General features: G+C 63.9%; 51 protein-coding genes and 1 pseudogene (2 of these 52 cut by a window edge). 34 read left to right on the top strand and 18 right to left on the bottom strand.

The genetic code is table 11. The features are described 5' to 3' along the window. The 4 genes from QUV21_RS14470 to QUV21_RS14455 all read left to right on the top strand — a co-directional run. Nucleotides 1–666 carry the 3' portion of an SDR family oxidoreductase gene (locus QUV21_RS14470; RefSeq protein WP_300855886.1) on the top strand. Its footprint begins 87 nt before the window's first position, so 666 of the gene's 753 nt are visible here — the last part of the coding sequence; its start codon lies beyond the left edge, outside the window; the stop codon is at nucleotides 664–666. A 7-nt stretch (nucleotides 667–673) separates the two neighbouring features. Further along, nucleotides 674–1837, top strand: a complete 1164-nt coding sequence (locus QUV21_RS14465) for an acyl-CoA dehydrogenase family protein (RefSeq protein WP_300856076.1) — start codon at nucleotides 674–676, stop codon at nucleotides 1835–1837. 256 nt (nucleotides 1838–2093) lie between these two features. Beyond that, nucleotides 2094–4082 carry an acetate--CoA ligase family protein gene (locus QUV21_RS14460; RefSeq protein ID WP_300855885.1) on the top strand — a complete coding sequence of 663 codons (1989 nt, stop codon included), beginning with the start codon at nucleotides 2094–2096 and terminating at the stop codon, nucleotides 4080–4082. Further along, nucleotides 4079–4876 (top strand): carnitinyl-CoA dehydratase, encoded by a 798-nt coding sequence (locus QUV21_RS14455; RefSeq protein ID WP_300855884.1) that lies wholly within the window; start codon nucleotides 4079–4081, stop codon nucleotides 4874–4876. Before QUV21_RS14460 ends, QUV21_RS14455 begins: the two co-directional genes overlap by 4 nt. Here the strand turns inward: QUV21_RS14455 and QUV21_RS14450 are convergent. Beyond that, complete coding sequence (locus tag QUV21_RS14450) at nucleotides 4873–5409, bottom strand: dihydrofolate reductase family protein (RefSeq protein ID WP_300855883.1); 537 nt, start codon at nucleotides 5407–5409, stop codon at nucleotides 4873–4875. The genes QUV21_RS14455 and QUV21_RS14450 overlap by 4 nt on opposite strands. Before the next feature lie 139 nt (nucleotides 5410–5548). On the opposite strand from QUV21_RS14450, the gene QUV21_RS14445 reads away from it, so the two are divergent. Both QUV21_RS14445 and QUV21_RS14440 read left to right on the top strand, forming a co-directional pair. Beyond that, nucleotides 5549–6019: an OsmC family protein gene (locus QUV21_RS14445; RefSeq protein WP_300855882.1), complete on the top strand. Its 471-nt coding sequence runs from the start codon at nucleotides 5549–5551 to the stop codon at nucleotides 6017–6019. Between the two features lie 160 nt (nucleotides 6020–6179). Further along, nucleotides 6180–7793 carry a GMC family oxidoreductase N-terminal domain-containing protein gene (locus QUV21_RS14440; RefSeq protein WP_300855881.1) on the top strand — a complete coding sequence of 538 codons (1614 nt, stop codon included), beginning with the start codon at nucleotides 6180–6182 and terminating at the stop codon, nucleotides 7791–7793. 158 nt (nucleotides 7794–7951) lie between these two features. On the opposite strand, the gene betC is transcribed toward QUV21_RS14440, so the two are convergent. Further along, a complete protein-coding gene (gene betC / locus QUV21_RS14435) occupies nucleotides 7952–9457 on the bottom strand; it encodes a choline-sulfatase (RefSeq protein ID WP_300855879.1) in 1506 nt (501 codons plus the stop codon). Nucleotides 9458–9882: 425 nt separating this feature from the next. On the opposite strand from betC, the gene QUV21_RS14430 reads away from it, so the two are divergent. Next, nucleotides 9883–11847: a CocE/NonD family hydrolase gene (locus QUV21_RS14430; RefSeq protein ID WP_300855878.1), complete on the top strand. Its 1965-nt coding sequence runs from the start codon at nucleotides 9883–9885 to the stop codon at nucleotides 11845–11847. Nucleotides 11848–11858: 11 nt separating this feature from the next. Here the strand turns inward: QUV21_RS14430 and QUV21_RS14425 are convergent, their stop codons facing one another. Further along, on the bottom strand, nucleotides 11859–12605 hold the full coding sequence (locus QUV21_RS14425) for a class II aldolase and adducin N-terminal domain-containing protein (RefSeq protein ID WP_300855877.1): 747 nt from the start codon (nucleotides 12603–12605) through the stop codon (nucleotides 11859–11861). A 329-nt stretch (nucleotides 12606–12934) separates the two neighbouring features. Between QUV21_RS14425 and QUV21_RS14420 the strand changes: the two genes are divergently transcribed. Next, nucleotides 12935–13303 (top strand): hypothetical protein, encoded by a 369-nt coding sequence (locus QUV21_RS14420; protein ID WP_300855876.1) that lies wholly within the window; start codon nucleotides 12935–12937, stop codon nucleotides 13301–13303. A 42-nt stretch (nucleotides 13304–13345) separates the two neighbouring features. On the opposite strand, the gene QUV21_RS14415 is transcribed toward QUV21_RS14420, so the two are convergent. Beyond that, on the bottom strand, nucleotides 13346–13552 hold the full coding sequence (locus QUV21_RS14415) for a cold-shock protein (RefSeq protein ID WP_125326066.1): 207 nt from the start codon (nucleotides 13550–13552) through the stop codon (nucleotides 13346–13348). Between the two features lie 245 nt (nucleotides 13553–13797). Between QUV21_RS14415 and parA the strand changes: the two genes are divergently transcribed. After that, a complete protein-coding gene (parA, locus tag QUV21_RS14410) occupies nucleotides 13798–14418 on the top strand; it encodes a ParA family partition ATPase (RefSeq protein WP_300855875.1) in 621 nt (206 codons plus the stop codon). A gap of 218 nt (nucleotides 14419–14636) precedes the next feature. Here the strand turns inward: parA and ettA are convergent, their stop codons facing one another. After that, entirely contained in the window at nucleotides 14637–16292 is a 1656-nt protein-coding gene (gene ettA / locus QUV21_RS14405; protein ID WP_300855874.1) for an energy-dependent translational throttle protein EttA, read from the bottom strand. Nucleotides 16293–16418: 126 nt separating this feature from the next. Between ettA and QUV21_RS14400 the strand changes: the two genes are divergently transcribed. Both QUV21_RS14400 and dacB read left to right on the top strand, forming a co-directional pair. Next, nucleotides 16419–17024: a nicotinate-nucleotide adenylyltransferase gene (locus QUV21_RS14400; protein ID WP_300855873.1), complete on the top strand. Its 606-nt coding sequence runs from the start codon at nucleotides 16419–16421 to the stop codon at nucleotides 17022–17024. Between the two features lie 152 nt (nucleotides 17025–17176). Continuing rightward, a complete protein-coding gene (gene dacB / locus QUV21_RS14395; RefSeq protein WP_300855872.1) occupies nucleotides 17177–18646 on the top strand; it encodes a D-alanyl-D-alanine carboxypeptidase/D-alanyl-D-alanine-endopeptidase in 1470 nt (489 codons plus the stop codon). A 380-nt stretch (nucleotides 18647–19026) separates the two neighbouring features. Here the strand turns inward: dacB and QUV21_RS14390 are convergent, their stop codons facing one another. After that, complete coding sequence (locus tag QUV21_RS14390; RefSeq protein ID WP_300855871.1) at nucleotides 19027–19299, bottom strand: DUF4242 domain-containing protein; 273 nt, start codon at nucleotides 19297–19299, stop codon at nucleotides 19027–19029. Between the two features lie 173 nt (nucleotides 19300–19472). Between QUV21_RS14390 and QUV21_RS14385 the strand changes: the two genes are divergently transcribed. Beyond that, a complete protein-coding gene (locus QUV21_RS14385; RefSeq protein ID WP_300855870.1) occupies nucleotides 19473–20186 on the top strand; it encodes a helix-turn-helix domain-containing protein in 714 nt (237 codons plus the stop codon). A 430-nt stretch (nucleotides 20187–20616) separates the two neighbouring features. Here the strand turns inward: QUV21_RS14385 and QUV21_RS14380 are convergent, their stop codons facing one another. Continuing rightward, nucleotides 20617–21024: a hypothetical protein gene (locus QUV21_RS14380; RefSeq protein WP_300855869.1), complete on the bottom strand. Its 408-nt coding sequence runs from the start codon at nucleotides 21022–21024 to the stop codon at nucleotides 20617–20619. 187 nt (nucleotides 21025–21211) lie between these two features. Here QUV21_RS14380 and QUV21_RS14375 point away from each other — a divergent pair. Beyond that, a pseudogene (locus tag QUV21_RS14375) lies at nucleotides 21212–21981 on the top strand (IS5 family transposase). A 552-nt stretch (nucleotides 21982–22533) separates the two neighbouring features. Here the strand turns inward: QUV21_RS14375 and QUV21_RS14370 are convergent. After that, the gene (locus QUV21_RS14370) at nucleotides 22534–22953 is read right to left on the bottom strand and encodes a tellurite resistance TerB family protein (RefSeq protein WP_300855868.1); all 420 of its coding nucleotides are present in this window, start codon (nucleotides 22951–22953) and stop codon (nucleotides 22534–22536) included. Between the two features lie 108 nt (nucleotides 22954–23061). On the opposite strand from QUV21_RS14370, the gene QUV21_RS14365 reads away from it, so the two are divergent. The 3 genes from QUV21_RS14365 to QUV21_RS14355 all read left to right on the top strand — a co-directional run bounded on the left by QUV21_RS14365 (nucleotide 23062) and on the right by QUV21_RS14355 (nucleotide 27767). Then, nucleotides 23062–24642 (top strand): lysine--tRNA ligase, encoded by a 1581-nt coding sequence (locus QUV21_RS14365; protein ID WP_300856075.1) that lies wholly within the window; start codon nucleotides 23062–23064, stop codon nucleotides 24640–24642. A 67-nt stretch (nucleotides 24643–24709) separates the two neighbouring features. Continuing rightward, nucleotides 24710–25111: a DUF4864 domain-containing protein gene (locus QUV21_RS14360; protein WP_300855867.1), complete on the top strand. Its 402-nt coding sequence runs from the start codon at nucleotides 24710–24712 to the stop codon at nucleotides 25109–25111. Nucleotides 25112–25478: 367 nt separating this feature from the next. Next, the gene (locus QUV21_RS14355; RefSeq protein WP_300855866.1) at nucleotides 25479–27767 is read left to right on the top strand and encodes a glycosyl hydrolase family 28-related protein; all 2289 of its coding nucleotides are present in this window, start codon (nucleotides 25479–25481) and stop codon (nucleotides 27765–27767) included. Nucleotides 27768–27820: 53 nt separating this feature from the next. On the opposite strand, the gene QUV21_RS14350 is transcribed toward QUV21_RS14355, so the two are convergent. Then, nucleotides 27821–28306, bottom strand: coding sequence for a pyridoxamine 5-phosphate oxidase (locus QUV21_RS14350; protein ID WP_300855865.1), 486 nt, complete (start codon nucleotides 28304–28306; stop codon nucleotides 27821–27823). Nucleotides 28307–28411: 105 nt separating this feature from the next. Here QUV21_RS14350 and QUV21_RS14345 point away from each other — a divergent pair, with 105 nt between their 5' ends. The 10 genes from QUV21_RS14345 (at nucleotide 28412) to QUV21_RS14300 (ending at nucleotide 41134) form a co-directional block, all read left to right on the top strand. Continuing rightward, entirely contained in the window at nucleotides 28412–30154 is a 1743-nt protein-coding gene (locus QUV21_RS14345; protein ID WP_300855864.1) for a SulP family inorganic anion transporter, read from the top strand. A 297-nt stretch (nucleotides 30155–30451) separates the two neighbouring features. After that, nucleotides 30452–32413, top strand: a complete 1962-nt coding sequence (gene acs / locus QUV21_RS14340; RefSeq protein ID WP_300855863.1) for an acetate--CoA ligase — start codon at nucleotides 30452–30454, stop codon at nucleotides 32411–32413. Between the two features lie 5 nt (nucleotides 32414–32418). Next, nucleotides 32419–33090 carry an adenylate kinase gene (locus QUV21_RS14335; RefSeq protein WP_300855861.1) on the top strand — a complete coding sequence of 224 codons (672 nt, stop codon included), beginning with the start codon at nucleotides 32419–32421 and terminating at the stop codon, nucleotides 33088–33090. A 61-nt stretch (nucleotides 33091–33151) separates the two neighbouring features. Next, nucleotides 33152–33409, top strand: a complete 258-nt coding sequence (locus QUV21_RS14330) for a DUF4212 domain-containing protein (protein ID WP_300855860.1) — start codon at nucleotides 33152–33154, stop codon at nucleotides 33407–33409. Nucleotides 33410–33424: 15 nt separating this feature from the next. Next, the gene (locus tag QUV21_RS14325; RefSeq protein WP_300855859.1) at nucleotides 33425–35380 is read left to right on the top strand and encodes a sodium:solute symporter family protein; all 1956 of its coding nucleotides are present in this window, start codon (nucleotides 33425–33427) and stop codon (nucleotides 35378–35380) included. 62 nt (nucleotides 35381–35442) lie between these two features. Further along, a complete protein-coding gene (locus QUV21_RS14320; RefSeq protein ID WP_300855858.1) occupies nucleotides 35443–37266 on the top strand; it encodes a DUF294 nucleotidyltransferase-like domain-containing protein in 1824 nt (607 codons plus the stop codon). A gap of 12 nt (nucleotides 37267–37278) precedes the next feature. Then, nucleotides 37279–37797 carry a hypothetical protein gene (locus QUV21_RS14315; RefSeq protein WP_300855857.1) on the top strand — a complete coding sequence of 173 codons (519 nt, stop codon included), beginning with the start codon at nucleotides 37279–37281 and terminating at the stop codon, nucleotides 37795–37797. Between the two features lie 3 nt (nucleotides 37798–37800). Further along, nucleotides 37801–38181, top strand: a complete 381-nt coding sequence (locus QUV21_RS14310) for a response regulator (protein ID WP_300855856.1) — start codon at nucleotides 37801–37803, stop codon at nucleotides 38179–38181. Between the two features lie 3 nt (nucleotides 38182–38184). Next, a complete protein-coding gene (locus QUV21_RS14305) occupies nucleotides 38185–40254 on the top strand; it encodes an exonuclease domain-containing protein (RefSeq protein WP_300855855.1) in 2070 nt (689 codons plus the stop codon). A 79-nt stretch (nucleotides 40255–40333) separates the two neighbouring features. Then, on the top strand, nucleotides 40334–41134 hold the full coding sequence (locus QUV21_RS14300; protein WP_300855854.1) for a hypothetical protein: 801 nt from the start codon (nucleotides 40334–40336) through the stop codon (nucleotides 41132–41134). Between the two features lie 10 nt (nucleotides 41135–41144). Here QUV21_RS14300 and truA read toward each other — a convergent pair whose 3' ends face one another. Then, nucleotides 41145–41918, bottom strand: coding sequence for a tRNA pseudouridine(38-40) synthase TruA (truA, locus tag QUV21_RS14295; RefSeq protein WP_300855853.1), 774 nt, complete (start codon nucleotides 41916–41918; stop codon nucleotides 41145–41147). 140 nt (nucleotides 41919–42058) lie between these two features. On the opposite strand from truA, the gene QUV21_RS14290 reads away from it, so the two are divergent. Both QUV21_RS14290 and QUV21_RS14285 read left to right on the top strand, forming a co-directional pair. Further along, complete coding sequence (locus QUV21_RS14290; protein ID WP_300855852.1) at nucleotides 42059–43474, top strand: YcjX family protein; 1416 nt, start codon at nucleotides 42059–42061, stop codon at nucleotides 43472–43474. Next, nucleotides 43471–44454: a YcjF family protein gene (locus QUV21_RS14285; RefSeq protein WP_300855851.1), complete on the top strand. Its 984-nt coding sequence runs from the start codon at nucleotides 43471–43473 to the stop codon at nucleotides 44452–44454. Before QUV21_RS14290 ends, QUV21_RS14285 begins: the two co-directional genes overlap by 4 nt. Nucleotides 44455–44477: 23 nt before the next feature. Here the strand turns inward: QUV21_RS14285 and pth are convergent, their stop codons facing one another. Together pth and QUV21_RS14275 are read right to left on the bottom strand one after the other, a co-directional pair. Further along, entirely contained in the window at nucleotides 44478–45158 is a 681-nt protein-coding gene (gene pth / locus QUV21_RS14280) for an aminoacyl-tRNA hydrolase (protein WP_300855850.1), read from the bottom strand. Nucleotides 45159–45333: 175 nt separating this feature from the next. Next, entirely contained in the window at nucleotides 45334–45939 is a 606-nt protein-coding gene (locus QUV21_RS14275) for a 50S ribosomal protein L25/general stress protein Ctc (RefSeq protein WP_300855849.1), read from the bottom strand. 289 nt (nucleotides 45940–46228) lie between these two features. On the opposite strand from QUV21_RS14275, the gene QUV21_RS14270 reads away from it, so the two are divergent. Beyond that, complete coding sequence (locus tag QUV21_RS14270; protein ID WP_300855847.1) at nucleotides 46229–47374, top strand: MFS transporter; 1146 nt, start codon at nucleotides 46229–46231, stop codon at nucleotides 47372–47374. Here QUV21_RS14270 and QUV21_RS14265 read toward each other — a convergent pair. The 5 genes from QUV21_RS14265 to QUV21_RS14245 form a co-directional block, all read right to left on the bottom strand. Next, the gene (locus QUV21_RS14265; RefSeq protein ID WP_300855846.1) at nucleotides 47362–48942 is read right to left on the bottom strand and encodes a 5-guanidino-2-oxopentanoate decarboxylase; all 1581 of its coding nucleotides are present in this window, start codon (nucleotides 48940–48942) and stop codon (nucleotides 47362–47364) included. The genes QUV21_RS14270 and QUV21_RS14265 overlap by 13 nt on opposite strands. Then, entirely contained in the window at nucleotides 48939–50126 is a 1188-nt protein-coding gene (locus QUV21_RS14260) for a pyridoxal phosphate-dependent aminotransferase (protein ID WP_300855845.1), read from the bottom strand. The genes QUV21_RS14265 and QUV21_RS14260 overlap by 4 nt, the downstream gene beginning before the upstream one ends. Then, nucleotides 50123–50785 carry a TetR family transcriptional regulator C-terminal domain-containing protein gene (locus QUV21_RS14255; protein ID WP_300855843.1) on the bottom strand — a complete coding sequence of 221 codons (663 nt, stop codon included), beginning with the start codon at nucleotides 50783–50785 and terminating at the stop codon, nucleotides 50123–50125. The genes QUV21_RS14260 and QUV21_RS14255 overlap by 4 nt, the downstream gene beginning before the upstream one ends. 67 nt (nucleotides 50786–50852) lie before the next feature. After that, nucleotides 50853–51749, bottom strand: a complete 897-nt coding sequence (locus QUV21_RS14250; RefSeq protein WP_300855842.1) for a cation diffusion facilitator family transporter — start codon at nucleotides 51747–51749, stop codon at nucleotides 50853–50855. Further along, nucleotides 51733–52284 carry an SH3 domain-containing protein gene (locus QUV21_RS14245; RefSeq protein ID WP_300855841.1) on the bottom strand — a complete coding sequence of 184 codons (552 nt, stop codon included), beginning with the start codon at nucleotides 52282–52284 and terminating at the stop codon, nucleotides 51733–51735. The genes QUV21_RS14250 and QUV21_RS14245 overlap by 17 nt, the downstream gene beginning before the upstream one ends. Before the next feature lie 171 nt (nucleotides 52285–52455). Between QUV21_RS14245 and QUV21_RS14240 the strand changes: the two genes are divergently transcribed. From QUV21_RS14240 to QUV21_RS14220, 5 genes are all read left to right on the top strand, one after another. Then, a complete protein-coding gene (locus QUV21_RS14240) occupies nucleotides 52456–53442 on the top strand; it encodes a D-glycerate dehydrogenase (RefSeq protein WP_300855840.1) in 987 nt (328 codons plus the stop codon). A 154-nt stretch (nucleotides 53443–53596) separates the two neighbouring features. Then, the gene (locus QUV21_RS14235; protein ID WP_300855839.1) at nucleotides 53597–53806 is read left to right on the top strand and encodes a hypothetical protein; all 210 of its coding nucleotides are present in this window, start codon (nucleotides 53597–53599) and stop codon (nucleotides 53804–53806) included. 191 nt (nucleotides 53807–53997) lie between these two features. Continuing rightward, nucleotides 53998–54222, top strand: a complete 225-nt coding sequence (locus QUV21_RS14230) for a hypothetical protein (protein ID WP_300855838.1) — start codon at nucleotides 53998–54000, stop codon at nucleotides 54220–54222. A gap of 314 nt (nucleotides 54223–54536) precedes the next feature. Next, nucleotides 54537–54749 (top strand): hypothetical protein, encoded by a 213-nt coding sequence (locus QUV21_RS14225; RefSeq protein ID WP_300855837.1) that lies wholly within the window; start codon nucleotides 54537–54539, stop codon nucleotides 54747–54749. Between the two features lie 77 nt (nucleotides 54750–54826). Further along, complete coding sequence (locus QUV21_RS14220) at nucleotides 54827–55069, top strand: hypothetical protein (RefSeq protein ID WP_300855836.1); 243 nt, start codon at nucleotides 54827–54829, stop codon at nucleotides 55067–55069. Nucleotides 55070–55149: 80 nt separating this feature from the next. Here the strand turns inward: QUV21_RS14220 and QUV21_RS14215 are convergent, their stop codons facing one another. After that, a protein-coding gene (locus QUV21_RS14215; RefSeq protein ID WP_300855835.1) for an FAD-dependent oxidoreductase crosses the window boundary here: on the bottom strand, nucleotides 55150–56261 show its 3' portion. 130 nt of this gene lie beyond the right edge of the window; 1112 of the gene's 1242 nt are visible here — the last part of the coding sequence; the start codon falls outside the window, past its right edge — the gene reads right to left on this strand; the stop codon is at nucleotides 55150–55152.

Genomic DNA, 56261 nt, shown 5'->3' with positions numbered 1-56261 from the left:
GTGACTGACGTCGACGAAGGGTTGATCGCTGTGTTGCCGGCGGGCATTCGCGGCTCGGTCGTCGATGCGGCATCGGAACCGGGGATGGAGACGCTGTTCGCCGAAGTCGCGCAGGATTGGGGCGGGCTTGACGTCGCCATTGCGAATGCTGGGATCAAGGGGCCGACGGAGGCGATCGAGGACATGCCGCTGGAAGCCTGGCGCCAGTGCCTGGGGGTGAACCTTGACGGCGCGATGCTGCTGGCGCGGGGTGCTGCCCGGCTGATGAAACCGGCGCGGGCGGGGGTGATCACCTTCATCTCCTCGACCAGCGGCCTTTACGGCACGCCGTTCCGCGCGCCTTACGTGGCGGCGAAATGGGGGGTGATCGGGCTGATGAAGACGGTCGCGATGGAACTGGGGCCGCATGGCATCCGGGCGAACGCGATCTGCCCCGGGTCGGTCAATGGCCCCAGAATCGACCGGGTGATCGAAGTGGAAGCGGCAGCCAAGGGGATGTCGCCCGATGATGTGCGGCGGGGCTATGCCTCTGGCACCGCGATGAAGCGGCTTACGGATGCTGAGGACGTTGCCGACATGGCCGTCTTCCTCGCATCCGCAGCCGCAAGGATGGTCTCTGGCCAGGCGCTGGCTGTGGACGGCATGACCTACAACGTTGACCCGTGAGGATGCGATGGATTTTGGCCTGACCGAAGAACAGCGGATGATCGTCGAGACGACCCGCGCCTTTGTCGAGACGGAGCTTTACCCGCATGAGGCAGCGGTCGAACGCTCGGGCGTGCTGCCGCTGGAGGTGATCCGCGAGTTGCAGCAAAAGGCCATGGCGGCGGGGCTTTATGCGGCCAATATGCCGGTCGAGGTGGGTGGGGCTGGCCTCGATACCCTGTCGTGGCTCCTTTATGAAAAGGAACTGGGGCGGGCGAACTATGCCCTGCACTGGACCTGCGTGGCGCGGCCCTCGAACATCCTGCTGGCGGGGAACGCGGAACAGCGGGAACGCTACCTGATGCCCTGCATCCGCGGAGAGACCTGGGATTGCCTCGCCATGACCGAACCGGGCGCCGGGTCCGATCTGCGGGGGATGAAGGCCACGGCGCGCCCGGATGGCGACGACTGGGTGCTGAACGGGACAAAGCATTTCATCAGCCACGCCGACCTTGCGGGCTTTGCCATCGTCTTCATGGCGAGCGGGGAGGAAGACACCCCGCGCGGACCGAAGAAGCTGATCACCGCCTTCTTCGTCGACAAAGGGACGCCCGGCTTCACGGTGCGCGAGGGGTATCGGAACGTCAGTCACCGTGGCTACACCAACGCGGTGCTGGAGTTCGACGACTGCCGGGTGCCAGCAGCGAATGTGCTGGGCGAAGTGCATAAGGGCTTTGAGGTGGCGAACAGCTGGCTGGGGGCGACCCGGTTGCAGGTTGCAAGCACCTGCCTTGGTCGGGCGGAGCGGGCGCTGGGACATGCGATCAGTTACGCGGCAGAGCGCAAGCAGTTTGGGCAGCAGATTGGCAAGTTTCAGGGGGTCAGCTTCAAGCTGGCCGATATGGCGATGGAACTGAAGGCGGCGGAGCTTCTGACGCGGGAAGCTGCCTGGAAGTATGATCAGGGTTCGGTGACCGAGGCCGATATGGCCATGGCCAAGCTGAAGGCGACCGAGGTGCTGGCGATGGTCGCGGACGAGGCGATCCAGATCCATGGTGGGATGGGGCTGATGGACGAATTGCCTTTGGAGCGGATCTGGCGCGACAGCCGGGTGGAGCGGATCTGGGAGGGAACGTCCGAGATCCAGCGGCACATCATCAGCCGAGAACTGCTGAGGGCGGTTGGGGGTTGAACTGTCGGACCGGGGGTTTCACACCCCCGGACCCCCGTGGGATATTTCAGGACAGATGAAGGGATTCGTTAACCTTGGCCTGCAACAGTGATCGGGCGGTACAGGCGGGGACGCCGATGACCGCGACAGGTGAAACCCTGCCTCGGTCTGCCGGGGCAGGGCGTCGCCCTTCCCATTTCATCTGTCTGAAAATATCCTCTGGGGGTCCGGGGGGCGAAGCGCCCCCGGGGGCCGATGCAACTGGCAGAGGTCGGGCATGAGCCGCCTCGACCGTCTCCTGCGTCCGCGCCACATTGCCGTTCTGGGGGCCGGATGGGGGCTGAATGTCATAGAACAGTGTCGGAAGATGGGGTTCGCGGGTCCGGTCTGGCCGGTGCATCCGACGAAGCCCGAGATCGGCGGACTGAAGGCCTATGCCAGCCTCGCCGACTTGCCAGAGCCGCCGGATGCAACCTTCATCGGGGTGAACCGACATGCCACGCTGGACGTGGTCTCCGAGCTTGCCGCCATGGGCGCTGGCGGCGCGATCTGCTTTGCCTCGGGCTGGACCGAGGCGGGCGAAGCAGGACTGCAGGATCGGTTGGTATCTGCTGCGGGAGACATGCCGATCCTTGGGCCGAACTGTTATGGGGTCATCAACTACCTTGATGGGGCGCTGCTCTGGCCGGACCAGCACGGCGGCGTCCGGGTCGACACGGGTGTGGCGCTGGTAAGCCAGTCTTCCAACATCGTCATCAACATGGGCATGCAGCAGCGCGGTCTGCCGGTGGCCTATGTCGCCTGTCTGGGCAATGCCGCCGTCGTCGGGTTGGCCGAGTTGACCGGGGCGCTTCTGGACGATGCCCGGGTGACGGCGGTTGGCCTCTATATCGAAGGGATCGACGATGCCTCGGCGTTCGCCGACTTGGCCGAAAAGGCGCGCAGGATGGGCAAGGGTGTGGTGGCGATCAAGTCCGGCAAGACTGAGCTTAGCCGGATTGCGGCGGCCAGCCACACTGCCTCGCTTGCGGGTGGTGGGGCCGCGTCAAGCGCCTTCCTGCGCCAGATCGGGGTGGCGGAGGTCAACACGCCTTCGGAACTGATCGAGACCTTGAAAATATTCCATGTTCACGGCCCTCAGATCGGGACGCGGATCTGCTCGCTGTCCTGTTCGGGTGGCGAGGCGGGGCTGGTGGCGGACCTTGCAGCGCCTTACGGGATCGACTTTCCTCCGGTACCGAAGTCTACGCATGACCGGCTGTTCGCGGTGCTGGGAGAAATTCCGACCATCTCGAACCCCCTGGATTACCACACCTTCATCTGGGGCGATGGGCCGAAGACGACCGAAGTCTTTTCGGCGATGCTGGAGGCCTATGACGCGGGGCTCTACATCATTGATAGCCCCCGGGCGGACCGCTGCGATCCTTCCGGCTATGAACCGGCGTTCCGCGCGATCATTGCGGCACAGAAGGCGACCGGGAAGATCGCTCTGCCTGTCGCCTCCATGGCGGAGAACCTTGGCGAAAGTCGGGTGCAGGCGATGATGGCGGAGGGGGTCTGCGCCCTCCTTGGGCTGGAGACGGCGCTGGCGGCGGTCAAGGCGGCGCAGACGGCACCAGGCATTGCGCGCTGGCGGCCCATTCGGGCCTTGCCAGGGCGGGAGACGCGGCTGCTGTCGGAGGCGGACGGAAAGGCGCGGATCGCGGCGGCGGGGGTGGCGGTGCCGCGCTCGGTGACGGGGACGACTTTGGCTGCGCTGGATGTAGCGGGTTTGAAGCCGCCCTATGCCCTGAAGGGTCTGGGGTTTGCGCACAAGACCGAAGCCGGGGCAGTTCGGCTGGGGGTGACCTCTCTGGAGGGCCAGGCCGAGATGCCGGGGGCCTCGGGCTATCTGGTCGAGGAGATGGTGACCGGCGCGGTGGCAGAGGTTCTGCTCGGCCTCAGGCGCGATCCGGTCTATGGCGTGACGCTGACTTTGGGCATGGGCGGCGTGACGGCCGAGGTGCTGGCCGATACGGTCACGCTCGTCCTGCCGGTCACGGAAGCCGAGGTGCTGGGGGCGGCGCGGGGCCTGCGGCTCTGGCCGTTGCTTGACGGCTATCGCGGGCGACCGCGGGCGGACATGTCGGCGGTCGCCGACATCGCGGTGCGGCTGGCGGCGCTGATGCTTGCCGATGAGAGCCTGGAAGAAATTGAAATCAACCCGGTCATGGTGCGCGTTGAGGGTGCCGTGGCGGTGGATGCTTTGGTCAGGAGAGTGGAATGATGGAAATGCGGACTGAAGGCCCCGTGAAGACGCGACGCGAGGGGGCGATCCTGGAGGTCACGCTGGACGCTCCCAAGGCCAATGCGATCAGCCTGAAGACCAGCCGGGTGATGGGGTTGGTGTTTCGGGATTTCCGGGACGACGACAGTCTGCGGGTCTGCATCCTGCGCGCGGCGGGCGAGAAGTTCTTCTGCCCCGGCTGGGATCTGAAGGCCGCGGCCGAAGGCGATGCGGTGGATGGCGACTATGGCATTGGCGGGTTTGGCGGGTTGCAGGAGCTGCCGAACCTCAACAAGCCGGTCATTGCCGCCGTGCAGGGCATCTGCTGCGGCGGGGGGCTGGAACTGGCCTTGTCTGCGGACCTGATTCTCTGTTCGACCAATGCGACCTTCGCCTTGCCGGAAATCCGGTCGGGGACGGTGGCCGATGCGGCGTCGATCAAACTGCCGAAGCGCATCCCCTATCATGTGGCGATGGACCTTCTGCTGACGGGCCGTTGGTTCGACGCCGAGGAAGCGCATCGCTGGGGCCTGATCAAGGAGGTCTGCGCGCCCGAAGAGTTGCTGGCCAAAGCCTGGGATCTTGCCCGCCTGCTGGAAAGCGGCCCGCCCCTTGTTTACGCAGCGATCAAGGAAGTGGTGCGTGAGGCCGAGAACATGCGCTTTCAGGACGCGCTGAACCGGGTTTCCAAGCGGCTGCTGCCCACGGTGGACCGGCTTTATTCCAGCGAGGACCAGCTGGAGGGCGCAAAGGCTTTCGCCGAAAAGCGCGATCCCATGTGGAAGGGCCGCTAGGGGCGCAGCAGATAGCGCGACTGCACTAGGCCCGAGGGGAAGCTGAGGAACCTGTCATGGACGAAATGAATGTCGCCGCCCGTCGGACCAAAGAGGCTTCGCCCCTCGCCGATCAGGACGGGAATCGTTGACAGGACCATGTCGGCGATCAGCCCCTCGCGCAGGAAGGACTGCACGATCTGGCCGCCGTCGACATAGACGCGTTTCGCGCCTTGCCGGCCCAGATGCTCCATCGCGGCGCGGGGGGAAAGGTCGGCGAAGCTGACCTTGCCGGACAGCGCTTCAGGCGCCGTGGTCCCGGCCAGCTGGCGGGAAAGGACAAGCACGGGCTTGTCATAGGGCCAGGTATCAAAACCCGACACCGCCTCATAGCTGCCACGGCCCATGACGATGGCGTCGATGTCCTTGATGAAGGCGGCATAGCCGTGATCCTCGCCGTCATGTTCGGGCAGGATCAACCAGTCGAGGCCGCCATCCTTGCGGGCGATGAAGCCGTCAAGGCTGGTGGCAATGAAGACATGTCCGGTGGGCATTGGGCGTCTCCTGTGTCGAATCCGGGGGCTTTTGATGCCATGACGCGCGCGGCTTGCAAAGCGCTGGTTTCCATTTTGTTCCAGTATGGCCCCGCAACCTGAAGCGGGGTAGCCTGCCGGGAACTGGAGGACCGACCCCATGCCCACCCACGACTACACCACCCGCATCCTCTGGACCGGCAACCGGGGTGAGGGGACTGCGCATTACAAGGCCTATGACCGGACCTGGGATATCGCTGTGCCGGGGAAAGCCCCGGTGCATTGCTCCAACGATCCGCTGCTGGGGGGCGATCCGTCGAAGATGAACCCCGAGGATCTGCTGCTATCGGCGCTCTCGGCCTGTCACATGTTGTGGTATCTGCACTATGCCAGCGATGCGGGGATCGTGGTGACCTCTTACTCCGACAGCCCGCTTGGGGCGGGTGAGGTCGGGCGCGGCGCGGCGGGGCGGTTCGTCAAGGTGACCCTGCAGCCGCATGTGGGGGTTACGCGGGGGACTGACATTGCGGAGGCCGAGGCGATCCATCACCGCATCCACGAGGTTTGCTTCATCGCCCGGTCGATGAACTTTCCCGTGGACTATGCGCCGACGTTTTCCGTGGAGGGCTGACCGGCTGCCCCCCACCGCCAACCCCTCCCCACCGGTGGGAAAGGGAGGCGCCTTGGGCTGGCGGTTCGGTTGCGACATAGGGTGTCGGAAAGTGGACGGTTCCGGCCCTTGCCGCCGTCTAGGGTGAAGCCGGGCCGGGGGCGGCCTTGCCGGGGGCCATATGGACGAGACCGACTACATCATCGTAGGTGCTGGCAGCGCCGGATCCGTGCTGGCGGATCGGTTGTCCGCCAATGGCCGCCACAAGGTCACGGTGCTGGAAGCCGGGGGCAGCGACCGGCGCTTCTACATCCAGATGCCGCTTGGCTATGGCAAGCTGTTCTATGACCCGAAGGTGAACTGGCTTTACAGGGCAGAACCCGATCCGGGGCTGGCCGGCGCACGGGACCATTGGCCAAGGGGCAAGGTTCTGGGCGGGTCATCCTCGATCAACGCAATGGTCTACATCCGGGGCCACAAGGCGGATTACGACGACTGGGGGCGCTACAATCCGGGCTGGAGCTGGGACGATTGCCTGAGCGCCTACAAGGCGATGGAGGATAACGAGGCCGGTGGCGATGACTGGCGCGGGCAGGGCGGTCCCTTGTTCGTTTCGGCCAACAAAAGCGGGCTGCATCCCTTGGTGGAGCATTTCGTGGCGGCCTGTGATCAGGGCGGGCTTCCCCCGACGCCGGATTTCAATGGGGCCAGCCAAGAGGGCGCGGGCGTCTACCAGATGACGATCAAGAGCGGTCGGCGGAACTCGGCCGCGCGGGCCTTTCTGCGCCCGGCGATGCGGCGGGCGAACCTGGCGGTGATCACCGGGGCATTGGTGTGCCGAGTGCTGGTCGAGGATGGCCGGGCGGTCGGAGTCGAATACCGGCAGGGCGGTGTGATGCGGACGCTGCGGGCAAGGGGTGAGGTGATCCTTGCCGGGGGGGCCATCAACTCGCCGCAGCTTCTGCAGCTGTCGGGGATCGGGCCGGGGGGGCTGCTGCAATCGCTTGGCCTGCCGGTGGTGCGGGACAATCCGAACGTGGGCGACCACCTCAGCGACCATCAGGGGGTCAATTACACCTGGTCGATGAACGTGCCGACCTACAATGACGAGTTGCGCCCCTGGTGGGGCAAGATGCGCGCCGGGATGCAGTATCTCTTGACCCGGGGCGGCCCGCTGGCCAAGTCGATCAACCATGCGGGCGGCTTCTTTCGCACGCGGCCGGATCTCGACCGACCGAACATGCAGCTTTACATGCAGGCGTTTTCCACCCTGATCCCGCGGGATGGCGAACGGCCGGTGCTGAACCCCGACCCATGGTCGGGGATGTCGATCGGGCTTTCAAACTGCCGCCCGACCAGCCGCGGGCATATCCGATTGCGCACGGCGGATCCGGGGACGCATCCGGTGATCACGGCGAACGCGTTTTCGACCAACCACGATGTCGAGGAAATGCTGGCTGCGGTGAAATACCTGCGCTACATCGCGGCACAGCCGGCAATGGCCCGGCTGATCAAGGAAGAGCTGCGCCCGGGGCCAAAGGTGGTGACAGACGAAGACCTCATCGCCGACTTCCGCGCGCGGTCTGGAACGGTCTACCACCCAAGCTGCACCTGCCGGATGGGACCGGATGCGGCGACCTCTGTGGTTGATGCGCGGCTGAGGGTGCATGGGGTGGCGGCCCTGAGGGTGATCGATGCAAGCGCCTTTCCATCGATCATTGCCGGCAACACGAATGCCCCCGCGATGCTGATGGGCTGGAAGGGCGCCGATCTGGTGCTGGCGGACGCTCGCTGAACTCTGCACCGGCGCCGCTACCGGGGGCATCGAGCCCCCGCCAGCGGCATTGCCATCGCAGGCTCTTGCCGGTCGCCCCTGTTCAGCGTCGCGGGCGCCCCCTGAGCTTGGTGTTTGGCTTGCGAGCTTTCCCCGCTCCGCAGGATCACGCGCCGGGCTTATTCCCCTCTGGGAAAGCGCTTGTTTTCTTCCAGCACGTTCAGATCCATATGGTTGCGCATGTAGCGTTCCGAGGCGGCGCGCAGGGGCTGATGATCCCATGGGAAATAGGCCCCGTTCCGCAGCGCCTCATAGACCACCCAGCGCCGGGCCTGGCTTTCGCGGACCGCAGCGTCATAGGCGGGCAGATCCCAGCGTTGGTCAGTCAGCGCGCGGAAATGCGCAAGGATTTCGGCAGCGCGGGGATCGGGAGCAAGGTTGGTCCGTTCTTCGGGATCGTTTGCAAGGTCGAACAGCAGGTCCGGGTCAGCCGGGCAGTGTACATATTTCCACGCCCCTTCGCGCAGGGCGACCATTGGGGTGATCGTGCCTTCGGCGGCGTATTCCATCGCCACAGCCGGGCGCTGTGCGCCTGCCGCGACGGGTAGCAGGTTCACGCCTTCCGTCCAGGGGGCGACCTCATCCATCGAGATCCCGGCGAGGGCCGCGATTGTCGGGGCAAGGTCGATCGAAGACACCGGCGTTTCCACCCGCCCGGGTGCGACTTCTCGTCCTGCCAGCATCAGTGGCACCCGGGCCGAACCTTCGAAGAAGTTCATCTTGAACCACAGGCCCCGATCGCCCAGCATCTCGCCATGGTCTGACAGGAAGACCACCTCGGCGTCTTGCCGGGTGGCCTCCAACACGGCGAGAACCTCGCCGATCTTGTCATCCACATAGCTGATGTTGGCGAAGTAGCCTTGCCGGGCGCGGCGGATCTGGTCGGGCGAGATGTCGAAGGCGCGCCAGTCGCAGGCATCCATCAGGCGCCGGGAATGGGGATCCTGATCGGCATAGGCAATGGGCGTTGGCGGTTCCAGCTCTGGCACGCCTTCGTAAAGATCCCAATACTTGCGCCGGGCGACGAAGGGGTCATGCGGATGGGTGAAGCTGACGGTCAGGCACCATGGCCGCTGATCCTGACCGCGCGACAGGTCGTAAAGCTTCTGGATCGCCTGAAACGCCACGTCATCGTCATATTCCAGCTGGTTGGTGATCTCGGCCACTCCGGCCCCGGTCACGGACCCAAGGTTGTGATACCACCAGTCGATCCTTTCGCCCGGTTTGCGGTAATCCGGCGTCCAGCCAAAATCGGCGGGGTAGATGTCAGTGGTCAGGCGTTCCTCGAACCCGTGCATCTGGTCGGGGCCGACGAAATGCATCTTGCCTGACAGGGCAGTATGATACCCTGCGCGGCGCAGGTGGTGGGCGTAGGTCGGGATGTCCGAGGCAAACTCGGCGGCGTTGTCGTAGACGCGGGTGCGGCTGGGCAGTTGGCCCGACATGAACGAGGCGCGCGCCGGGGCGCAAAGGGGCGACGCGGTGTAGCAATTGGCAAAGCGTGCCGAACGGGCGGCAAGGCGCTTCAGGTTCGGGGCGTGCAGAAAATCAGCCGGACCGTCGGGAAACAGCGTGCCGTTCAATTGATCGACCATGATGACAAGGATATTGGGCTTTTGAGCCATTGCGGCGGTCCTTTCGATTTGCGCCATTCAAACCCCAGAAATCGCGACGGGAACAGCCATTGAATTCGGTTTGAAGGCAAAGCGCAGGTTCTTGAAGCTGGACCGCGTCGGTTGCGAGTGATCAGCCCGGCAACCGGCAAAGCCTGATCGGGGCTTTCGGAGCGCGGGCGATGGTGCCGCGCGCCTCAAGATCAAGCTGCACGCATCGCCATGTGATTTGCACGGTCGACATGGTTGACATGGTGCGGCGAGGTGATGTTGCGCACCTCGATCCGGTCGGTTGGGTTGGCCATTGGGCGACTCTGTTTCGGTTCGGAAAGTCTGGCCGATCTGATCGGGGTGCGCCACATCCGCACGGGGCGGGTTGCCAAATTGGGCGGTCGCGCGCCAAGTTGGGCGTCTGCAAAGGGGGACGGGAAAGCGGGATGGATGCGTCGTATCAGGTGACAGAGCAGGAAGATCAGCGCATTGCGATGCCCGACGGGGTGCATCTGTCGGCCCGGCTTTGGCGGCCCAGTGCGGATGCGCCTGTGCCGGCCATTCTGGAGATGATCCCCTACCGCAAGCGCGACGGAACCGCTGTGCGGGACGAGGCAATCCACCCTTGCATTGCTGCGCATGGCTATGCCTGTCTGCGCGTCGATCTGCGTGGCTCGGGAGAAAGCGAAGGCATCCTGACCGACGAATACACCGCCGAGGAACTGGCCGATGCCTGCGCGGTCATCGCCTGGGCCGCAGCGCAGCCGTGGTGCAGCGGCGCGGTCGGGATGATGGGCAAAAGCTGGGGGGCCTTCAACGCGCTTCAGGTGGCGGCGCTGCAACCCCCGGCGCTGAAGGCGGTGATTGCGGTTTGCGGCACGACCGACCGTTTTGCCGATGACATCCACTTCAAGGGCGGCTGCCTGCTGGCTGAAAACTTCGGTTGGGCTTCGGTGATGCTGTCTTATTCCTCACGCCCCGCTGACCCTGCCTTGCGCAGGGATTGGCGGGAAGACTGGCTGCGACGACTTGAAGCGAACCCGTGGCTTGCCCCGCGCTGGGCCGGGCATCAGACGCGTGACGCCTATTGGCGGCATGGGTCGGTCTGTGAAGACTGGGCGCGTCTGACGGTGCCGATCCTTGCGATTGGCGGCTGGGCGGATGGCTACATGAACATGGTTCGGGCGCTTGCGGGCAATGCCTTGGGTCCGGTCAAGGGCATCATCGGCCCTTGGGTCCATCTATACCCCCATATGGCAGTCCCCCGCCCCCGGATCGGCTTTCTGACCGAGGCTTTGCGCTGGTGGGACCATTGGTTGAAGGGCATCCCCACCGGGGTGGAGGCTGATCCGGACCTGCGCCTTTACCTTCAGGACTGGGCCATGCCTGACCCCGCAGCCCAGGACCGCCCCGGCCAATGGATCAGCCTGCCTGCGAAAAGCGCGGCTGTGACGGTCACCTTGCCGCTGGGCGCTGGTGGCCTTGGCCCGGAAACCGCCCTTCCGGCCTTGATTGCGTCGCCTCAGATCCTTGGGGCGGCCTCAGGCGAATATTTCCCCACCGGCGATCATGGCGAGATGGCCGGGGACCAAGCGGCGGATGATGCAATGTCTTTGTGTCTTGATGGCCCGGTTCTGGATGCGCCGCTTGCGCTTGTGGGGCGGGAGGTGCTGCGGATGGTGCTGGCTTCGGATCAGCCGCTTGGCTTTGTCGTTGCGCGGTTGTGTGATGTGGCGCCCGACGGCACCTCCAGCCGGATCGCGCATGGGACGTTGAACCTGTGCCATCGGGACGGAAGCGCTGATCCGCAGCCGATGACGCCGGGCCAGCCAGTGGAGGTGACGCTGGTGCTGGATGACATGGCCCACCGCCTGCCGCAGGGGCATCGGTTGCGGCTGGCGCTGTCAAACAGCTATTGGCCCTTCTTGTGGCCCTCGCCCGTCGCGGGGGGGCTGACGCTGAGCGGTGGGGCGATTGATCTGCCCGTCCTGACCATGGCGGCGGCAGATTGGCACCCACCGCCACCCGAACCCCTGCCCGCGCCCCGCCAGCAGACCACGCGCCCGGGTGGCTGGTCGCGCCGGACCGAGACCGATCCCAAGACCGGCCACCAGACGCTGATCATCCGTGACGATACCGGCGATACCACTGAACCACATGGCCTGACCCATGGCGAAACCGTGCAGGAAATCTGGGAAATCGCGCCCGATGATCCCTTGTCGGCCCGCGCCACGATCACTTGGGAACAACGCCTGTCGCGCGGGAATTGGCGGGTTCGCACCCTGACCGAGACACAGATGACCGGCAGCGCGTCAGACCTGCGGATGACTGCCCGCCTGACAGCATGGGAGGGGGACGTGCAGCTTTTTTCCCGCGAATGGGATGAACTGGTGCCGCGACGGTTTGTCTGATGCCGGGGCGTTCAGCCGGCGTAGCCGGGGTCTTCGCTGTCAAGGATCGCGCGCAGCTCGCGCAGATGGGCCTCGGCAAAGCCGGGGTAGGTTTCCCATTCCCGCGCGGTCTTTTCGGCAATCTCTTCGGGCAGCACGCGCAGGGGCCGGCCGGTTTGCAAGGCGCGGATATAGGTCTCGGCCGCCCGTTCGAAGTAGTAGAGCCGGTTGAAGGTTTCGGCGACCGTGGCCCCGATCACCAGAACGCCGTGATTGCCCATCACCATGGTGGTGATCTTCGGGTCGGTCAGAAGGTTGGCGCAGCGCGCGCCCTCGTCACCAAAGGCCATGCCGCCGAAATGTTCGTCTACCACCAGGCGGTTGTGGAACATTGCCGTGTTCTGGTCGATCGCCGGAAGGCGCGAATCGGCAAGGCTGGCCAGTACGGTGGCGTGGATCGAATGGATATGCATCACGCAGCGCGCATGTGGGCAGGCGCGATGGACGGACCCGTGCAACCCCCACGCCGTCGGGTCCGGCGCATCGGGGCGCGACAGGGTGGCCGGGTCGTTGGCATCAATCTCGACCAGGGACGATGCGGTGACCCGCGAAAAGTGCCGCCCGTTGGGATTGATCAGGAACCGCGTCCCTTCCGGATCGACCGCGACGGAAAAATGATTTGCGACGGCCTCGTGCAGGTTGAGGCGCACGGTCCAGCGGAAAGCGGCAGCCAGATCTTGTCGCAAGTCCCATTGGGTCAGATTCGCGTGTTGGTTCATCCCGGCTCCGCCGCTGATTCGATCCACGAAGGGGTGGATCTGGGGCTGCATTTCAATGAAGAATAGGTTAACAGGTTGCTCGAAACTACCCTAAACACGCCGTTGAAGGCGACATGCAACCTTGACGAGGGGTGCGCCGGAGGGTCCGTCAACCTTTGCTTGAATGTGGCGTGGGTGCTGAAAATTACCTGTAAGTTTCCTTCTTTCTAACGAATGCTTACCTTAATGCCGGGCTAGACAGAGAAGAGGTGGTGGAGGCAGTGCGCGTGCAGACATTCGCAAGGACCAACAGGCATTCTCTGGCGCAGCATTCCTTGGCGGTGCGGGTCGTGTTGCTTACGGACCGTCCCGAAGGGCCAAGCGCGCAGCGGCTGGCGATGTATGGTTGTCTGGTTGATGTCGAGGATGAGGTCTATGCGGCACTTGCCTCGATCCTGGACGACCCGATGGGATACGATCTTTTCGTGATGGATTGCGATGCCTTCGGCGGGATTGACGCGGCAGAGCGTGCGATCGCCACATTGATTGCAGCAGATGCGCGGATGCGGGTGATCCTGATCAGCCAGGAATTTGACATTCCCGCCTATCCGATGGGAATTCGGACGGCAGTATGTCTGCCAGACCCGGTTTCAGAGGCCGGCTTTCGCCGTGGCTTTGACCACGTCCTGCGTGACCGGTCAGCAATCACGATGATGTAGTGTGATGCCGGGGGGCGGCAGGCCGCCCCCGGCTGTTCCGCCTTAGTCGAGCGCGAGGTTCGTCGCGGATTCGCGACCGTCGCGGCCAGCTTCAATGTCGAAAGTGACCGGCTGGCCATCCTTCAGGCTGCGAAGGCCTGCGCGTTCCAGCGCGGTGATGTGAACGAAAACGTCCTTTTTGCCGCCTTCCGGGGCAATGAAGCCGTAGCCTTTGGTTTCATTGAACCATTTCACGGTGCCTTTGGCCATCGTGATGTCTCCTGTCTAGTCTGCCGCCCGCGAGATTGCGGCGGCTTGGCCCCGTCAGCTTGAAGTCGATTGCTGTGGCCGATGGTCGGAGACAGTGGTCGAAAAGATAACGTCGCAACAAAAGAATTGCATATTCTGCCGGGGTTTCCAAGGGGTTCCGGCATTGTCAAGCCGAAAGCCGGTTTCGGGCTGTGCCGCTGTTGCGAAAGGATATATGCTGCAATGCAGCATATGGAGGATTCGCGATGGGCAAGGTCGTGACCGTGGCGCAGCAGAAGGGCGGGTCGGGCAAGACGACCCTCGCCGTCAATCTGGCCGTCGAATTTCGGCAAAGGGGCTTGCGCGTCGCGCTTCTGGACACGGACCCGCAGGGCAGTCTTGGCCGCTGGTTCCTGTCACGCCGCGAAAGGCTTGGCGAGGCGGGGATGGAGTTTTCGACCGCCTCGGCATGGGGGGTCAGCTATGAGTGCGAAAAGCTGAAGAAGCTGGCGGATGTGGTGATCATCGACACACCGCCCAAGGTGGACGCAGACCTGCGGCCCGCGCTGCGCGAGGCGGATCTGGTGCTGGTGCCGGTGGCCGCGTCAATGGTGGACCTTTGGGCGACGGACGGGGTCTTTGACCTGATCGGCCGCGAGGGGCGGCGCGCGGTGATTGTGCTGAACCGGGTCAAGGCTGGCACAAGACTGGGCGGCGAGGTGGCCGATGCTGCCGCCAAGGTGGGCGGCGTGGCCGCAGCGACGCTTGGGCAAAGGGTGGTCTATGCCGAAACCCTTGGGCAGGGGCTTGGGGCCGGAGAGATGCGCGGCGTTGCCCAAGCCGAGGTCGTCCGGCTGGCGGATGAGGTGCTGGCCATGTTGGGTTAGGTGACGGCGTCAAGGCCGGGCGGATGGGGATCGGGGTGCCGATCGCCCGGGCGCAGCATGTACGGATGCGCGTCAGGCCAGAGGCCTGGTCCGTCAGATTTGCGGTCGTTTGAACCCGAGCCCGCGCCCTTGTCGGGCTTCCTGCCATCGGATCCGGACCTGAAGGCCCCCCATAGGACTGGGGGGCTAGCCAGAGATTGCGTCCGCCCGGGCCGGGATCAGCGGGCGAAGCGCTTGTATTTCACCCGCTTTGGCTCCAGCGCATCCGGTCCCAATCGGCGAACCTTGTCTTCCTCATAGGCCTGAAAGTTGCCTTCAAACCACTCCACATGCGCGTCGCCTTCAAAGGCAAGGATGTGAGTGCAGAGCCGGTCAAGGAAGAAGCGGTCGTGGCTGATGATGATGGCGCAGCCCGCGAAATCCTCGATTGCAGCTTCCAGCGCTTGCAGGGTTTCGACGTCAAGGTCGTTGGTCGGTTCGTCAAGTAGAAGCACGTTGCCGCCCGATTTCAACAGCTTGGCCATGTGGACGCGGTTGCGCTCACCTCCCGACAGAAGGCCGACCTTCTTTTGCTGGTCAGTGCCTTTGAAGTTGAAGGCCCCGGTATAGACGCGGCTGTTCATCTGCATGTCGCCAAGGTGGATCACCTCGGCCCCGCCAGAGATTTCTTCCCAGACGTTCTTGTTCGGGTCGAGCGCGTCGCGGGACTGGTCGACGAAGGCCAGTTTCACGGTTTCGCCCAGCTTGATCGTGCCTTCATCGGGTGCTTCCTGCCCGATGATCATGCGGAAGAGGGTGGACTTGCCGGCACCGTTCGGGCCGATGACGCCGACGATGGCACCGGGGGGGACGGTGAACGAAAGGTTCTCGATCAGAAGCTTGTCGCCCATGTGCTTTTTCAGGCCTTCAACCTCGATCACCTTGTTGCCCAGACGTTCGCCGTTCGGGATGATGATCTGTGCTTGAGTGGCGCGTTCGGTGACGGTCTGGTTGGCCATCTCGTTATAGCGCGACAGACGGGCCTTGCCCTTGGCTTGCCGCGCCTTGGCACCGGAACGGATCCACTCCAGTTCCTTTTCCAGCGCCTTCTGCTTCGATTTGTCCTCGCGCGCTTCCTGCGCCATGCGCTTGGCCTTCTGGTCCAGCCATGCGGAATAGTTGCCCTCGTAAGGGATGCCGCGGCCGCGGTCGAGTTCAAGGATCCAGCCGGTGATGTCATCCAGAAAATAGCGGTCGTGGGTGACGATCAGGATGGTGCCTTTGTAGTTGATCAGGTGCTTTTGCAGCCAGGCGATGGACTCCGCGTCAAGGTGGTTGGTCGGTTCGTCCAAGAGCAGCATGTCGGGCTTTTCAAGGAGTAGCCGGCAAAGCGCCACCCGGCGGCGTTCGCCACCGGAAAGCGTTTCGACATCGGCGTCGTCCGGTGGGCAGCGCAGTGCATCCATCGCGACGCCGACGGTGGCTTCCAGTTCCCAAAGATTCTGCGCGTCGATCTGGTCTTGCAGCGTGGCCATCTCCTCGGCGGTCTCGTCCGAGTAGTTCATTGCCAGTTCGTTGTAGCGTTCGAGGATCGCAGTCTGCGCGGCCACGCCGAGCATCACGTTTTCCTTGGCGGTAAGCTTGGGGTCAAGGTGCGGTTCCTGCGCAAGGTAGCCGACCTTGGCGCCTTTGGCGGCCCAGGCTTCGCCTTTGAAGTCCTTGTCGATGCCCGCAATGATCTTGAGCAGGGTGGACTTGCCCGCGCCGTTGACGCCGACAACGCCGATCTTCACGCCGGGCAGGAAGTTGAGGTGGATGTTCTCAAAGCACTTCTTGCCGCCGGGGTAGGTCTTGGAGACGTTCTCCATGTGGTAGACGTATTGATAGCTGGCCATGGTCGCGCTCCATCTGGGGTTGGCGCGTATGTAGCGACGATGGGGCTGCGCTGCAACGGGGAGAGGGGGCATTGTCTAAAGCCTGGTCTTCGGGTCAATTGGCCGCCGTGGACAAGGAAGGCGCGTATGCGGCAGGGGTTTCCTCCGGCAAGCCGGGGCATGGTGGTCGGGCTTCTCGGCGGGTCGTTTGATCCGGCACATGCGGGACATGTCCATATCACGCGTGAGGCGATAAAGCGGATGGGGCTGGATCAGGTCTGGTGGCTGGTGTCGCCCGGCAACCCATTGAAGGCGCGGCAGCCCGCCCCGATGGCCGAGCGGATGGCGCGCGCAAAGGCGGTGATGCAGCACCCGAAGGTGAAGATCACCGCGCTGGAGGCCGCGCTTGGCACCCGGGCGACGGCGGATACGGTTGACCGGCTGACCCGGCTTTACCCCGGGGTTACCTTTGTCTGGCTCATGGGGGCGGACAATCTGGTGCAGTTTCATCGCTGGGGGCGTTGGCGCGATATTCTGCGCCGCGTGGCGGTCGGGGTTCTGGCGCGTCCGGGGTCTGGGGTCGCGGCGCGGATGTCAGTCGCGGCGCGGGCGTTCCGGGTCCATCGGGTCGCCCGGGGGGAGACATTGCGGGGGCGGCAGCCCCCGGTCTGGGCCTTTGTCAATCTGCCGCTGAACAATGCCTCGTCCAGTGCGATCCGGGCAAAGGGGGGGTGGCAATCCGGGCGGGGCTGAAGGGGGCAAGTCCTGCGGCCAGTTTCTTGCGCTGTCAGGAACGGCACGTCTCGGGTGTTTGTCGCTGAGCGGGTTGTGAGCAGTCGTGGCAATTCCCGGGCTGTCGGAATCGGATTGATCGGGTATTACCTTTGGCAGCGGGAGGCTGACCGGTGATCACACGGCGCTTTGTTCTTGGTGGGCTTCTGGCCGGTGTGGCATTGCCGACGCTGGCCGAGGTCATGGAAACTTCGCCCCGGCCAATGGCCCGCAAAGGGGCTGCGGCGTCGCGGTCAGCCTCTGCCGCGGGGGATTTTTCGTCACTGGTCGAGGCGGCGAAGCTGGGTGGGGTAGTCAGCTTTGTGGTTGCGGACGCAAGGACCGGAGCGGTTCTGGCCGCGCGCCAGCCGGATCTGGCCTTGCCGCCCGCCAGCGTCGCCAAGGCGGTGACGGCGCTTTACGCGCTGGACCGGCTGGGGGCCGGGCATCGCTTTGCAACGCGGGTGTTGGCTGGCGGGCCGGTTCAGGGCGGGGTTGTGCAGGGCGATCTGATCCTTGCGGGCGGTGGGGATCCGACCTTGCAGACCGATCAGCTGGGCGATCTGGTGGCACGGCTTGCCAAGTCGGGGATCAAGGGGGCGACGGGGCGGTTCCTTTACTGGGACGGCGCCTTGCCCCGCCTGACGGCGATTGCCGACGATCAGCCGGTGCATGTCGGCTATAATGCCGCGATTTGCGGGCTGAACCTGAACTTCAACCGGGTCCATTTCGAATGGAAGCGCGGCGGCGAAGACTGGCAGTTTGCCGTCGACGCGCGCGGCGAACGCTTTGCCCCGAAGGTGGATATGGTCCGCGTGGCCCTTGCCCGGCGTGAGACACCCGTCTTCACCTATGATCCCGGGCGGATCGAGGAATGGACTGTCGCCACTTCCGCGCTGGGCAAGGGCGGGAGCCGCTGGCTCCCGGTGCGCGATCCGGGCCGCTATGTCGCCGAGGTCTTTCGCACCTTGGCCCGGGCGCAGGGCATCACATTGGCCGCGCCGGAACGGATGCAGGCAAGACTCGATGGCACCGAGCTTGGCCGGGTGGAAAGCGCCCCCTTGCCCGAGGTTTTGCGCGGCATGCTGCGGTTTTCCACCAATCTGACGGCGGAATGTGTGGGGCTTGCCGCATCGGGGGCCGGGGGGCTGGCGGCTTCGGCCGGGGCGATGAACGACTGGTTGCGGCAGGCGTTCGGGGCCGAGGCGGCGCTGCGCGACCATTCCGGTCTGGGCGGGGCCTCGCGGATCACGACGGCAGGCATGGCGCGGATCCTGGTGGCGGCGCAGGCCGAGGGGCGTGGCCTGCGCCCGATCCTGCGCGATGTCGGGATGAAGGACGACCAGGGCAAGGTCATCGAAAAGCACCCGGTCAAGGTGCTTGCCAAGTCGGGGACGCTGAACTTTGTATCCGGGCTTGCGGGGCATATCAGTCCACCCGGCGGCAGAGAGCTTGTTTTTGCTATCTTTTCCGGCGATCCGGAACGGCGGGATGCGGTGCCGGTGGGCCAGCGGGAAGACCCGGCGGGTGCCAAGGCATGGAACGGGCGGGCGCGGCGGCTTCAGGGGCAACTGATAAACCGCTGGGCGGGGGCCTATGGGTGAGGCCCCCGTGGGGCTGTCAGAAAAAGGGTGCGCGGGATATTTTCGGGGGGCAGGCAACGGCCGGGGGCGGCTGGCAAGCCATTGAGACCGCTGCATTTACCCGATGATTTCAGGCCGGAAGTGCCGTCGTTTTCCCGTCCTTCTTGCGTCTTCCTTCCGTCTCTACGCGCGTGGAGGTGACCGGGTGTTAACCATCTGGGGAGTCGGGTGGGCGGAGAGGGTGGGAGCCGCGAGAGACTCCTCTGGGGTGTCCCACAGTGGGACATTTGGGCAAGGAGTTCTTTGAGGGGTTGGGCGAGTGTGATTGGTGGATTGGCACCCACCCTACGCTTGCTGACGGAACGACCGGTCGGCCCATAAAGGCTGCCGATCGAGCCGATTCAGTTTGCTGTCGTCGGATCTATCATCGAAGATATTCGCGTGATCCGATTGGCTGGAAAACCGCTCAACTTTGCGTGGTCTTGGATCGCGGCCTCGTCCTCTGCCAGATAGACGCAGAACGTCTTGTCATTCGCGACGTAGGAATGCTCCCACTGAACCCTCGGGGCGAGCTCGGAAAGAGCGGTGTTCGAGGCCTTCGACGCTTCCCGAAGCTGGTTGCAGTCAAAAGACCCTACAGAAGGAATATCCCGTTCTATCACAAATCGATGCATGGCTCGTCTCCTCGTTTTTGGTCGTGGTCGCACACGGCTTCGCACCGGTTCCCCTAAGATGCCCGAACGCTTCAGCGAAAGTAGATTTGAAAGTGAAGCGCCCCCGCTTCAGAATGTGAACTGGCTTGGTCATGGGCTCTTCGCCTAGGCTCACACCGAAAGGAGACACGGTCATGAGCGGAGCACCCTACGGAATCGTCTGCCCGATCACCCATGCCTGCAATATTCTCGAGCCACGATGGACGATCCCCATCCTGTGTGAAATGTGGGGGGGATCGACCCGCTTCAACGAGATCCGGCGTGGTGTCGGGAACATCTCGACGGCACTCTTGTCCAAGCGATTGAAGGATCTTGAGGCACACGGACTGATCGAACGCATCGAGGGCCCAGCGACCGACCAGATCGACTATGTCCGCACACAGCGCGCCATCGAGCTCGAGCCTGCGCTCAATGCGCTTGGCAAGTGGGCCCAATGCAACATCAAGGCTCGCAACGCCTTACTTAATACAGATGTCTCCACACTGATGTGGCAGATGCGCGGGTTGGTATTCTCTGATGAGTTGCCGAAGCGGCAGATCGTCATGCAGTTCCGTTTCAGCGATCCGGGGCTGGCCTACGACACATACTGGCTGCTCACGCGGCCCGGATGTCCCACGGAAATCTGCACAGAGATACCTGGTTTCGAAATCGATCTGTTCATCGAAACAGACCGCATTTCTCTCGCCTCGGTGCTCTTGAACCGAACGACTATCGAACGCGAAAAAGAGAAAGGCCGCCTATTTGTGAGCGGCGACGCATTGCTTGATCGCACGATGGGCAATTGGCTATACCGTCGCGCCAAAGAAGACCCAAGCGAGGTTCTTCAGCTCGAAGACACCGAAAGATAGCCTCATGGGTGTCCGCTCCTGGCCCACGGTCGGCAGGGGGAAATTGGCCCGAGGCCCTGATGAGGCTTCATCTCTCCGTTGCAGGCAGGCCCTCAAAGGGTGAACCTCTCGGTCAGGATCTTGAGCGGGTCAATGGTCTGGTCGAGATCTTCCGATCGCTTCCTTCGCGGAAGGTGCCAGACTGAATGCTCTACTGGAAGAGATGGGCTGGCCCCTTACCGACACCAAGCGTCCCGTCACACCCCCATATGCCGCACCCTTGCGCCCCACTCGATGGCGACGGCGGGGAGAGGGGGCGTCAAAAATGGGGATGGATCGGGGGATGGCGGCACCCGTCCCATATGTGCTGACCAAATCGCCGGAGCGCCCCGACATCGCCGGAGCGCCACGACGGTAGCGACCAGTCCGCCCCAACCAGAGTTCGGGAAGATCAGCGCGGAAGGCACCTGTAGCTGCCGTCAGGGTAGTCTTCAAAGTGGCCATCATTGCCGAAGCTGATCCGGCCCGTGCAGGCGCCCCAGACAAACATTCCATTACCACGAATGGCAGCCTCTGACGAAGTTCCCGACCGCAATACTTTTGAATGGGTGTAGTAAACGGAATTGTTTCCACCCCCACAGACATTGTTCGATCCCACGACATCACCGCAATAGATCACAAAAATATCGCCATTGCATGTATTCATGATGTTGAAATATTCAGTGTCATCATATTGAGATTGTTCAATCTGAATATCAACGCAATGCGATGCAACGTCACCTGTGTTTCCTGATGAATTCTGTGCGGCTACAATCGACGGAGCAAAAGCAAGAGCCAATATTGCGATAACGAACTTCATTCAAATACCTCCGGTTGGGTCTTAATCAGGTAGCGGGACCGACCAATCCCGCCCAGACAGCGCTTTGGTCGGCAAGATCAGCCAGTGTACGGGTACGACACTGAAATATCGCATTCATAACTGTAGGGTCAGGACCCATTGAACTTGCGCTTGCGGCATGATTCAGGCTCCGCAAGGAGACCGATCAATGAGCAACCTTTTCTGGCTGACGGACGCACAGATGGCGCGTCTGGAACCCTTCTTTCCCAAGAGCCATGGCAAGCCACGCGTCGATGACCGTCGCGTGCTGAGTGGCATTATCTTTATCAATCGCAATGGCTTGCGCTGGTGCGATGCACCCCGGGAGTATGGCCCGCCGAAGACCCTCTACAACCGTTGGAAGCGATGGGGCGACAAGGGCGTCTTCGCCCGGATGATGGAAGGTCTGGCGGCAGAGGCGGCCGTTCCGAAGACAGTGATGATCGATGCCACCTATCTGAAGGCACACCGCACGGCGACCAGCCTGCGGTCGAAAAAGGGGGTGCTGACGATCAAAAGGGCCGCCTGATCGGCCGGACCAAGGGCGGCATGAACACAAAGCTGCATGCCGTCACCGATGCCGAGGGTCGCCCGATCCGCTTCTTCATGACGGCAGGCCAGATCAGCGACTACACGGGTGCGGCGGCCCTTCTGGACAGTCTGCCAAAGGCGGATTGGCTGCTGGCCGACCGCGGCTATGACGCCGACTGGTTCAGAGAAGCGTTGAAAGACAAGGGGATAAAGCCCTGCATCCCTGGCCGGAAGTCACGCGGCAAGCCCATCAAGCACGACAAGCGCCGCTACAAACGCCGCAACCGGATCGAGATCATGTTCGGGCGGCTCAAGGATTGGCGGCGGGTTGCCACCCGCTACGACCGGTGCCCGAAGGTCTTCCTCTCCGCCGTCGCGCTCGCCGCAACCGTCATGTTCTGGCTATGAAACAAGAACGAGTCCTGACCCTAGTAGAGCTTGCGACGGGTCATGCGTTTTATGGCTGGAGAGGAATTCTTGGCGCATGCTTACCATAGCTGAGTGCTGAAATATCTGGCTGAAGAGTATCAGGCGCGGCGCATTTGTGGCGCAATAAAGCTGTAATTCACTGATCGATAGTGTCTCACCAGATTGTAGTCTTCCACCGGCAATTTCGTCATCCTGCGCTGTTTCCAGAAGCGGGGCGTCGTGGATTGGGATGGGGCAGACCACGTTTTCGCCTTACACATGACGCAAAGTGAGAGGGTTCAGCGTGCGCCGGTTGTTCCGCCAGTATACCCGGATTTGTCCTGGCATTTTTGTCCTGGTTGGCCGCTCTTTCGAAGGCCAAACGCGGTGGGGCGGGAGATAAGGCCGAATCGCAGGCAGTAAGTAGCTCCGCGTTGCCTGAGTTGGCAGCGGTGATGCGGGCTGTGATGGCCAATATGGCCCTGGCCATTTCGTGATCGGTGGCGGATGCGGGCAGGGAGGCCCCGGATCAGGTCCGGGGCGGGTGCCGCCTCACACCCCCATATGCCGGACCCTTGCGCCCCATTCGATGGCGGCGGCGTGGAGGCGGTCGACCTTCAGCTCCTCGCGGACTTCTTCCAGCATCCGGAGTTCTACCTGTGAATGGCGACCGTCGGCTGTGACGACGTCGCAGGCCAGCGCATAGGCGGTCTCGAACAGGCGCTCGGGCAGGGCCTCGCGGATGAGGCCGAAGAGGGCGTCGAGGCCGTCTTCCTCCTCAAAGAGGTCAAAGACAATGCGGCTGACGCGGCTGACGCGGTCGGCGTCGTAGGCGGCGAAGATCGGCATGTGGTTGACCATGCGGGTGATCGCCACCAGCTCGGCGGTGCGGACGTCCTGGTCGGCGGCAGAGCAGGCGACCATCACCGCGACGAGGGCGTCTTGCGGGGACATGGGGGAAGTGTCGGACATCAAGGGCTCCTATCTGATCGGGCAGAGATTATTGACGCCGGGCGGGGGGGGCAATAGAGGACGGCAGGCTTGGGGCATGGTGTCACGGGCGGATCGGGAGAGTTGACCATGGTGTCCCTGCGCGATGCGGCGATGAATTCGAAGGCCTGGCCCTTTGAAGAGGCACGCGCGGTCCTGAAACGCTATGGCGGCAAGGATCCGGCAAAGGGCCATGTGCTGTTCGAGACGGGCTATGGGCCGTCGGGGCTGCCGCATATCGGGACGTTTGGCGAAGTGGCGCGGACCACGATGATCCGGCGGGCGTTCGAGATCATTTCGGATATCCCGACGCGGTTGATCTGCTTTTCCGACGATGTGGACGGGATGCGCAAGGTGCCGGAGAACGTGCCGCAGCAAGAGATGCTGCGCCAGCATATGCAGAAGCCGTTGACCTCTGTGCCGGACCCCTACGGAGAATATGAAAGCTTTGGCCACCACAACAACGCGATGTTGCGGCGGTTTCTGGATACGTTCGGGTTTGAGTATGAGTTCATCAGCGCGACGGAGTTCTACAAGAGCGGCCAGTTCGATGCGACCTTGCGGCTCTGTGCTGAACGCTATGACGCGATCATGGCGATCATGCTGGCGAGTCTGCGCGAGGAGCGGCAGCAGACCTACAGCTGCTTCCTGCCGATCCATCCCGAGACTGGCCGGGTTCTTTATGTGCCGATGAAAGAGGTGAACGCCAAGGACGGCACGATCACCTTTGACGACGAGACCGGGCGTGAATGGACGCTGCCGGTCACGGGCGGCAATGTGAAGTTGCAGTGGAAGCCGGATTTCGGCGCGCGTTGGGCGGCGCTGGATGTCGATTTCGAGATGTATGGCAAGGACCATTCGACCAACACGCCGATCTATGACGGAATCTGCAAGGTTCTGGGCGGGCGGGCGCCGCACCACATGACTTATGAGCTGTTTTTGGATGATCAGGGGCAGAAGATTTCAAAGTCGAAGGGCAACGGGCTGACCATCGACGAATGGCTGACCTATGCGGCGACCGAAAGCCTGTCCTACTTCATGTATCAAAAGCCCAAGACGGCAAAACGGATGCATTTCGATGTGATCCCGCGGGCGGTGGATGAGTATCACCAGCAGTTGCGGGCGTTCCCCGAGCAGCCGATCGAGCAGCAGGTCAACAACCCGGTCTGGCACATCCACAACGGCAAGCCGCCCGAGTCGAAAATGGTGGTCAGCTTCGGGATGCTGCTGAACCTGGCCTCGGTGTCGGGGGCCAAGGACGCCAAGGGGCTTTGGGGGTTCATCAAGCGCTATGCGCCGGATGCTTCGCCCGAGACCAATCCGGACCTGGACGCCGCCGCCGGCTATGCGGTCCGCTATTTTGCCGACAGGATCGCACCGACGCGGGTGTTCCGGCTGCCGACCGATGTTGAACGGGCCGCGATGGAGGATCTGGTGGCCCGGCTGCGGGTCTGGGACGGGGGGCTGGACGACGAGGCCTTGCAGTCCATGGTCTTTGCCGTTGGCAAGGCGCATGGGTTCGAGCCGCTGCGCGACTGGTTCAAGGCGCTTTACGAGGTGTTGCTGGGTGCAAGTGACGGGCCGCGCTTTGGCGGGTTTATCGCACTTTACGGCATCGACGAGACCGTCGCGCTGATTGAACGCGCGTTGCGGGGCGAGTTGGTGGCGTGATCCATTGACCGGGGGCAACCCCGGTCTATCCTTCCGGACGGGGACGTCACGACCGGGAGCCACGCCAATGCGCATTGGTCTATATGGACTGCTTACCGCCGCTTTTCTTGCCTTGCCTGCCACCGCGCAGGAGGAGCCGATCCGAAAGACGATCCAGAGCCAGTTGGATGCCTTTCAAGCCGATGATTTTGCACGGGCTTTCACCTTTGCCAGCCCCAACATCAAGGGCATCTTCGGCACGGCCGAAAATTTCGGCGCCATGGTGAAGAACGGGTATCCGATGGTTCACCGGCCTGCCGAAGTGCAGATGGGCGAACTTCGGGAGGTGGCCGGGAACCTGTGGCAGCGCGTGAAGATCATTGATCAGGCCGGGCGCGGGCATCTTTTGGATTACATGATGATCGAGACGCCGGAGGGGTGGCAGATCAACGCAGTCCAACTTCTTCCGGCGCCCGATATCGGGGTCTGAGACCCGTTTGGCCGAGTCTGTTTGGCCGCGCAGGTTCTGAACCGTTCCTGCGATTGATCCCGCAGGTTACCCGGCGGAGCGCCTTGCGCGCTTGATCGTGCTTCGCCTCTGGCCTGCGGCCAACCGGCGAAGGCGGCGGGGGCGTCCCGCCCCCACACCCCCTGGGAGTGTTTGCGAAAAGAGCAGGCGCATGCCGGTTTTCAGGTCGGCTCTGTTGCGTGATGTGGTGTTGGTCCGCACGGTCTGCGGAGGTCTGGTTAAGCCTTGCTTGCTACCCAGTTGCCCCAAGGCGGCGCGGGCTTTGGGGTGCATTCCTTCCCGCTTCGCCCGTGGCTATGGCACGCAGCGAGGCGAGGGTATTTCTGAGATGAACAAGGCAATCACTGACGGGCTGGTCCTGATGCCGCCGCCGTTTTCGGCCGGTTTGAACCTTTGGTCGCGTGAGGACGGGACGCCGGGATCGGGGTCTTATGAGGGGCAGGCGAATGCGGCGCTGGTCACGAATGATCAGGATTTCGCGGGTTGTCTGGAGTTGCAGAAGACCGAAGCCACGCAAATGCTGCGGTCCTATGCGCAGACGCCGATCGAGGCCGGGCTTTACCTGCGGGTGACGGCACGGGTGAAGGCGGTGTCGGGTAACCTGCCTTCGGTGCGGATTGCGGCATGGGCAGGCGATCTGGCCGGGGTGAATGTGGCTGGGGTGCCGCAAAGCGGGGCATCGGTCGCCCTGACCACATTTGGCGAGGTGGTCACGGTCAGCGCCATCATTGCCCGCGGGTCGCGACAGGGCGTGGACCTGCCATGGGGAACCGAGCCGGTCTATGCCCATGTCGGGCTTGACCTGACCGGCGCGAATGGCGGGGTGGTGCGGATCGACGATATCGTGGTCGAGGACGTCACCAACATCTTCATCCGCAAGCTGATGGATTGGGTGGATGTGCGCGATTATGGCGCGCTGGGCAATGGCACGACCAATGACAGCGCCGCGTTCCTCGCCGCCGATACCGATGCGCAGGGCCGGGCAATCCTGGTGCCGTCGGGCGTGTTCCGGCTGACGAGTGACGTGACGATCAACAGCCGCATCCGGTTTGAAGGCACGGTGTCGATGCCTTCCAACCGCAAGCTGACGCTGACGCGGAATTTCGATCTGGATACCTATGGCCAGGCTTTTGGCACCGAGATCGAGGGTTTCCGCCGCGCGCTTCAGGCTCTGTTCTACTATACCGACCATGTGACGCTTGATCTGTCGGGCCGCCGGGTGGACCTGAGCGAGCCGATTGACGTTGCGGCAGTTGCCGGGCTGACAAGTTTCTCGACCCGCCGGGTGATCCGCAACGGGTCGCTGAATGCGGTGGCGGGGCCGGGTTGGGCGACGGATGAGGTTGCTTCGGTGGCCACCTACGCGATTTCTGCGCCAACCACGCTGACAGGGGTGGCGAATGTGGCCAATATTCCCGTCGGCGCACTGGTTATCGGCACCGGGGTGGGCCGCGAGGTCTATGTCCGGTCGAAAAACGTCGGGGCAGGCACGGTGGAACTGAGCCAGCCGCTCTGGGGCGCGGTCGGCACCCGGCCCTATACCTTTCGCCGGTTCAAATACATGCTGGATTTCAGCGGGTTCAGCCTGTTGTCCCGGTTCGAGATCGAGGATGTCGAGTTCAACTGTCTGGGCCAATGTTCCGGCGTGATTCTGGCAATGGCGGGGGCGACCAAGCGCTTCCTGTCCTGCACTTTCAACTTTCCGCTGGACCGGGGCATTTCTTCGGCGGGGACGGGGTGTCAGGGGATGTTTGTCGACATGTGCCAGTTCCTGTCGAACGAGCAGTCGCTGCCCGCCGGAGACCGCACGTCGATTGCGATGAACGTGCAAGCCAATGACGTCAAGCTGCGCAACAACCGGGTTGTGCGTTTTGCCCATTTCGCGGTGGTGAACGGGACGGGCCACCTGATCCACGCCAACCACTTCTTTCAGGGCGATGACCAGCCCGCCGGGGTGCGGCGCGCGGGGCTGATCTTCACGCAGACCAACGTCTCGACCGTGGTGACCGGAAATTACGTCGACAATTGCTTCATCGAATGGGGGAACGAGCATGACTCCTCGCCCGAGTTCAACAACGAGTTCTCATTTGGCGGGCTCAACATCGTGGGCAATGTGTTCATTGCCTCCAGTACGACGTCGGCGTTTCGGTGGGTGGTGGTCAAGCCCTACGGGCCAGACCATTTCCTGAACGGGTTTTCGATGACCGGGAACAGTTTCCGGGTGTTCAATGCGACGATTGACCGGGTGGAGATGGTGGATACGTCGATCTCCACGCTGGATTTCAGTCGGTCACGGAACGTGCGGGTGGACGGTAACAGCTTCAATCAGGTCAGCCAGGCGATCATGAACCCGGTGATCGTGACCCATACCCAGAACACGGCCGCCGATACCTGGAATATCAGTGCGGGTGGGTTCATTCCGTTTGGCGGGCGGATCCGGCTGCTGGAAAGCGTGGCACCGGAAGGGCCGGTCACCACGGCATCGAACGCCACCCGCTATGCTTTCCCGCATGCGCTGGTGGGGACCGGGGCGCAATCAAACGAGGCGCAGTTGAAATGGGGCGAGGCGCTGAAGGGCAAGGCCGTCGTCACCATGCGGATGGATCTGCCGACCTGATCTGGAGCGAGCATGCAGTCAAAGGGGGGCGGTCCGGTGTGGGCCGCCCCTTGTTACATCAGGTCTTCGGGCAAAAGACGGAAGGCCCGTGCAAAGCCCCCGTTCAGGAGGGCTGACTTCGGGATCAGCCGAACAAAGGCAAAGTCCGGCAGATCGATATAGACCAGCGCCTTTGGGTTCCGTTCCAGCCAGCGGACACGCAGACCAGCACGGCTTGGGTCGTCTGGCGCCACAAAAGCGGCCTTTGCGCGGATCATCAGGCGGGGGTGGGTCAGAGGATCACCCTTTTCGCCCACCTCGCCCAGCATCAGCGCGCAATCGGGGTGGCTGGACAGGGCGCGGAAATGTGGGGCAAGGCCGGAGATCAGCGTCAGAAGCCCCGCCTCGGGGTCACGGGCAAAGCTGATGCGGCTGATGCCGGGGGTTCCGGTGTCGGGGTCGGTCCAGGCAAGGGCGGCATGGCCAAGCGACAGAAGATCACGCGTCAGCGTGCGGGCGGCGTCATCGGCGGGCTGGACAGGATCGGGGCGGCGGGACATGGGTCTTGATCGCGATTGACACGGGCTTGGTCAGAAGGTCATCTGGCGTCATTCAGACTGACATGCCAGCGATTACTGGCCAGACACCCCTTGCTGGACGGTATCATGACCGACACCTCGCGGGGCCACAATGGCCTGACCGAATTCCTGCCGAAGATCCTGACCGTCTGGCGTGAGGGCTATGGCCTGCATGATCTGCGGGCGGATGCCCTTGCGGGGCTTACCGTGGCAATCGTGGCCTTGCCGCTGTCCATGGCCATTGCAATCGCCAGCGGGGTCGGGCCGGAGCGCGGGCTTTACACGGCGATTGTCGGAGGGTTCCTTGTGTCGGCCCTTGGCGGGTCGCGCTATCAGGTGGGGGGGCCGGCGGGGGCGTTCATCGTGCTGGTCTCGGCCTGCGTGATGGCCGTCGGGCTTGAGGGGCTGATCCTTGCCACCTTCCTGTCAGGCGTCTTTCTGGTCGCGGCGGGTGCGCTGCGCTTTGGCACCTACATTCGTTACATTCCCTATCCCGTGACAGTGGGATTTACCGCAGGGATCGCGGTGATCATCTTTGCCAGCCAGATCCGCGAGATGTTCGGTCTGACCCTGCCCGGGGCCGAACCGGCCGAGATTTTCGAGAAACTGCACGCCTTGTGGGCGGCGCGCGGCACCTTCAGTCCGGCGGCGGTGGCGGTGGCGGCGTTGATGGCGGGGCTGATCCTTGGTTTGCGCAAGACGCGGCCGCATTGGCCGGGGATGCTGATCGCCATCAGCGTCGCTTCGGTGGTCGCGGCCCTGGCCGGGCTGTCGGTGGATACGATCGGCAGCCGGTTCGGGGCCTTGCCAAACCTGCTTCCCGCCCCGGCTTTGCCCGGCTTCGGCCTTGCGCAGTTGCAGGCGGCGCTGCCTTGGGCGCTGTCCTTTGCTTTGCTTGGGGCGATTGAATCGCTTCTTTCAGCCGTGGTGGCCGACGGGATGAGCGGCACGCGCCACCGGTCAAACGCCGAGCTGGTGGCGCAGGGGGTGGCGAACATGGGCTCGGCCGTCTTTGGCGGTTTTTGCGTCACAGGAACGATTGCGCGAACGGCAACCAATGTGCGCGCCGGCAGCCGGGGGCCGGTGTCGGGGATGCTGCATGCGCTGTTCCTTCTGGCCTTCATGATGGTTGCGGCCCCGCTTGCAGCCTATATCCCGCTGGCCGCGCTGGCGGGCGTGCTGGGCGTTGTCGCCTGGGGAATGGCCGAGCGGCATGAGTTCGTGTCCTTGGTCAAATCCTCGCGCGGGGATGCGATGGTGGTCAGCGTGACCTTCCTTCTGGTCGTGTTTCGCGACCTCACCGAAGGTATCATCGTGGGCTTTGCGCTGGCGGGTCTGGTCTTCATCCGGCGGATGTCGGAATCCGTCGAGATGCAGCCAAAGGCAGTCAGGAAGACGCGGCCCGAAGATGCGACCCCCAAAGACGGGCCCCCCAAAGACGGGCTCCCCAAGGACGGGCCCGAAGAAGCCCCCGATGAGGAAGCCCCGCGTGAGGATCGCGTGGTCTATACCTTGCGTGGCCCTTATTTCTTTGGGGCCGCTGCCCAGATGGGGGGCGTTCTTGAACGCATCGCCGAGGCACCACGGGCTTTCGTTCTGGATATGACGGAGGTGCCGCTGATCGACAGTTCCGGCGCGCGCAGCTTTCACATGCTGGCGGGGCGGGCGCAGCGACGGGGCGGGCAGCTTTACCTTGTGGGCCTGAGCGCCCCTTTGCGCCGGCAGTTGGAGGCGCAAGGCGTGCGTGCGCCCGAAGTGCGGTATCTGCCCGATATCGCTGCGGTGGACCGGCTGCTCGACACACCCCGATCAGAAGACGAATCGACCTGAGTGCGGTTTCTTGCCCGAATGCGCCGCAGCAGGCCGTCTTCACGATTGCAGAAGCTGATCTTCACGACCGCGTGAAGGCCAGCCGGTTGATATCCAACAGCATTCGCAGCTCCGATTTTCTGAATTTTCATGATTGACCAGAAATAAGTCAAATAATTTACAGAATTATGCATACTAATTAGGGGCTTACGTTTTTATTTACGAAGTGTTACCTTCCAGAAGGGAGAGAGCCGTTCCGCCTTGGGACGCGTAGCGCCGCATGGCCCTTGGCCGGGCCTTGCGGGGAGGAGAGCCGCAATGACTGATCACGCCCTGAAATCCGTTTATCCGGCACCTGCCGACTTTGTGGCCAAGGCCCATGTCGATGCGGCCACCTATGAGGCGCGCTATGCGGCCTCGGTCAGTGACCCTGAGGCCTTCTGGGCCGAGGAGGGATTGCGGCTGGACTGGATCAAGCCTTACACGCGGGTCAAGAATACCTCGTTCGCGCCGGGCAACATCTCGATCAAGTGGTTCGAGGACGGGCTTTTGAACGTCAGCGCCAACTGCATCGACCGTCACATGCTGACCCGCGCCAACCAGACCGCGATCATCTGGGAACCCGATGATCCGAAGGAACCGGCGCAGCACATCACCTATGCACAGCTGCTGGAGCAGACCTGCCGTCTGGCCAACGTGCTGAAGGCGCATGGCGTGGTGAAGGGCGACCGCGTTGTCCTCTACATGCCGATGATCCCCGAGGCGGCCTATGCGATGCTGGCCTGCACCCGGATCGGGGCGATCCATTCGATAGTCTTTGGGGGCTTTTCCCCGGATGCGCTGGCCAACCGGGTCAACGATTCCGAGGCGAAGATCGTCATCACCGCGGACTGGGCGCCGCGTGGTGGCAAGAAGACCGGCCTCAAGGACAACACCGACAAGGCGATGCTGCATGTCGATGATCGGGTGAAGGTGCTGGTCGTCAAGCGCACTGGCGACCAGACCTCGTGGACCGAAGGCCGCGACTTTGACCTGACGGCGGAAATGGCGGCGGCCAAGCCCTATTGCCCCTATGTCGAGGTTGGCGCCGAAGACCCGATGTTCATCCTTTACACCTCGGGGTCGACGGGCAAGCCGAAGGGCGTGGTCCACACCACCGGCGGCTATCTGGTCTATGCCGCGATGACGCATCAGCTGACCTTTGATTACCATGATGGCGATGTGTTCTGGTGTACGGCGGATGTGGGCTGGGTGACCGGCCACAGCTATATCGTCTATGGCCCCTTGGCCAATGGCGCGACCACGGTGATGTTCGAAGGCGTGCCGACCTACCCTGACGCGGGCCGCTTCTGGGAGGTTTGCGCCAAGCACAAGGTCAACCAGTTCTACACCGCGCCAACGGCCATTCGCAGCCTGATGGGCCTTGGGCCGGAGTGGGTCGAAAAGCACGATCTGTCGTCGCTGAAGCTGTTGGGTTCGGTCGGTGAGCCGATCAACCCCGAGGCGTGGAGCTGGTACAATACCCATGTCGGCAAAGGCAAATGCCCGATCGTCGACACCTTCTGGCAGACCGAAACCGGTGGGCATATCGTGACGCCGTTGCCGGGGGCGATCCCGCAAAAGCCGGGGTCGGCCACCAAGCCCTTCTTCGGTGTCAAGCTGGAAGTGCTGGACCCTGCCAGCGGCACGGTTCAGACCGCGACGGAAACCGACGGCGTGCTGTGCATCAGTGACAGCTGGCCCGGCCAGATGCGTACGCTTTGGGGCGACCATGCCCGGTTCGAAGAGGCGTATTTCAGCCAGTACAAAGGCTATTACTTCACCGGTGACGGCTGCCGCCGCGATGCGGACGGCTATTACTGGATCACCGGCCGCGTGGATGACGTGATCAACGTCAGTGGTCACCGGATGGGAACTGCCGAGGTTGAAAGTGCGCTGGTCGCGCATGAGGCGGTCGCGGAAGCCGCCGTCGTGGGATACCCGCATGACATCAAGGGGCAGGGCATCTATGCCTATGTCACCCTGATGAAGGGCCATGAGCCGACCGATGCCCTGCGCAAGCAGCTTGAGGCTTGGGTCCGCACCGAGATCGGCCCGATTGCCAAGCCGGATCTTATCCAATGGGCGCCCGGTCTGCCGAAAACCCGGTCCGGCAAGATCATGCGCCGCATCCTGCGCAAGATTGCCGAGAACGACTTTGGCGCGCTGGGTGACACCTCGACGCTGGCCGATCCTTCCGTGGTTGACGACCTGATCGCCAACCGGATGAACAAGGTCTGACGCGGATGGCTGGTTCGCCCCCCGTTCTGATCCTGCTTGGCCCCCCCGGGGCCGGCAAAGGCACGCAGGCCCGGATGCTGGAGGAAGACTTCGGTCTGGTCCAGCTTTCGACCGGTGACCTTCTGCGCGCCGCCGTCGCTGCGGGAACCGAGGCTGGCAAGCAGGCCAGGGCTGTGATGGAGGCGGGGCAGCTGGTCAGTGATGACATCGTGCTTGCCATCCTGAAGGACCGCATGGCCCAGCCCGATGTGCAAAAGGGCATCATCCTTGACGGCTTTCCCCGCACCGCCGGGCAGGCCGCCGCGCTGGACAGGCTTCTGGCCGAGGCAGGCCAGCGCGTCACCGCCGCCGTCAGCCTTGAGGTTGACGACGAAGCGATGGTGGCCCGCGTATCGGGCCGCTATACCTGCGGCACCTGCGGTGAAGGCTACCATGACGAATTCAAGCAACCCGCCACGGCGGGTGTTTGTGACAAATGCGGCGGCACGGCGTTCAAGCGCCGGGCCGACGACAACGCCGAGACGGTGCGCGAAAGGCTTGCGGCCTATCACGCCCAGACGGCACCGCTGATCGCGCATTATGAAAGTCAGTCAGTTCTGGAACGGGTTCCGGCGATGGGTTCCATCGACGGCATCCGCGCCATGCTGGCGGACATCGTGGGGCGCGTCTCGGCCTGACGGGAGGGGCTGTTTCCCCGCTTGCGGGGGGATGGAAAACGAAAACAAGGGAGTTGCACTCATGGCGGACAAATCATCTGCCAATGCCTATTGGGCGGCAAACGTCCGGATCATCCTGATTTCTCTGGCGATCTGGTTCGCATGCTCATTCGGGCTTGGTATTCTGCTTCGGCCTGCATTGTCGGGGATCATGGTCGGCGGTGCCGATCTTGGTTTCTGGTTCGCGCAGAACGGGTCGATCTATGTCTTCATCGTCCTGATCTTCGTCTACGCGAAGATGATGGGCAAGGTCGACGCCGAACACGGCGTGGAAGAGTAAAGGGGAACAGGAAAAATGGATCAGTTTACCCTTAACCTGATTGTGGTTGGCTTTACCTTTGCCATCTACATCGGGATCGCGATCTGGGCCCGTGCTGGCACGACCGCGGAATTCTATGCAGCCGGACAGGGTGTGAACCCGGTCATGAACGGCATGGCGACGGGCGCGGACTGGATGTCGGCGGCCTCGTTCATTTCGATGGCGGGCATCATCGCGCTGGCGCCTGCAGGTGGTTACCAGCAGTCGGCCTTCCTGATGGGCTGGACCGGCGGCTATGTGCTTCTGGCCATGCTGCTTGCGCCCTACCTGCGCAAGTTCGGCAAATTCACCGTGCCGGAATTCATCGGCGACCGTTTCTACTCCAAGACGGCCCGTCTGGTGGGTGTGCTGTGCCTGATCGTGATCTCGGTCACCTATGTTATCGGCCAGATGCGCGGCGTGGGTGTGACCTTCTCGCGTTTCCTTGAAGTCACGACCGACACCGGCCTCTATATCGGGGCGACGGTCGTGTTCGCTTATGCCGTGCTTGGCGGCATGAAGGGTATCACCTACACCCAGGTAGCGCAGTACGTCGTGCTGATCATCGCCTATACGATCCCGGCGATCTTCATCTCGCTGTCGCTGACCGGCAGCTTCCTGCCGCAGCTTGGCCTGATCGGTTCCTACGCACCGACCGGGGGCGAAGTGTCCATGCTGGCGAAGCTGGACTCGGTTGTTACGGAGCTGGGCTTCACCGCCTACACCGCCGACACCACGAACATGTTCAACATGTTCCTGTTCACGATGTCGCTGATGATCGGTACCGCGGGTCTGCCGCACGTCATCATCCGCTTCTTCACCGTGCCGAAAGTGGCTGACGCGCGTTCGTCGGCTGGCTGGGCGCTGGTGTTCATCGCGCTTCTCTACACGGTCGCTCCGGCCGTTGGTGCGATGGCCCGTCTGAACCTGTCCACGACCTTCTGGCCGGGTGCAAAGGAAGGCTCTGCCTTCTCGATGCCCGCGCTTTCGGTCGCTGATATCGAGAGCAAGCCTGAACTGGCCTGGATCAATACCTGGAAGGCTACCGGCCTTCTGGCGTTCGAGGACAAGAACGGCGACGGCATGATCCAGTACTTCAACGAGCCGAAGGCGCTGGCTGATGCCAACAAGGCCGTGGCCGCTGCGAAGAAGGCGCTGGCCGATGCTGCTGCCGATGCGGACAAGGCACCGCTTGAAGCTGCCGTGACCGAAGCCGAAACGGCTTTGACCACGGTTCTGGGGACCGCCACGCTTGGCGACAAGACGTTTGCCGAACTTGGTTTCTCGGCGAACGAAGTGACCAAGGTCGACAACGACATCATGGTTCTTGCGAACCCTGAGATCGCTGCTCTGCCCGGTTGGGTCATTGCACTGGTCGCCGCTGGCGGTCTTGCAGCGGCTCTGTCCACCGCTGCGGGTCTTCTGCTGGCCATTTCCTCGGCCGTCAGCCACGACCTGATCAAGGGCGCCATCAATCCGAACATCTCGGAAAAGGGCGAACTTCTGGCAGCGCGTATCTCGATGGGCTTTGCCATCGTGGTGGCAACCTGGCTTGGTCTCAACCCGCCCGGCTTTGCCGCGCAGGTGGTGGCACTGGCCTTCGGTCTGGCTGCTGCGACGATCTTCCCGGTCCTGATGATGGGCATTTTCTCCAAGCGGGTAAACTCCGCCGGGGCGATTGCCGGGATGCTGGCCGGTCTGATCTTCACCGCCGTCTACATCTTCCTCTACCTCGGCTGGTTCTTCGTTCCGGGTACCGCAGTCTATGCCAACACCCCGGCGAACCACTTCTTCGGCATCTCGCCGCTGTCGATCGGGACCGTCGGAGCCGTGGTGAACTTCGCTGTCGCCTATGGCGTGTCGATGGTCACCAAGGCACCGCCGGCCCATGTCGTCGAGTTGATCGAGTCGATCCGCGTGCCGAAAGGTGCCGGCAAGGCTCAGGCCCACTAAAGCTTCCCGCGCCTCCGGGGCAACCCGGGGGCGCACCCCCTTTGAAGGCGAACGGGACCGACATGGAACAGGACGAAACCGGTCTTCTGGCGTTCCTGGAGACGGTCCACCCCTACGACAGCCTGCCGCGGGACGAGATGGCGCGTGTCGCCGCCTCTTTCAGCCGCAGGCATTACGATGACTCGGCCGTCATCTATACGGCCGGCGAGCCGCTGACCGGCATTTTCCTGATACTTGAAGGGTCGGTGGAGGTGCTGGAACCTTCGGGCGGTCTTGTGTCGCTGCTTGGCCCCCGCAACAGCTTTGGTGAACGTGGGCTGATGCGCGACGGTGTGGCGGTGACCATCGCGCGCGCCACCGAAGGTGCCGAGATCCTGACCCTGCCCGAGGCCGAGTTCCGCCGACTGATCGCGACCTACCCGGCATTCGAGCGTTTCTTCCACCGCGGCCGCCATCAGGAAACCCGCGAGGCCGACATCTCGACCCGCAAGGTCGGCGACCTGATCGCCCGCGCGCCGATCGCCGTTGCCCCCGAAACCACCATCCGCGCTGCGGCGGAAATGATGCGCGACGCGCATATCTCGTGCCTTGCCATCACCACGGATGACCGGTTGATCGGCATCGTCACCGCGCGCGATTTCACCAACAAGGTGCTGGCCGAAGGGCTGGACCCTGCCTCGCCGGTCAGCGCGGTCATGGCGCGGGATCCGATGGTGCTGACGCCCGACAGCCTTGGATCAGACGTGCTGAACCGGATGCTTGAACACCGGATCGGTCATCTGCCGGTGGTGGAAGACGGCAAGCTGGTCGGAATGATCACCCAGACCGACCTGACCCGGTTTCAGGCGGTCTCGTCGGCGCTTCTGGTCCGCGATGCGGCGACTGCGCAGACCGTGGCGGAACTGGCAGAAAATACCGCCCGCATCCCGCGTCTTCTGGTGCAGCTTGTCGGTGGCGGCACCGCGCACGAGGTGGTCACCCGGCTGATCACCGATATTGCCGACACCGTGACCCGACGCCTTCTGGCCATGGCCGAGGCCGAGCTTGGCCCGGCGCCCGTGCCGTATCTCTGGCTGGCCTGCGGCAGTCAGGGGCGGCAGGAACAGACCGGCGTTTCCGATCAGGACAACTGCCTGATGATCGACGACGCCGCGACCGATGCCGACATGGCGTATTTTGCGAAGCTGGCGAAGATCGTAAGCGACGGTCTGCACACCTGCGGCTATGTCTATTGCCCCGGTGACATGATGGCCACCAACCCGCAATGGTGCCAGCGGGTGCAGGTCTGGCGCGGCTATTTCCGCAAATGGGTGAACACGCCCGATCCGATGGCGCAGATGCTGGCCAGCGTCATGTTCGACCTGCGCCCGATCGGCGGCACCGCCAGCCTTTACGCCGACCTTCAGACCGAAGTCCTGAAGATGGCCGCAAAGAACTCGATCTTCGTGGCACATATGATCAGCAACAGCCTCAAGCACACGCCGCCCCTTGGCCTGTTGCGCGGCTTTGCGACGATCCGGTCGGGGGAATACAAGAACCACATCGATCTCAAGCACAATGGCGTGGTTCCGGTGGCCGACCTTGGCCGCGTCTACGCGCTGATCGGTGAAGCGACGGCCGTCAACACCCGCGCCCGGCTGGAAGCGGCAGCCGAGGCCGGTGTGATCAGCCCCAGCGGTGCGCGTGATCTGATCGAGGCCTATGACCTGATCGCCCAGACCCGGCTGGAACATCAGGCCCGGCGGGTGAAGGCGGGTGAAAAGCCCGACAACTTCATTGCCCCGTCCGAACTTTCCGATTTCGAACGAAGCCACTTGCGCGACGCCTTTGTCGTCGTCCGCACCATGCAATCCGCCCTGGGCAACGCCCGTGGCGCAAGAAGCTGAGGACGTGCCTGAATGGCCCTTGAACTGATCGCCGCGCTCATTGCCGCCGCTGCTCTGGGCCTTCTGGCCTGGGCGCTGCGCCGCCGCTTTACCGGCATGCCGCAATGGTCGGTGCCTTTTTCCGCGGCCGTCGGTCTGGTCGTGGCGACGCTGGTGCTGGAATACACCTGGTATGGCCGCGTGGTGGACGAACTGCCACCGGGTATCGAGGTGGTCGAGGTTGAAGAAGAGGCCATGCCGCTGCGGCCCTGGACCTATCTGAAGCCGATCAAGATGCGCTTCTGGGCGCTGGATCAGGGCAGAACACTTGCCCACCCGCAAATTCCGGACCTGAGAGTGGTGACGCTTTACAAGTTCGCGCGCTGGCGTCCGGTGGAAAGCCGGCTGATGGCTGTCGACTGTGCCGCCGGGCGCCGGGTGCCGCTGACCGAGGGGGTGTCCTTCACGGCGGAAGGGGAACTGAACGGCGCCGAATGGGAGATGTCGGCAAACGAAGACCGGCTGCAAGAAGCCGCATGCAGGGGGGGATAAGCCATGGAGCGAAGGCCGCGGATCCTTGTGGTCGAGGATGAAGACAACATTGCCGTTGCGCTGGACTATCTGATGACCCGCGAAGGCTATGATCATGACCGTGTGGCCTCGGGGGCCGACGCGCTGCCGCGCATCCGCAGCACCCATCCCGATCTGGTGCTGCTGGACGTGATGCTGCCCGAGGTTTCGGGCTATGAAATCTGCGAGGGCATTCGCATGGACCCTACGCTTGCCGATGTAAAGGTGCTGATGATGACCGCGCGCGGATCAGCCATCGAACGCCGGAAGGGTCTGGCGCTTGGGGCTGACGGCTTCATCTCCAAGCCGTTCGAATTGAAGGATCTGCGCGAAGAAGTCCGGCGCCTGTTGTCAGCGGGGGCCTGACCGATGTTGACGCACCTGTCGCTGCGGCTGAGGGTCTTCCTCATCTTCGCCGGTCTTGCGGCGGCGGTGATCCTGGCAACGGCCGCGGGGCTTTGGTTGGGCTATCAAAGGCTTGGCTATCCTGAGGCGTTGCAGGGCTTTGTGCAGGCCGGCGTCCTTGCCGGTTTCGCGGCGCTGGGGCTGGTGGCCGGGGTCTGGTATCTGTTCGATCTGAACGTCGCCAAACCGATCGAGACCCTGTCCGGCGCGTTGCGCGCCCGCGCCCATTCTGACGTGACCGCCGAGATGGACAGCGCCATTGCCCGCTACCTTGGTGATCTTGCGCCTGCCGCCCGGGCCGCCGCGCAAAGCCTTTCGGAAACCCGCAGCGCCCTTGCCGAAGCCGTGGCCCGCGAAACCTTGCGGCTGGGGTCCGAAAAGGCCCGGCTGGAGGCGCTGTTGTCAGATGTGCCGGTGGGTGTGATCCTGTGTTCTGCCGATCATGCGCTGGTCTTCTACAACGGCCCCGCTGCCGACATCATCGGCACCGGTCGCGCCGGGGGGCTGGAAGCCGGGCTTGACCGAAAACTCTTCGACTACCTTCACGCTGCGCCCCTGCGCCATGCCTATGACCGGCTTCTGGCCACAGGTGACCCGGACGCGGTGTCCGACCTTCTCTGCACCACCACCGCCGACGCCCGCGTCCTGGCGGCAAGGATGCGGATCCTTGGCGATGACGGTTCAGGCTATGTGCTGACGCTGCGAGACATCACCGGCGACATGGCGGCCGATGCCCGGCGCGAGGCGATGCTGGAAGCCGCGCTTGACAGCCTGCGCCGCCCCTCGGCCGCGCTCTCGACGCTGGTCGGCGTGATGCCGGAGGATGCCTTGCCAGCCCCGATGCAGGCGGCGCTGAAAGATGAGGTCGCGCGGCTGGCCCGGGCGGTCACCCGCTTTGGCACCGCGCGTGAGGAAGGCCAGGCCGAAACCGCCGCCCTGCCGCAGACCCGCGCCTCGGACCTAGCCGAGGGTCTGGTCGCGCGTCTTGAAACCCAGGGCCAGACCGTCACGGCCGAAGCCGCCGATCTGATCCTGCGCTGCAACGGGTTCGAGATCATCACCCTGCTGGAGGCTCTGGCCCGCCACCTGTCGGACCGGGCCGAAGGCGCGCTGCATCTGGCCATCGAAGAAGAAGACACCGGGGCCGCGATCCGCCTGTCCTGGCAAGGCCCTCGCGTCGGCGTGGGCGAACTGGACGGCTGGCTTGGTCTGCCGCTTGGCGACGATGCCCCCGACCGCCCGGCTCGGGCGGTGCTGGCCGCGCATGCGACCGAGATCTGGCCCGAGGCGCTGGCCGGGGGGCAGAACGCGCTTTGCCTGCCGATCCGGCAGGCCCGCCGTGCCGTGGCTCGCCCGAAGCCGATCGCGCGCAAGGTGGTCTATGACTTTGACCTTCTGTCGCCCGCTCGCACCGACAAGCTGGCAGACGCCCGGCTGGACCGGCTGACCTATGTGGTCTTTGACAGTGAAACGACCGGCCTCAACCCCCGGCAGGGTGACGAGATCGTGCAGCTTGCCGCCGTCCGCATCGTCAATGGCCGCCGGGTGGAGGGTGAGGTTTTCGACACGCTGGTCAACCCCGGTCGCCTGATCCCGCCCGTTTCGACCGAGGTCCACGGGATCACTGACGCGATGGTTGCCGACGCGCCACCCGTGCCGGACGTGGTACGCCGCTTTCACAAATTTGCCGAAGGCGCCGTGCTGATCGCCCATAACGCGCCTTTCGACATGGAATTCCTGCGCCGGGTCGAGGGGCAACTGGGCCTGACCTTCGATATGCCGGTGCTTGATACCGTGCTGCTCTCTGCCGTGGTCTATGGCCAGCATGAGGTTCACAGCCTTGACGCGCTGTCGCATCGCCTTGGGATCACCATCCCCGAGGAAGACCGCCACACCGCCATCGGCGACACCATCGCCACGGCGGATGCCTTTCTCAAGCTGATGCCGATGCTGTCGGGCCGGGGGCTTGAGACATTCGGGGCCGTCCTGACCGAAGTGCGCAAGCACGGGCGGCTGCTGAAAGATCTGAACTGACCGCAGCCGTCTGACGTTGCTGGGAAGGATCCCTGCTAAACCACTTGCCGGGCAGGGGGGGTTCCGGATCAATGCGCACATGAACTTCCCCTTTTCCCGCCGTCAGCCTGATCCGCCCCGCCCCACATGGCACGCCTTCCGCGCGCGCTTTTCCGATGAGATCTGGCAGGCCTTTGAGATCGCCGCCAACTTCACGCATCCAGACTATGGTCCAAAGCCCGTGCAGAAGGCGTTTGTCGTCTGGGAAACGGCTCTGCCAGAGATAGCCAGCGAAAGCGCGGCCAAGTTCCTGACGGACATCGCGACCAGCCACCCGCTGGGCACACCCGGACGCCCACCCCAGGAAGGTGCCTGGGAGTGGGCGGAGGCCCTGGACCGAAGCCAACGGATGACCCTTGTCGTGGACCTGATCAAGACGCACCTTGCGCTGGTCTTCATGAATGAGAACGATCCTGACCACTTCGCCAAACCCGATGTCCCGCCGCCGTTCCCGTCCGCAGCCCGCCGCTTGCGGTTCGATCACCTTGCCTATCCGGCGAACGTTGGCCGGGCGGCGGGTGGCAATGTCAGGGGAACGCTGATCAAGGCGGTGGTCAAACTGACCGGGATGCCCATTGCTATCGACGAAGCCTTGGCGACGGAATTCCTGCACCTGGCCGCCGACAAGCGCGGGCATCAGGCGCTTTTCCCCAAGGCGCTGGCCCGCCACATCGTGGCGCATGTCCGCGCCAACCCCTCGCAGGATTATCGCGACGCCTGGGCGGCGGCATGGGAATTCCTGAATTCGCGGGGCGGGTTCCTGCATACCTCCGACTATTGGGCCCAGACCCGGACGCAACTGCGCGACCTGATGGAGAAGAACACGCAGCATCTGGGGTAAGCGCCCGCGCCTAGCTGGCAAACGGGTCCACGGGATAGCTTACCCCCACCAGATACAGCCCCTGCGGCGGGGCGACAGGTCCGCAAGCCGCGCGATTGCGCGCTGCCAGTGCAGCGCCCACATCATCCGGTGACCACGCCCCCGCACCAACCCGTTCCAGAGTCCCGACGATCGACCGCACCTGATTGTGCAGGAAACTGCGGGCGGCAAGGTCAAAGCGGTATTCGGTGCCGCCGGGATAGGGGTGTTCCGTGATCTCTATCCGGTCCAGCGTCTTTACCGGGCTGTTGGCCTGACAGAAGGTGGAACGGAAGGTCGTGAAGTCATGATGCCCGACCAACCGCGCCGCGCCTGCCCGCATTGCGCCAAGGTCAAGCGGCGCCGTCACCTGCCAGACCAGCCCCCGGTCAAGTGTCACCGGCGCGCGGCGGACGACAAGGCGGAAGGTATAGCGCCGCCCGGTAGCTGAAAACCGCGCGTGGAAATCATCCGCAACCCGCGCGCAGGCGGTGATTGCCACGGGGGCAGGCCGCAGATGCGCGTTCAGGGCGGCGGCCAGCCGGAACGCATCCCAGTCCCGCACAAGGTCCACATGCGCGACCTGTGCCGTGGCATGCACCCCGGCATCGGTGCGCCCTGCGGCGGCGATCTTGTGTTCGCCCGGCTCCAGCTTTGCCAGGGCCGCCTCAATGGCACCCTGCACCGAAACCAGGCCCCCGGCCTGACGTTGCCAGCCCGCGAAGGGGCCGCCGTGATATTCGATCTGAAACGCATAGCGTGGCATGGACCTTGCCTAGCGCGGATTTCACGGCTTGTGAATGCGATGTGGGTCGACGATGGCGGTTTGGATCAGCGCGCTGCCCACCCCCTACCAATCCGCGCGCGCTCTGCCTATCTTGGGCCTGACAGCAAGGGGTTCCGCATTTGGCGCTTTTCGGGCTTACGGACGGGATTTCCCGCGGGATCGAGGGGGCCGGGGCCACGCTCTCGGAAACCTTCTTCGAAGACAGGCTTCGTCTTGGCGTCACCGGCCTGTCGCGCGCGGGCAAGACCGTTTTCATCACGGCACTGGTCGCAAACCTCTTGCAGCGCGGGCGGATGCCGCAACTGAAGGCCCATGCCGAAGGGCGGATCGAGGCTGTCTATCTGCAACCCCAGCCCGACATGACGCTGCCGCGCTTTGACTATGAAGGTCACATGGCCGCCCTGACCGGGGATGCGCCGCACTGGCCCGCCTCGACCCGCGCGATCTCGGAACTGCGGCTGTCGTTTCGCATCCGCCCCTCTGGCCTTTTCGCAGGCTGGCGGTCGCCGCGCGTTCTGCACCTTGATATCGTCGATTACCCCGGCGAATGGCTGTTGGACCTTGGCCTGCTGGATCAAAGCTATGACCAGTGGTCCGAGGCCACGCTTGCCCGGCTTGCCAAACGCCCCGAGGCGGCCGATTTCGTCGCCCATGCCCGCGGCGAAGACGGTGCCTTGCGGCTGGATGAGGGCAAGATCCGCGCGCTGTCGGACAGTTTCACCGCCTATCTGGCCGCCGCCCGCGATCTGGGCCGCGTCGATGTGACTCCTGGCCGGTTCCTGCTGCCGGGTGATCTTGCCGGCTCTCCTGTCCTGACCTTTGCGCCCTTGCCGAAACCCGCGCTGACCCCGCGCGCCTCGCTCTGGCGGGAAATGGAGCGGCGATATGAGGCCTACAAGACCAGCGTGGTCCGGCCCTTCTTCCGCGACCATTTCGCACGGATCGACCGCCAGATCGTGCTGATGGACGTGCTTGGCGCGATTCATCAAGGCCCCCGCGCGGTGGAGGACTTGCGCCGCACCATGGCCGAGGTTCTGGGCAGCTTCCGCCCCGGCAGGAACGGCTGGCTGACCGCGCTTTTCGGGGGCAGGCGGGTGGAACGGATCCTGTTCGCCGCCACCAAGGCCGACCATCTGCACCACGAACAGCACCCCGCCCTGACTGCCATCACCACAGCGATGCTGGCCGAAGCCAGATCCCGCGCCGATTTTTCCGGCGCGCGGACCGAGGCGCTGTCCCTCGCCTCGCTGCGCGCCACGGTCGAAGAAACGGTAACCCGGGGTGGTGATGACTTGCCGGCCGTGCGCGGCACGCTTCTTGCCAGCGGCAAGCCTGCCGTCATGTATCCGGGCCTCTTGCCCGCCGACCCCGCGCGCCTTCTGTCCCCCGCCCGAGAAGGTGCGGAAGGCTGGCTTGATGCCGATTTCAGCCTGATGACCTTCGCGCCTGCCCGGCTGAACCTCAAACCCGGCGAAGGCCCGCCGCATATCCGCCTTGACCGCGCGGTAGAGTTCCTGATCGGAGACCGGCTGTGACCCGCCCGCCGAAACCCTTCCTGCAAGAGATCGACGCCGCACCCGACCCGGCATCCGCGCCCCCGGTGCCGGATGACCTGCCAAACGGGCAGGCAATGCAGGCGGTGGCGGCCTTGTCGCAGCGCAAGGGCGGGGCGCTGACCCGCTTTGCCCTTTGGGCCTTCGGGGCGCTGTTCACCTTTGCCCTGTCGGTGTCGGCATGGGATTTCGTGACCAGCCTACTGGCGCGAAACCTGATCCTTGGCTGGCTGGCCTTCGCCCTGGTTGCGGTGGCGGTGCTGGCGGCGCTGATCCTTGCCTTGCGCGAATGGGCGGCCTTTGCCCGACTGGCGCAGATCGACGGGCTGCGTGATCGGGCCACGTCGGCCCGGGCCACCGCCAATCTGCCCGAGGCGCGGCGCGTGACCGCTGCCCTGACCCGGCTTTACGCCGCCCGCCCCGACACCGCCTGGGGCCGCGCACGGCTGGCCGAACGGCAGGCTGAAGTGCTGGACGCCGACGCCCTTCTGTCGCTTGCCGAACGTGAACTGCTGGGAACCCTTGACGCCGAAGCGCGGCTGGTGGTCGAAGCGGCGGCCCGGCAGGTGGCCACGGTCACGGCCCTTGTGCCGCTGGCGCTGGCCGATGTGGCGGTGGCGCTGTTTGCCAACCTGCGGATGATCCGCCAGATCGCCCAGATCTATGGCGGGCGGTCCGGCAGTTTCGGCAGCTGGCGGCTGTTGCGCCGGGTTTTCGCCTCGCTTGTCGCCACCGGGGCCGTCGCGCTGACCGATGACCTGATCGGGTCAGTTGCGGGTGGGGGAGTGTTGTCAAAACTCTCACGCCGTTTTGGCGAGGGGGTGGTCAACGGTGCGCTGACCGCGCGGATCGGGGTGGCGGCAATCGAGCTGTGTCGCCCCCTGCCCTTTGTCGCGCAGGACAGACCCGGTGTATCGGGCCTTGTCTCGCGGGCGCTGGCCGGGCTGGTGTCGCGGGGTTAGGGCGGCGGCGGCCTTGCCATCACTTAGCGGAACCTGTCCAAGAGCTTCTGCATCGGGCTGCGGGTGTCTTCCCTGGCAGGTGCCACCGCGTCTGGCACCGGGGTCTCGGCCTTTTCCTTTGTGGTTGAAGACCTTGGCGGTGCGGTCCGCAAGGAGACCGCGTTCATGAACTTCTGGCCGTCACCGTCCGCCAACGCTGGCGCGCCTTCGGAAATGCCGCGCAAGAGGTCTTCCAGCCAGTCCTGATCCGCCTTGGAGAAATCGTGCAGAACGTAATGCGCCACCGCGTCCTTGTGGCCGGGGTGGCCGATCCCCAGCCGCACCCGGGCGTAGCCTTCGCCAAGATGGCCATGGATCGAACGCAGGCCATTATGCCCGGCATGCCCGCCGCCTTGCTTCAACCGCAGCTTGCCGGGGGCAAGGTCAAGTTCATCATGAAAGACGGTCACATCGGCCAGCGGCAGCTTCCAGAAGGCCAACGCCGATTGCACCGACTGGCCTGACAGGTTCATGAAGGTTTCGGGCTTCAGGAGCACGACCTTTTCGCCCCCCAGCCGTCCTTCGGCAACCAACCCGTGATGCGCCTTGCGCCATGGCGAAAAGCCATGGTCCGCAGCGATCCGGTCAAGGGCCATGAAGCCGATGTTGTGCCGGTTGCCCGCATATTTCGGCCCCGGATTGCCCAAGCCAACGAACAGTTTCACGCGCGCATCCCCATCATGGGCCGGATAGGCCAGACCAGCAGGATATAGCCGCTGGGCCGGAATTGCTCAACCTGACCGGCGGCAAGGCCGATTATGGCCAAGCTGCGCCCTCCAGGCACCCGAAATGCAACAGGGGGCCAAAAGGCCCCCTGCGCTTTCATTCCGCTCAGTCGCCTCAGGCGCTGGCTTCTTCTTCCTCGACCGCGGCAAGGCCAGCCGGAGCGGCCACGTTCGCGATCACGAAGTTGCGGTTGATCGTCGGCTTGACGCCAGCGGGCAGAACCACGTCGTCGATGTGGATCACGTCGCCGATCACCTTGCCGGTCAGGTCAACCGTGATGTGATCGGGGATATCGCCCGCGGTCACTTCCAGCTCGACTTCCGGACGCACCACGGTCAGCGTGCCACCGCGCTTGAGGCCGGGGCTGGCTTCGTGGTTGATGAAGTCCACATGGACGAAAAGCTCGATCCGGCTTTCGTCATGGACGCGCATGAAGTCGACATGCGTCGGCAAGTCCTTGACCACATCGCGCTGCACACCGCGGCAGATCACGTGGACATCGGGCTGCCCTTCAACCTTGAGGTTGAACAGGGTCTGAAGGAAGCGGCCTTGCCGCAGGCGCTTCAGCAGGTAATTGTATTTCACGTTTACCGGTGTCGGTTCCTGACCGTCACCATAAACGATACCGGGTACGTAGCCCTCACGACGAGCTTGACGAGCGGCCCCCTTGCCTGTCCCCGTCCGTACCTCGGCCTGAAGATCCGGGATCTCGCGTGCCATAGGTTCTCTCCATATATAAATCCGCCATCCTCCAAGGGTGCATGGCGCGACCGGGGGCCTATAGCGGGGAATCGGTGGGAAGGGAAGGCGAAACTTCCCCCGCGTCTTGCCGCAACGGTGGATACGCGGCGACAGGTGCGCCTGCCGCCTTGTCCGATACGCCGAAAGTGCAGGGGGCAAGCGCAGGGATCAAGGCCCGTGTCGCTTTCACCGGTGCAGGGCGTCGCGGCTGGGCTGGCCCCTTGGCTTCAGTCAGGCTAGGTCTGCGGTTCCCGTGTCGGAGCAGAAGATGACCGCCGTTGCCACCCTTGCCTATGCCCGGCCCGCGATTGCGGCCTTTGCGGCCATGGGCGTGCTGTGGGGGACGTTCGCGGCCGTGTTGCCAGACCTAAAGGCCATGCTGGGGGTGGATGAAGGCCAGTTGGGCCTGCTCTTGTTCCTTACACCTCTGGCCGCGATCAGCGCAATGCTGGTCGCCCCGGCCTTTGGCGCGGCAGTGGGCCGGGTGGCCTTGCCCTTGGCCGTCGCCCTCATGGCGCTGGGCTTTTCCCTGCCGGGGCAGACCTCGGTCATCTGGCTGTTTCCCTTGGCGATGGCCTGCGCCGGGGCGGCGACAGGGCTGACCGATGTCTTGATGAATGCCCGCGTCGCGGCGATGGAAAATGCGCGCGGCCTGCATCTGATGAACCTGACCCACGCGGCCTATTCCTTTGGATACGCCGGGGGCGCGGTCCTGACCGGGGTCATGCGCGGTGCTGGGTGGTCTCCGGCCATGGTGATGGGGACCATGGCGGGGGTGGGCCTTCTGTGCGCGCTTGCGACGCTGGAGCGTGACGGCCGGATCGACGGCTTGCGCAAGCCCAAGGACGGCACCGCCCTGCCGCTGGGTCTGGTGCCGGTGATCGGTGGCGGGATCGTCCTGATTGCTTTCATGACCGAGAATGCGGCCGAAAACTGGTCGGCGCTGCATATCGAAAAGACGCTTGGCGGCAGCCCCGAAGAAGGCGCCCTTGGCCCCGCGGCGCTGGCCCTGACGATGGGCTTTGCCCGGCTTGGCGGGCAGTGGCTGGCCGGGCGGGTCAATCCCTTCGCGCTATTGCGTGTCGGCGCGGTGATTGCCGCCATTGGAGCGATGATCGCCAGTCAGGCCGGAGCGCCGGCGATGGCCTATGTCGGGTTCATCGTCATGGGGATCGGCGCGTCCGTGCTGGCCCCCACGGCATTTTCACTGGTCGGTCAGCTGAGCGACCCGAAGGCGCGGGCAAGGGCTGTCGCCCGGGCCACGCTTCTGGGCTATTTCGGCTATTTCTTCGGCCCGCCGCTGCTGGGCCTGATTGCCGGAAGTTTCGGTCTGCGCATGGCCTTTGTCTTTGCCGCTTGCCTGCTGGCGGTGATCTTCCTTCTGGCCCCCATGATGGCGCGTCAGCGGACCTGAACCTCCAGAAGCCTTGGCCCGTCCTGCGGATGGCTGAGCGCGTCTGCCAGGAGTTCGGGATCTTGCGGCACGCTGACAAAATCAAGCCCAGAGGCCGCCGCAAATGCGTCCATGTCCAAGGGCGAGGGGTCGCAGCCAAGGACCGGCACCTTGGCCTCGCGCATGGCATCGGCAATCTCGCGGAAGCCGGCGTTGTTCCACACGACATAGGTGATCGGCAGTTTTTCATCCAGCGCGGTGCGCAATTCTCCGGGGCTGAACTGCAAGCCGCCGTCACCGATCAGGCAGATCACCGGCACCCCGGGCGCGGCAATCGAGGCCCCGACCGCCGCCCCCGGGGCAAAGCCTAGCGCGCCATATCCGGTGGCCGCGTTGAACCAGCCGCCGGGGCGGTCATGGTCATAGTAAAGGTTTGCGGCATAGACCGGCTGGGTGCTGTCCCCCACGATGATCGCGCCGGGGGTGGCGGTGCGGATCGCCTCGACCATTTCCAGCTGTGCGGGCAGCAGGCCGGAAAGACTGGCAAGCTCGGCGCGGGCGGCCTGACGCGTGGCTTCGGCCCGGCGCGCGCCTTCGCGGTTGGATCGCATGACCATCGGCATGAGCGCGGTCATCGCCGTTCCTGCATCGGCTCGCAGCGGAAGCCGGGCAGGGTGGCGGGCCAGTTGTTCGGGACAGATGTCTATGCGGATCATGCCTGACAGGTCCGGCACTCCGCCGTGCGCGTAGACGTCATAGTCTGTTGGCCCAAGTTCCGTGCCAATCGCCAGCACCTGATCCGCCGCCGCGATCAGGTTGCGCACCGAGGTGAGGCTGGGTGAGGCAGGCACCACCAGCCGGTGACCATGCATCGCGCCGCGCGCATTGGCGGTCAGGATCACCGGGGCATCCAGCGCTTCGGCCAGTTTCAAAAGCGCGTCTTCGGCCCGCCGCACACCGCCGCCCGCAAGGATCACCACCCGTTCGGCATTGTTCAGCGAGGTCGCCACGCTGCGCATCCGGCCAAGCGGCAGGGGCATCGCGACCCCGCCCGCAACCGGGGGCGGCAGGGCGGGGCAGGGCTGACCCATCATGTTGGTCGAAATCTGGATATGTGCCGGGCCGGGGCGGCTGCCGGTCATCGCGGCAAAGGCGCGGTCCAGCACCTCGCCCAGCTTCTTGGGGTCGGTCACGGTTTCGGAATGGCAAAGCGTTTTGACCATGGCACCCTGATCCGGCAGTTCGTGCAGCCGGCCCAGCCCTTTGCCAAGTGTATCGCTGCGCCCAAGGCCCGAGATCACCAGCATCGGAACCGAATCCGCCTTTGCCTGCGCCATTGCGGTCAGCGTGTTTGTCAGCCCCGGGCCGGTGATCACAAAGGCCACCCCCGGCTTGCCTGATACGCGGGCATAGCCATCGGCCATGAAGCCTGCGCCCTGTTCGTGGCGCGGGGTGACGTGGCGGATCTTGCCTTCCGCCGCGGCAAGGCCACGGTAAAGCTCGATCGTATGGACGCCGGGGATGCCGAAAACCACATCGACCCCGCGCGCGGCAAGGCCTTCGACAAGACGGATACCAACGGTGGTCATGCGGCGTTCCCCAAAAGCGTGGCGGCATGGGCGGCGATACGGCCCGATGCCTCGATGATGCGGTCGTCAGGTTGCGTGAGGCTAAGCCGGAGCCAGCCCTGCACGCCGGCACCGAAACTTTCCCCCGGCATCACCGCAACCTGCTGGCGGTCCAGAAGCCCGGCCGCGAAATCCTCGCCTGAAAGGCCGGTGGCGCGCACATCGACCAGCGCGAACATCCCCGCTTCGGGCCGGTGAACCCGCAGACCCGCCACCCCGTCCAGCGCCTGCGCGATCAGCCCGGCCCGGCGCGAGAACCGTTCCGCCATCCCGCCAGCCACGGGCGAAGGTTCGGAAACTGCAAGTGCGGTCATGTCCGCGATGAAGGGTTGCGACCCGAAAAGCATGGTTTCTGAAAGTGGCAGCAAACGGTCACAGAATTCCGCCGGGCCGACGCACCAGCCCGACCGGAACCCCGGCGAGGCATGTGACTTGGAGATTGACGAGGCGACGACCACCCGGTCGGCCAGATCGGCAAAGTCCAGCGGCGAGGTGAAGGTGACGCCGGGAAACACCATGTCCTCATAGACCTCGTCGGACACGATCCACAGGTCATGCGCCTTTGCCAGATCGCCAAGGGCGCGGATGTCCTCGGCGCGCAGGACTGCACCGGTCGGGTTGTGGGGCGTGTTCAGAAACAGAACCCGGCTGCGCGGCGTGATCCGCGATGCGACATCGGCGGCCTGCATCCGAAAGCCGTGTTCCGGGCGCAGCGGCACCGGCACCATCGCAGCGCCGGTCTGGGAAATCAGCCCTTCGTATGTGGCATACATCGGGTCGCCCAGAAGCACCTCGTCCCCGGCTTCGACCAGCGTGCGCAAGATCGCGTAAAGCGTGGTCTGGGTGCCGGGCAGGCACATGATCTGATCCGTCCCGATCGCCCGCCCGCGTCGTTCGGTATAGCGCGCGGCAAGGGCGGCCACGACCGCAGGTTCGCCCCGACCGTTGGAATAGCCGGTCCGCCCGGCCGCCATCGCCTTGGCTGCCGCCGTCAGATACCGCTCTGGCGTGGGGACGTCGGGCTCACCGATGGTCAACTCGATGATTTCGGCACCGGAAGCCTTCAGGGCGCGGGCGCGGGCGTGGATCGCCCATTTCGCGCCACCAAGGTCGGCAAGGCGGTCAGTGACAGAGGCGTATTTCATGGCAGGATCTTTCCCGGATCTGGCAGCATTGCGGAATGGGCGATAAGGTCGACCCCAAGGATCGCCCCGACCGACCGCAGGCCGATGGTCACGATTTCCCCGGGTGCGAAAGCATGGGTCAGGACCGAGCCTTCCAGCCACAGCCCGTCGATCAGGCCGTTGCAGGCAATGGCTTCGGCGCGCTGTTGCGCTTCGGTCGCTTCGCGGGGCAGGGCGGCAATCAGCGATTGCAGGATATTGCGATAGGCCAGATAGCTGGCTTCATGCGCCAACCGCAGCGCAGGGTCGTTGCGCACCTTGTGCATGTAGCCTGCCCAAAGCACCACTGCCCCCACATCCATGACCGGAGGCCGGAGCGAGGCTGAAACAAAGGCTGCAAGCCGTTCTTCAGGCTGAGCGCCCACGCCCTCCAGCGCGTCAGCCCCCTTGGCGGTCATCCCGTCCATCAGCGACACAAAGGCGGCGCGCGTCAGTTCGTCCTTGGACTGGAAATAGTGGCGGATCAGGCCCGCCGTCACCCCGGCCCGCGCGGCGATGGCGCGCACGGTTGCAGCCTCCGGCCCGCCCTCGGCCACCAGCTCTTGCGTGGCGGTGATCAGGTCGGCACGGCGGGTCTCTTCGCTTTCACGGCGATAGGTGCGGCGGGCTGCGGGTTCCATCGGATCCAACTGTTATACGTTTGGATAATCTGTCGACAAGCGAATAAAGTCAAGCAATGGGAGGCGGTCAGCTGCCATGAACATCTTTGTGGATGATCACGTCAGCCTGAGGATAAGCCTTCAGAATCGCCCGACGCAGGCTTGCGCCAATGGCGTGGGCCTCGCGCAGGGTCTGGTCGCCGTCAAGTTCGATGTGCAGGTGGACAAAGACCCGGCTGCCCGCCGTGCGAGTCTTCAGGTCATGAAAACCCCTGACCCCGGGCCAGCTGCGCGCAATTTCGGCGATTCCGGCAAGGATCGTCGGATCGGCGGCCCGGTCCATCAGCGCGTCCCACGCCCCTTTGCCGATCCGCAGCGCGCCAATCGCCATCACCGCCGACGCCGCCAGCGCCACAACGGCATCGACCGACCCGATCCCGTAGTGGCCTGATACCCACAGGGCGGCAATTGCGCCCAGACTTGGCAACAAGTCGCCCAGATAATGCAGCCGGTCGGCCGCTACCACCCGGTTGCCAGTGGCCCGGGCAACCCGCCCCTGCCACCAGACCAGCCCGATGGTCAGCACGATGGAGACCGCCATCACCGTCATGCCCCGACCTTCCGCCGCCAGAACCGGCGGCTCCGGGGCCAGCAACCGGGCCGCCGCAGCCCAGCCGATCACCCCGGCCGACACCATGATGAAGACCGATTGCGCCAAAGCCGTCAGATCCTCGGCCGAGGTATGGCCAAAAGCGTGGTCATCATCGGCAGGCCGCGCGGCATAGACGATGGCCACTGCGGCCCCCAGTGACATCATCAGATCCATCGCGCTGTCCGCCAGCGAGGCGGCAATCGACAAGGCCCCGGTTTCTGCAAGCGCCCACAGCTTCAAGGCCACCAGAATTCCGGCCACCAGCACCGAGGCAAGCCCCGCCGAAAAGGCCAGCCGCACCTGCCGCCGCACGCCGTCAGTCGACGATTTCATCAGGTTTCACACCCCAGATTGCCGATTTCTGCACCCAGCCGCGCTGTCCTTCCAGCGCGATCCGGCACCAGTCGGCATTACATTCCAGGATCCGGCCGATCACCCCGACCTCTGCCTGCGCGACCACGGGGGCATCGTCGGCCGGGGTGGCCCGGAATTCGGCCATGTCAAGCGTGACCAGCACCGACCGCACGCCCGACAACAGCGAATAATGCACCCAGCCGCCCGCGCCTTCCTGGTCTTCGACCCGGCGCCAGTTTTCATACTCGGCGGTGATCTTCAGTGGCATGCCTGCCCGGGTGAACACCCAGTCGATCCGGTGGGTCAGCCCCGGACCGCGGCGCGCATTGCCCTCTTTGCCCTTCAACGACACATAGCGCGGCAAGGGCAGATTGGTCACACAGCCCACATCCGGCTGGCACTGCTTTTCAGCGGGTTTTGCAGGAGTGCTTTCAGCCGGGTCAACTTCTTGCGCCCCGATGGCCGGCGCCATCAGCAACAGCACAAGTGCCAGAACCCCGCTGAACCGCATCATCCGTCTTCGCCCCGACTGCCTGATCAGGTGCATGTCCGGCACCCGCTGTCTCTTTGTGTGTCACCCGGGGCTTGTGCATCGCCCCGCTTGGCATCACCTTGCCTCAAGGACGCCGGATTTGGAAGTGGCCCGATCCGGCGAGGCCGATCTGGAATCGTCGGAGAAAGCAACATGCCCGCCCCCCGTCTGACAGTAGTCATAACGCGACGCCTGCCCGAAGCCGTGGAAACCCGGATGAAGGAACTGTTCGATGTCGAATTGCGTGACCCCGACCTGCCCATGACACGCGACGAGCTGGCCTCGGCCATGCAGCGGGCGGATGTGCTGGTGCCGACGATCACCGACACCATTGACGCGGCCTTGCTGGCTCAGGCCGGGGAAAAGCTGAAGCTGATCGCCAATTATGGTGCCGGGGTCGATCATATCGATGTGGCAACTGCCCGTCAGCGCGGGGTGATCGTGTCAAACACGCCCGGTGTGGTGACGGAAGATACCGCCGACATGGTGATGGCACTGATCCTTGCCGTCACCCGCCGTATTCCCGAGGGCCTGCAGGTGATGCAATCGGGCAACTGGACCGGCTGGTCCCCGATGGCGCTGTTGGGTGGGCGGCTTGGCGGGCGGCGGCTAGGGATCCTTGGCATGGGGCGGATCGGGCAGGCGGTGGCACGGCGCGCGCGCGCCTTTGGGTTGCAGGTCCATTACCACAACCGCAAGCGTCTGCGCCCCGAGGTCGAGGCGGAATATGAGGCAACCTATTGGGAAAGCCTTGATCAGATGTTGGCGCGGATGGACATCCTGTCGATCAATTGCCCGCACACGCCTTCAACCTTCCATCTTCTCAACGCGCGGCGGTTGCGGCTCATGAAACCAAGCGCCGTGGTCGTCAATACCAGCCGGGGCGAGGTGGTGGACGAAAACGCCCTGACCCGCGCCCTGCGCGCGGGAGAGCTGTCGGGAGCAGGGCTTGACGTCTATGAACGCGGCACTGACCTCAACCCCCGGCTGCGCGAATTGCCGAATGTGGTCTGCCTGCCGCATATGGGATCGGCCACGGTGGAGGGCCGAATCGAGATGGGCGAGAAGGTGATAATCAACATCAAGACCTTCGCAGATGGCCATCGGCCGCCGGATCAGGTGGTTCCCGGCCAGTTCTAGAAGTGGGGAAAGTGCCACTTTGTGCTATTCCCGCAACGCAGCGCCACGAAGCAATCTGAATTCCTTGTTGCCGGTTGAAGCGGCAATTCTAACTGGCTACGGTTTGCTACGCCCTGTCAACCTGACGGGATCGTCCAAACATTCGGAGACTATGATGAAGAAACTCATTGCCTCGGTCATGGCGCTGACCCTCGGCGCATCGGCCGCAATGGCCGGCGGACCCGTTGTAATCGAAGACGAAGTCGAAGTTGTGGCCGAAAAGCCCGCTTCGTCGGTCGGCATCCTGCCGCTTCTGCTGATCCCGATCATCCTGTGCGTCGCGCTCTGCGGCGGCGATGACGACAACCAGACCTACGCCCAATAATCTGTTGGATTGCTGGCCGCTTTTTGCGACAGCACTCTGAGAAAAAAAGGCCGAATCGGAGCAACACCGGTTCGGCTTTTTGCTTTCGGATGGCCGTTCAGTCGTTGACTTGGGATGCGTCCGTGCATGAAGGTTTCAGGCGGAAGGTCGCGGTCAAACTCTGCGCCCCTGTTCTGGAAATGGAGATTGTGATGAAGAACCTGATCGCCTCGGCCATTGCTGCCACGTTTGTCCTGACAGCCGCGACCGCCCATGCCGGTGGGCCGGTTCTCATTGAAGAGGAAATCGAAGTGGTGGCGGAAAAGCCCGCGTCTTCGGTCGGCATCCTGCCGCTCTTGTTGATCCCGATCATCCTTTGCATCGCACTTTGTGGCGGCGATGATGATGAAACGCCCTCGATCACCGGTCTGCGCTGATTCGGACTTTCGCGCCTGTCGGCAAGACCCATTCCGCCCGCCTATCCGGATAATCCCGCGTTGAATTGCGGTATGGTTACGTTTTTCATGACGCGAATTCTGGGGTTTTGCCGGTCAACTTCCTTCGATTGCGGGAAGTGGCCGTGGGATAAGGGCGTTTCTTGGCTTTCGGGCAACATCCTCGGTCAATGTGCAACAGTTCGCTCCCTTTCGCGGCACCTGATCAAAAGGATTTGAGCGCTTTTGCCGAAAGCAGTAGCGTCTGGGTGGCAGGCATGGGAAGGCCCCCGTGTCGTGGCATTCTGGAGGCTTTGATGAAATCGGTACTCGCAGCATCGCTTGCCTTGTCGCTGGTGCTTTCTGCTGGCGCCGTCTACGCCGGTGGTCCGATCCTCGTTGAGGATGATCAGGAAGTCGCGGCCGAGAAGCCCGCGTCTTCGGTTGGCATCCTGCCGCTTCTCTTGATCCCGATCATCCTCTGTGTCGCGCTTTGTGGCGGCGATGATGATCCAGAGCCGGTGGGCTGATACATACTGTCCCGCGCAACCTTGACCGGGGATCTGCAAGAGACCCGATCTCACGTTCAGACTGGAAGGAAACCATCATGAACAAACTCCTTGCAACGGTCCTTGCGACCTCTCTCGCCTTCTCGGCTTCGACCGCTTTTGCCGGTGGTCCGGTTGTCGTTGAAGAAGAAATGGAAGTCGTTGCTGAAAAGCCCGCGTCCTCGGTCGGCATCCTGCCGCTGCTTCTGATCCCGATCATCCTCTGCGTCGCGCTTTGCGGCGGCAGCGATGATGATGAGCCGACCGAGGTGACCATTCTTGATCCACAGACGCCGGCCTGACATCTGAAGCATCCTCGGGGTTGGCTTCGGCCAGCTTTGAACATGCCCGGCAGTGCAAAAGCGCTGCCGGGTCTTTCGTTTCAAAACCGCCCCGGTCGATAGGCGGTGATGTCGATCCCGGGCGCGCGCCCCGCCACAAGGTCTGCCACGATCCGCGCGGTCATGGGGGCCATGGTCACCCCCAGATGGCCGTGACCGAAGGCGTGGATCACCTCTGCCCCGCCGGTTGACGGCCCGATCACTGGCAGGCTGTCAGGAAGCGACGGGCGGAACCCCATCCAGTTGCGGTCCGGCTCGCCCAAGCCCGGAAAGAACGCCCGCGCGCCATCCACCAGCTTTTGCACCCGGTGGGGGGAGGGGGGCAAATGCAGCCCGCCCAGTTCCACCGTTCCGGCCACCCGCAACCGCCCCGCCATCGGGCAGAAGTAGAACCCTCGCGCCGTCGGGCTGGTTGGGCGTTGCAGCAAGGGTTCGGCCATGTCCCATTCGACGTGATAGCCACGTTCGGTATCAAGGGGGATCCGGTCCCCCGCGGACCGGGCCAAGGCGCGGGAATGGGCGCCTGCGGCGATGATCACCCGGCGCGCGTGCAGATGTAACCCCGGCCCTTCGACGACCACGCCGTCCAACCCCCGGGTGATCTTTTCGGCCCGCGCCTGCAAGAGCCGTGCCTTCGGCAGCACGGCCGCTGCGATCAGCCCCATCATCCGTCCGGGATCATCAAGGAAGGTCGCCCCGGTAAAAAAGGCTGCTCCGCCCATGCCCGCAGGCAGGCCCGGTTCCAGTTCGGCCAACTGGTCCGGGCCGATCAGGTCAACCTCAACCCCCAGCGCTCGACGCGTGGCCATCTCGGCCCCGGCCTTGGCAAAGGCAGCGGGCGTTTCGTAAAGGTAAAGGCAGCCCCGGCGTTGCAGGATGCCCGCGCCCGCGACACGCAGGGCAAGATCATCCCAGCGTTCGCCCGCATCAGTCAGCAGCGCCGCAATCGCCTGCGCGTTATGGTCAGCGGCCCGAGGCAGGGATTGCCGCAAGAACCGGACCAGCCACGGCATCAGGCTGGGCAAGGCCCGGTGCCGGATCGCTAGGGGAGAGGTCCGGCTGAACATCAGCGAGGGCAGCGACCGCAGCACATCCGGCGTGCCGACCGGGCTTACGGCATAGCCTGCGATGGTTCCCGCATTGCCATAGCTGG

It is taken from the genome of Tabrizicola sp., from assembly GCF_030373185.1.
Taxonomy (GTDB): Bacteria; Pseudomonadota; Alphaproteobacteria; order Rhodobacterales; family Rhodobacteraceae; genus Tabrizicola.
The sequence above is the reverse complement of the archived record's forward strand: the minus strand, read 5'-3'. Positions and strand labels throughout refer to the sequence as shown.

What these genes read in the sequence shown, in the direction of transcription:
- QUV21_RS14465 (WP_300856076.1), top strand. Translation starts at nt 674, where the DNA reads ATGGATTTTGGCCTGACCGAAGAACAGCGGATGATCGTCGAGACGACC.
- QUV21_RS14460 (WP_300855885.1), top strand. Translation starts at nt 2,094, where the DNA reads ATGAGCCGCCTCGACCGTCTCCTGCGTCCGCGCCACATTGCCGTTCTG.
- QUV21_RS14455 (WP_300855884.1), top strand. Translation starts at nt 4,079, where the DNA reads ATGATGGAAATGCGGACTGAAGGCCCCGTGAAGACGCGACGCGAGGGG.
- QUV21_RS14450 (WP_300855883.1), bottom strand. Translation starts at nt 5,409, where the DNA reads ATGCCCACCGGACATGTCTTCATTGCCACCAGCCTTGACGGCTTCATC.
- QUV21_RS14445 (WP_300855882.1), top strand. Translation starts at nt 5,549, where the DNA reads ATGCCCACCCACGACTACACCACCCGCATCCTCTGGACCGGCAACCGG.
- QUV21_RS14440 (WP_300855881.1), top strand. Translation starts at nt 6,180, where the DNA reads ATGGACGAGACCGACTACATCATCGTAGGTGCTGGCAGCGCCGGATCC.
- betC (WP_300855879.1), bottom strand. Translation starts at nt 9,457, where the DNA reads ATGGCTCAAAAGCCCAATATCCTTGTCATCATGGTCGATCAATTGAAC.
- QUV21_RS14430 (WP_300855878.1), top strand. Translation starts at nt 9,883, where the DNA reads ATGGATGCGTCGTATCAGGTGACAGAGCAGGAAGATCAGCGCATTGCG.
- QUV21_RS14425 (WP_300855877.1), bottom strand. Translation starts at nt 12,605, where the DNA reads ATGAACCAACACGCGAATCTGACCCAATGGGACTTGCGACAAGATCTG.
- QUV21_RS14415 (WP_125326066.1), bottom strand. Translation starts at nt 13,552, where the DNA reads ATGGCCAAAGGCACCGTGAAATGGTTCAATGAAACCAAAGGCTACGGC.
- parA (WP_300855875.1), top strand. Translation starts at nt 13,798, where the DNA reads ATGGGCAAGGTCGTGACCGTGGCGCAGCAGAAGGGCGGGTCGGGCAAG.
- ettA (WP_300855874.1), bottom strand. Translation starts at nt 16,292, where the DNA reads ATGGCCAGCTATCAATACGTCTACCACATGGAGAACGTCTCCAAGACC.
- QUV21_RS14400 (WP_300855873.1), top strand. Translation starts at nt 16,419, where the DNA reads ATGCGGCAGGGGTTTCCTCCGGCAAGCCGGGGCATGGTGGTCGGGCTT.
- QUV21_RS14390 (WP_300855871.1), bottom strand. Translation starts at nt 19,299, where the DNA reads ATGCATCGATTTGTGATAGAACGGGATATTCCTTCTGTAGGGTCTTTT.
- QUV21_RS14385 (WP_300855870.1), top strand. Translation starts at nt 19,473, where the DNA reads ATGAGCGGAGCACCCTACGGAATCGTCTGCCCGATCACCCATGCCTGC.
- QUV21_RS14380 (WP_300855869.1), bottom strand. Translation starts at nt 21,024, where the DNA reads ATGAAGTTCGTTATCGCAATATTGGCTCTTGCTTTTGCTCCGTCGATT.
- QUV21_RS14370 (WP_300855868.1), bottom strand. Translation starts at nt 22,953, where the DNA reads ATGTCCGACACTTCCCCCATGTCCCCGCAAGACGCCCTCGTCGCGGTG.
- QUV21_RS14365 (WP_300856075.1), top strand. Translation starts at nt 23,062, where the DNA reads ATGGTGTCCCTGCGCGATGCGGCGATGAATTCGAAGGCCTGGCCCTTT.
- QUV21_RS14360 (WP_300855867.1), top strand. Translation starts at nt 24,710, where the DNA reads ATGCGCATTGGTCTATATGGACTGCTTACCGCCGCTTTTCTTGCCTTG.
- QUV21_RS14355 (WP_300855866.1), top strand. Translation starts at nt 25,479, where the DNA reads ATGAACAAGGCAATCACTGACGGGCTGGTCCTGATGCCGCCGCCGTTT.
- QUV21_RS14350 (WP_300855865.1), bottom strand. Translation starts at nt 28,306, where the DNA reads ATGTCCCGCCGCCCCGATCCTGTCCAGCCCGCCGATGACGCCGCCCGC.
- QUV21_RS14345 (WP_300855864.1), top strand. Translation starts at nt 28,412, where the DNA reads ATGACCGACACCTCGCGGGGCCACAATGGCCTGACCGAATTCCTGCCG.
- acs (WP_300855863.1), top strand. Translation starts at nt 30,452, where the DNA reads ATGACTGATCACGCCCTGAAATCCGTTTATCCGGCACCTGCCGACTTT.
- QUV21_RS14335 (WP_300855861.1), top strand. Translation starts at nt 32,419, where the DNA reads ATGGCTGGTTCGCCCCCCGTTCTGATCCTGCTTGGCCCCCCCGGGGCC.
- QUV21_RS14330 (WP_300855860.1), top strand. Translation starts at nt 33,152, where the DNA reads ATGGCGGACAAATCATCTGCCAATGCCTATTGGGCGGCAAACGTCCGG.
- QUV21_RS14325 (WP_300855859.1), top strand. Translation starts at nt 33,425, where the DNA reads ATGGATCAGTTTACCCTTAACCTGATTGTGGTTGGCTTTACCTTTGCC.
- QUV21_RS14320 (WP_300855858.1), top strand. Translation starts at nt 35,443, where the DNA reads ATGGAACAGGACGAAACCGGTCTTCTGGCGTTCCTGGAGACGGTCCAC.
- QUV21_RS14315 (WP_300855857.1), top strand. Translation starts at nt 37,279, where the DNA reads ATGGCCCTTGAACTGATCGCCGCGCTCATTGCCGCCGCTGCTCTGGGC.
- QUV21_RS14310 (WP_300855856.1), top strand. Translation starts at nt 37,801, where the DNA reads ATGGAGCGAAGGCCGCGGATCCTTGTGGTCGAGGATGAAGACAACATT.
- QUV21_RS14305 (WP_300855855.1), top strand. Translation starts at nt 38,185, where the DNA reads ATGTTGACGCACCTGTCGCTGCGGCTGAGGGTCTTCCTCATCTTCGCC.
- QUV21_RS14300 (WP_300855854.1), top strand. Translation starts at nt 40,334, where the DNA reads ATGAACTTCCCCTTTTCCCGCCGTCAGCCTGATCCGCCCCGCCCCACA.
- truA (WP_300855853.1), bottom strand. Translation starts at nt 41,918, where the DNA reads ATGCCACGCTATGCGTTTCAGATCGAATATCACGGCGGCCCCTTCGCG.
- QUV21_RS14275 (WP_300855849.1), bottom strand. Translation starts at nt 45,939, where the DNA reads ATGGCACGCGAGATCCCGGATCTTCAGGCCGAGGTACGGACGGGGACA.
- QUV21_RS14270 (WP_300855847.1), top strand. Translation starts at nt 46,229, where the DNA reads ATGACCGCCGTTGCCACCCTTGCCTATGCCCGGCCCGCGATTGCGGCC.
- QUV21_RS14265 (WP_300855846.1), bottom strand. Translation starts at nt 48,942, where the DNA reads ATGACCACCGTTGGTATCCGTCTTGTCGAAGGCCTTGCCGCGCGCGGG.
- QUV21_RS14260 (WP_300855845.1), bottom strand. Translation starts at nt 50,126, where the DNA reads ATGAAATACGCCTCTGTCACTGACCGCCTTGCCGACCTTGGTGGCGCG.
- QUV21_RS14255 (WP_300855843.1), bottom strand. Translation starts at nt 50,785, where the DNA reads ATGGAACCCGCAGCCCGCCGCACCTATCGCCGTGAAAGCGAAGAGACC.
- QUV21_RS14250 (WP_300855842.1), bottom strand. Translation starts at nt 51,749, where the DNA reads ATGAAATCGTCGACTGACGGCGTGCGGCGGCAGGTGCGGCTGGCCTTT.
- QUV21_RS14245 (WP_300855841.1), bottom strand. Translation starts at nt 52,284, where the DNA reads ATGATGCGGTTCAGCGGGGTTCTGGCACTTGTGCTGTTGCTGATGGCG.
- QUV21_RS14240 (WP_300855840.1), top strand. Translation starts at nt 52,456, where the DNA reads ATGCCCGCCCCCCGTCTGACAGTAGTCATAACGCGACGCCTGCCCGAA.
- QUV21_RS14235 (WP_300855839.1), top strand. Translation starts at nt 53,597, where the DNA reads ATGAAGAAACTCATTGCCTCGGTCATGGCGCTGACCCTCGGCGCATCG.
- QUV21_RS14230 (WP_300855838.1), top strand. Translation starts at nt 53,998, where the DNA reads ATGAAGAACCTGATCGCCTCGGCCATTGCTGCCACGTTTGTCCTGACA.
- QUV21_RS14225 (WP_300855837.1), top strand. Translation starts at nt 54,537, where the DNA reads ATGAAATCGGTACTCGCAGCATCGCTTGCCTTGTCGCTGGTGCTTTCT.
- QUV21_RS14220 (WP_300855836.1), top strand. Translation starts at nt 54,827, where the DNA reads ATGAACAAACTCCTTGCAACGGTCCTTGCGACCTCTCTCGCCTTCTCG.